This window comes from Burkholderia sp. BCC0397, assembly GCF_902832865.1.
In the GTDB taxonomy this organism is placed as follows: Bacteria; Pseudomonadota; Gammaproteobacteria; order Burkholderiales; family Burkholderiaceae; genus Burkholderia.
Window position 1 is genome coordinate 792,284 of record NZ_CADFDL010000003.1, and the last position, 56,545, is coordinate 848,828.

Here is a 56,545-nt window from a genome sequence, read left to right on the forward strand (position 1 = left end):
GAGGATCGCGAGGCCGCGCAGCAGCGTCTGCGTGCCGGCCTGCTGCGCGGCGAGGTCGAGCGGCGTGCTGGTGGCGCCGATGCTGTCGGTCAGCGACGCATTGACCGGCATCGCGCGCCGGGCGTCGAGGGCAAGGGAGTCTGGCATCTTGGTCATGGGGCGGGGCTTCTTCAACGGAATCGGTGAAGCCGTTCGCGCGGCGCCGGAACTGCGTCCGGTGCTGCGGCGTGGCGGCGGTCGATGCACCGAGTAAAGCGCCCGGCGAACTTCATGGAAGGTGTCTCCGTGTGCGACGGGCGCCGCGCGATGCGTGGGTCCGAAGCTGTCGATGTGCTTCGGATTGTAGGAGCGCACGCATTCGCCTCCAATATTTGAATGCGTTGTCCAGATAATGAGAATTCAGGCGAAACCGGCTGCGGGCTCGACGCGACAGGCGCGCCATGCGGACGGGGGCGAAACCCGCCGTGTCGCAGGTTCCGCCCCCGTTTCGTTCACCGCGACCCGCGCTTACTGCTGGCTCGTGCTGCGCGCCTGCATGTAGCGCTGTACGTCGGCGAACGACACGCGGCCGTTGCCGCCCGCGTCGATCTGCCGGAAGTGGTTCGCGACATAGCCGAGGCCGGCCGCGCGCGCCTGCGACTCGGTGATCGAACCCGTGTTCTGCGTGTCGGCCGCGCTGAACTGCCGCGCGAGCTTGCGCACCACCTGCGCATGCAGCGCGGCGCCGGTGGTCTGCGTACCGGCGGTCGCGTGCCGCGCGGACGGCGGCACGTACGGATCGCCGAGCTGCGCCTGGCGCGCACGCGCCGGCGCGGCGGCGTCGCTCGCCTGCGCGAACGCGGAGAGGGATGCTGCGGCGCCGACGCATGCGAGCGCCGCGGCAACGACGATGAAACGATTCTTCATGTCAGGCTCCAGTCTGGAATGAGGTCGTCGACGGCCGGCGAGCGGCGCCGCCGGGGGCGCCTGTCGCCGGCGTGGCGCAATCAATGCGCGGCCGCGCTATAGAAGGTCACGAGGTCGGCTTTCTCCTGCGGACGCGACGTATCGTCGAGATAGACCATGTGCCCGCCCTGATAGTCCTTGATCGTCAGGTTCGGTTGCGTGCCGAGCCGCGCGAGGTCGAGCTCGGTCTGGTAGAACGGCGTCGCGATGTCGTGATACCCGTTCAGCGACAGCACCTTCAGCGCTGGGTTCAGCGTCAGCGCCGCGGCCAGATCGGGGATCGTGTCGGGCATCGCGAGGCCGTCGTGCGTCCAGTCCCACGTGTTGATCGCATTGCTGCTCACCGAGTAGGCCGACTGCGCGGTGTACTTCAGCTCGTTCGGCAGGTAGCTGCCGATCGTGTCGGTGAACGGCTTCGTGATGAACGAGCTGGACGGATCGCCGTCGGCCGCGAGCGGGCTCGATAAGGGGACGTTCACGCGTGCGTCGTAGCGGCCGATCAGCGTGCCCGGCACCAGCGACAGCTGGAAGCTGTTGTCGAAGAAGGTCGGGACCACGTTGAAGTCCGCCTTCCACAGCGCCTGCTTCACGCCGGTCGAATTCGCCATCGTCGTGACGAGATTCGGCGGCGGCGGCGTGTGGCTCGCGAGGTACGCGTTCACGGCGGGCGCGTAGCTGCCGGCCGTCAGCAGGCGCATCTGGTCCGCATACTGCGGCAGGTTCGACGGGTTCGGGTTGTCGAGCTGGTAAAACGCGCCGACCGTGCCGTACGACGGCACGAAGCCCGCGCAGCTCACCGGGCTCGACCCGTTGTTCGAGTTGCCGACATAGTCGCTCGCCATGTCGCAGTTCGTGTTGTAGTTCAGGATCGACGACTGCAGCACGATGCCGTCGAGCTTCACGCCGGCCGTCTCGAGCAGGTTCGCGAGCACGTCGGTGCGCGGCGTGCCGTACGACTCGCCGAACAGGTATTTCGGCGAATCGTTGCGCTGGTTCACGCTCAGGTAGCGCGTCACGAAATCGCGGAACGCGCCGGCGTCCTGGTCGACGCCCCAGAACGTCTGGTTCGTGTTCGGCGCGACCGCTTCCGAGAAGCCGGTGCCGATCGCATCGACGAACACGAGGTCGGTCGTGTCGAGCAGGGTTTCCTGGTTGTCGACGAACGGGAACGTCGACGTGTTCGCGTTCGGGTCGCCGGTCTGGATCCGGCGCGGGCCGAACGAGCCGAGGTGCAGCCACACCGAGGCCGAGCCGGGGCCGCCGTTGTACAGGAACGTGACGGGCCGCTTCGCCGCGGGCGCGTTGTCGGCCGTGTAGGCGACGTAGAAGAACGATGCTTCGGGCGCGCCCGTCTGCGGATTGCGTGCGACGAGGTGGCCGGCGGTGGCCGTGTACCGGATCGTCTTGCCGTTCAGCGTGATCTGGTGGTGCGTGACGGCCGCCTTCTCGAGCGCGGCGGACGCGTCGAGCGACGCATTCGCGCTCGACGAATAACTGTTCGGATCGTTGTACGCGCGGTCGACCTGACCGGCGGGATCGGCTGAATTGGCGGCGCTCCCGGCAGCGGACGACGTCACGTCGTCGTTGCAGGCCGTCAGAATCAGCGAAGAACACACCACCCCCAACAACAGCTTCGCTTTGCTCGCTGGCATCGTTGCGTTCCTTCTCTCGGATGTTTTTTGTGTCGAGCAGCCGGATAAGCCGCCCCCCGCCTCGATTGCGGCCGATAAGCCGAGGCGCTGGCCAATATACGCGAGCCCGTCAGCTTTGAAAAATTTTGAAATATTTGGCGCGCAGGCGGTGCAGCGCACACCTTTCAGGAATGCTTCGATTCGCGAAACGTTGCATTTCACGTCGCTTTCATCGACTTTCGCGTTTACCCGCGACGCCTAAAAAAGCACCGATTTCGTGCGATGCCGGCCAATAAAACCGCGCAGTCGCCGGCATTGCTCAGTAAAGCGAAATAGACGGATTCGTCTAAAGGATGTGGCCCGAAATGGCGGCGACACGTGTGCGCTGCAGCGCAGCAATCGCGCGTCGACGGCGGAACGGACAATGCAGCGGCGCGGGGCGCGCCGCTTACTCGGATTGCGGCAGCTCGGCCGCGCCCATCCGGCGCGCGATGACCGCCGCACGCTGCGCCTGGTAGGCCGAGCCGCGATGCGCATCGAACCAGCGCGGCTTCGGCAGCATCACCGCGAGACGCGCCGACTGCCACGCGCCGAGCCGGCTCGCGGGAATCTTGTAGTAATAGCGCGCGGCCGCTTCGGCGCCGTACACGCCGCGCCCCCATTCGACCGAATTCAGGTAGATCTCGAAGATGCGCTCCTTGTCGAGCACCGTTTCGAGCATCCACGTGATGATCAGCTCCTGCCCCTTGCGGATGTAGCTCTTCTCGCGCGACAGGAACAGGTTGCGGGCGAGCTGCTGCGTGATCGTCGAGCCGCCCGCGACGATCCTGCCGCGCGCCTTGTTCTTCTCCCACGCCTGCAGGATCGCGTCGACGTCGTAGCCGTTGTTGGTCGCGAAGGTCGAATCTTCGGAGGCGATCAGCGCACGCTTCAGGTTGCGCGAGATCTGGTCGTACGGCACCCACTGGTGCCGGATCTGCGCGGGCGGCGTGTCGTGCGACAGCCACCACGCGTCGGTACGCATGAACGCGGTCGAGCCGGGGTTCACGAACGACCACAGCGCGATCTGCACGAGATAGAACAGTTGCGTCGCGAGCCATGCGCCCGCGAACACCGATCCCGCGTAGACGATCCAGCGAGCGACGCTCACCGTCCGCGTGCGCTGCGTGCCGCTCACCGCCACCACGTGCCGCGCTCCGTTCAGCTCGCCGCGAGCGCCTGGCGCAGCGCGGCCAGCACCGGTGCGCCGTCCGGCCGCACGCCGCGCCAGATGAAGAACGATTCGGCCGCCTGCTCGACCAGCATCCCGAGCCCGTCAGCCGTGCGCGCGCCGAGCGACGCCGCGTGCTGCATGAACACGGTCGGCTGCGCGCCGTACATCATGTCGTACGCGAGCGTGCCCGCGCCGAACGCGGCCGCGTCGCATTCCGGCAGCGCGGCATCGAGGCTGCCGGCCGTCGCATTGATCACCACGTCGTACGGTTCGGCCCGCACGACGCCGGCGCCGCCGCCCGCGAGCGTGCAGCCTGCATCGTGCGCGGCCTGCATGAACTGGCTGACGAGCGCTTCGGCCTTGCTCGCGGTGCGGTTCACGATTCCGATCGACAGCGGCGCGCGGTCGAGCAGCGGCAGCACGACGCCGCGCGCGGCGCCGCCCGCGCCGAGCAGCAGGATGCGCGCCCCCGCGAGCGACACGCCGAGATTCGCTTCGATGTCGCGCACGAGGCCGACGCCGTCGGTGTTGTCGCCGTGGAGGCGGCCGTCGGCGTCGATGCGCAGCGTGTTCACCGCGCCTGCCGCCGCCGCGCGCGGCGACAGCGTGTCGGCAAGCGCATGCGCGTCGAGCTTGAACGGCACCGTCACGTTCGCGCCGCGACCGCCCTCGGCGACGAACGCGCGCACGGCGGCCTCGAAACCGTCGACCGGCGCGAGCCGGTGCGTGTACTCGATCGGCTCGCCGGTCTGCGCGGCGAATTGCGCGTGGATGAACGGCGACTTGCTGTGCGCCACCGGGTTGCCGAACACGACATAGCGGTCGGCGCCGCTCGTCGACGCAGTTGCGTTCATGATGCGCGCCCCTCTTCGCCGTCGTTGCCGCTCGCGGCTTCGCCGCCCTCTGCCGCCGCGTCGCCCGATTCGGCCAGCGCTTCGGCCTCGGCTTGCGCCGACGTGTCTTCCGCGTCGACCAGCGTGTCGTCGCCGCCTTCGGCGTCATCCTCTTCGTCGGCCGCGTCGCCGCTCGTCACGGTCGGCGCGTCGAGCACGTTCAGCAGGCGCACCGATGCCTCGATCGTCAGTTCGTCGAGCGACATCACGTCGAGCAGCACGCGCGTGCCGCGCGCATGCACGCCGAGCCCCGGCACGTGCAGCAGCAGCGGGATTTCCTCGAGGCGCACGAGATCGCCCTTCACGACGCTCGCGACCACCTGCTTCTTCTGCTCCTGCGCGAGCCAGCGCAGGCACCAGAAGTACTCCATCCGGCGCTGGTAGTCGGCGTAGGCCGTGTAGGTGTCGTCGAAGCCCTGCACGACCGCGTACAGGTCGGCATCCTTCGGCTTGAACGGCGCGGCGAGCTTCGCGGTGACGCCGTGCTGCACGCACGCGAGCAGTTGCCACTGGTTCACGAGGTCGACGTAGCGGCGCAGCGGCGACGTGCTCCACGCGTACTGCGCGACGCCCAGGCCTTCGTGCGGCGCGGCCGTCGTCTGCATCCGCGTGCGCTTCGGGCCCGGCGCGCCGAAGCCGCGCTGCGAGCGATAGATGCCGGGCACCGTGTGATCGTGCAGGAACGCGCCCCAGGTCGAGTTCGCGAGAATCGCGAGCTCCGACACGATCAGGTCGAGCGGCGAGCCGCGGCGGCGCGGCGTGATCGACACGTGCTCGCCTTCGACGTAGAAGTTGTAGTCGGTGTTGCGCTGCACCTCGCGCTTCAGGCCGTAGCCCGCGCGCGCGACCTGGCGCTTCTCGAACAGCGCCTGCGCGAGCGGCCACAGCACGGCGATGTCGTCCTTGTGCGGATAGTCGCCGGTGCCGGCCGCGAGCGTCTCTTCGTTGACGAGCTCGTCGAGCGTGTTGTGGCGCAGGTTGTTCTTCACGAACACGAGCTCGGCGCGCGTCTCGTTCGCGACGATGTCCTGCGTCTCGCGGTTGACGATGATGTACAGCGACAGCGCCGGGCGGTAGTCGCCCTCTTTCAGCGTGAACACGTCGACGACGTCGTCCGGCAGCATCGTGATCTTGTCGCCCGGCATGTAGACGGTCGACAGGCGCGTGCGCGCGATCGCGTCGACCGGATCGCCGCGCACGATGCCGAGTGCCGGCGCCGCGATGTGCACGCCGATCCGCACCCGGCCGTCGGACAGGTGCTCGACCGAAAATGCGTCGTCGATTTCGGTGGTCGTGATGTCGTCGATCGAGAACGCCTCGACGTTCGCGCGCGGCAGGTCGTCCGGCAGCGGACCGACCGTGACGGGCGGAAAGCCCGTGCCGTGCGGGAAGAATTCCGCGAGGAAGCGCGCTTCGTGCAGCGCACGCGGCGACTCGATGCCGCCGCAGTCGAGCATCAGCCGCGCCGGCGACACGCCACGCGCGCCGGCCGCCGCTTCCATCGCCTTGTATTCGATCGCGTTCTTGTCCGGCCGCGTCAGCAGCCCGAGCACCTTGCCCGCGAACGCTTCCGGCAGCTTGCCGGCCTTCAGTTCCTCTTCATACTGCACCTGCACGAGCGCCTGCTGGCGCTTGCGCTCGAGCGACGCGAGCGCCATCTTGAGCTGCTCTTCCGGCGCGCGCTGGTACTGGCCGCGCCCCTTGCGGCGGAAATAGACGGGCGAACCGTGCAGCCGCAGCACCAGCGCCGCGCGCTCGACCGGGCCGTACGCCGCGCCGAAGTATTCGGCGGCCAGCGCCGTATAGGCGAACTCGTCGGCCGGCGCGCATTCCCACAGGAAGTCCAGGTCGATCTGCTGCGCGGCCGTGTCGGCCTCCTGCATCAGTTCGCCCGCGGCCGGCTTGTCGAATTCGATCAACACGTCTTTCGCGCGTACCTTCGCACGCCGCCCGCCGGGCAACTCGACCTGAAATGCGTCGCCCTGGCGCGACAGCACGCTGCCCGCCTTGAAACTGCCCGATTCCTCGAAGAAAACGTTCACTCAGTACTCTCGTTCAGACTGCCGGACGCCGCGTCGGCGGCGCCGCATGATGATGGGAATTCGATCGGCACACGGCCGGTTTATGACGTCTTTCCGTCGCAAAACGCGAGAACGTCGTCGACATAGTCGGCAAATTCGCTGATTCCGTGATCGCTGCCGTCGATCACGCGGGTTTTCGCGCCCGGGTAATGGGCGAGCATCTCGCGATAATCGAGCACTTCGTCGCCGGTCGCCGCGAACAGATAGTAGCGGTCGGCGCGCGTGATCGCCGGCACACACAGCGCGTCGAGTTCGTGCAGGTGACGGCGCTCGACGACGATCGTACCGCCGCCGTGCCACAGCGGCTGTTCGCCCAGATGCTGCTCGAGATCGCGCTGCGGCACGATCGCCGGATTCAGCAGCACGGCTTTCCAGCCATGCTTTTCGGCGAGCCACGTCGCGTAATAACCGCCGAGCGAGCTGCCGACCACGGTGACGTCGCGTGCGCCCGCGACCTCGGCTTCCGCGACCGCGATCGCCTCGAGTGGCGACACCGACAGCGACGGGCACCGCCACTCATCGGTGCGGCCGAGTTCGGCCATGCGTGCGGCGAGCAGCCGCGACTTCTGCGATTCCGGCGACGACCGGAAGCCGTGCAGATACAGGATCACGTCCGGCTCCCGAGCGCGTCGAGCAGCTTCTGGTGCACGCCGCCGAAGCCGCCGTTGCTCATCACGAGCACGTGGTCGCCCGGACGCGCGGCCTCGACCACCGCCTTCACCAGCAGATGAAGGTCGTCGAATGCGCGCGCGTGGTCGCCGAGCGGCGCGAGCGCTTCGGCGAGATTCCAGCCGAGCGCATCGCGCCCGGTCGGCGCGCCGTAGCCGAACACGAGATCGGCATCGGCGAGGCTCGCCGGCAATTGCGACTTCATCACGCCGAGCTTCATCGTGTTCGAGCGCGGCTCGAGCACCGCGAGGATGCGGGCATTCTCGCGGCCGATGCGCGCACGAAGGCCGGCGATCGTGGTGTCGATCGCGGTCGGATGGTGCGCGAAATCGTCGTAGACGGTCACGCCGTCGACGCTGCCGCGCACTTCCATGCGGCGCTTCACGTTGCGGAACGATGCGAGCGATTCGGCCGCCTGCGCGGGCGGCACGCCGACGTGGCGCGCAGCGGCGATCGCCGCGAGCGCGTTCATCCGGTTGTGGTCGCCCTGCACCTGCCACGCGACTTCGCCGACGCGCTCGGCGTGCGAATACACCGCGAAGCGTTCGTCGACCGGCACGCCGTCCTCCGCCGGGAGCGCCTGCCAGCCGCCGTCGACACCGAAGCGCTCGACCTCGCTCCAGCAGCCGCGCGCGAGCACGCGCTCGAGCGCGTCCGAGCGACCGTTCGTGACGATCCGCCCGACGCCGGGCACGGTGCGCACGAGATGATGGAATTGCGTCTCGATCGCAGCGAGATCGGGGAAGATGTCGGCGTGATCGAATTCGAGGTTGTTCAGCACCGCGGTGCGCGGCCGGTAATGCACGAACTTCGAGCGCTTGTCGAAGAATGCCGTGTCGTACTCGTCGGCCTCGATCACGAAGAAGCTCGAATCGGTGAGCCGCGCGGACACGCCGAAGTTCAGCGGCACGCCGCCGATCAGGAAGCCCGGGTTCAGGCCGGCGTCTTCCAGCAGCCACGCGAGCATCGACGACGTGGTCGTCTTGCCGTGCGTGCCCGCGACCGCGAGCACCCACTTGCCGGCCAGCACGTGCTCGCCGAGCCACTGCGGGCCGGACACGTAAGGCAGGCCGCGATCGAGGATCGCCTCCATCAGCGGATTGCCGCGCGTGACGACGTTGCCGATCACGAACAGGTCCGGTTTCAGGTCGATCTGCTCGGCGCCGTAGCCTTCGATCAGCGTGATGCCCTGCGCCTCGAGCTGCGTGCTCATCGGCGGATAGACGCCCGCGTCGCAACCCGTCACCGTGTGGCCCGCCTCGCGCGCGAGTACGGCGAGACCGCCCATGAAGGTGCCGCAGATGCCAAGAATGTGGATGTGCATAGATGAATGCTTTCGCGCCGCCGGGCGCCGTCGATTCGGAAAGGATGCGTGTGCGGCGCGCCGGCGAGGCCGTGCGGCCGGCGCCCGGCCAACGACCTGGCCGCGACACAAAGAGCAGTATTGTAACTGACGGCCTGCGATGCCCGGCGGCCCGAACGATGCGTGCGAACGGTGCCCGCACCCTCGGGCGGCAGGCCGCCGCACCGGTGCTCGGGCGCTGCGGCGATCGAGTATGATTGCCGGATCATGTCTCGCAAACCTCTTGTCGACCCGCGGCGCGTCCGCGAGGAAATCGCCCAGTCCGCCGCCCGTCTGATCGCGGAGGACGGCCAGGACTATGCCGGCGCGAAGCGCAAGGCCGCGCGCCAGTTGCTGGGCGATTTGCGCGTGGCCGGCGAATGGCTGCCGGATAACGACCAGATCGAGGAAGAACTGCGCGAGTACCTCGCGCTGTTCCAGAGCGACACGCAGCCGGACGAACTGCGCCGCCTGCGCGAGATCGCGCTCGACTGGATGCGCCGGCTCGCCGAGTTCCATCCTTATGTGACGGGCGCCGTGCTGAACGGTACCGCGAACGCGCATTCGGATATCCATTTGCAGGCATTCACCGACAACCCGAAGGACGTCGCGATCTACCTGCTGAACCAGAACGTCCAGTACGACGTGTCGGAGACGCGGCATTTCGCGGGCCGCGGCGACGTCGAGACGCTCAGTTTCCTGTGGCGCCCGCGGCGCGACGTGGACGCGATCGGCATCCATCTCGCGCTCTATGCGAGCGACGACCTGCGCGGCGCGGTCAAGGCCGACGCGCGCGGCCGCGTCGCCCGCGCGGACGCCGCGGCGCTGCGCGCGCTCGTCGACGCAGGCCAGGCTCCTTCCGAACCGGATTGACGTCCTCCTCCGCCTAAAGGCAGAGGATTCCCACACCTGGCGATGCACGTCCGCATCGGAGAATGTTCAGCGCAGCGTTGGTATCTCGATCATGCTCGACACCACAGTCACTGCAGACCCACTCCCTTATTCTCAGTCCCGCGATACCTTTCGGCCGCGTCGTGCTGTCTTTCGACCCGCACGCCGAGCAGAACTGGGTAGAACCGCTTTCGTCGACTTCCTCGAACAGGGCCCCGTGCGCGATCGCTTTGTAGCGGAGCTTGTTTCGGAAGGACGACCAGGATGCGTCGTAGACGCTCTTCGCCATCCTGGTTCTGGCGAGTTTGACGGCAGATACGTTGCCAACCGCGATGTAATCGAAACGCCGCACCAGATCGAGCGCGAGCTTATGCTGGAAATCGGCACGGGCATTTGCCATCTTGGCGTGCAACTTCGCGATATGCCGCTTGTGCTTGTGCGCACGCTGCGCCTTCGCCAGCTTTTCCGCCGCTCGTCGACCGAACGGGTCATTGGGCAGCTTCTCGCCGGTCGAAAGTGTGGCGAAGGTGATCCTAACCCGTGGAAGAAGCGGCCTGTCAACCCCACTCCTTCCCTTCCCACCATCAATGGCGGGGTTTCTCGGAGCAAATTCTGATGATGAAACGCATGTTGGCGCTCGCGGTGGTCGCGGCCGCCGCCGTTGCCGGCGGGCTCGCCGCCGGTCACTGGTTCCGCGGTACGGCCGACGGCGTCGCCGTCGCCGCGCCGGCCGCCCACGGCAATCCGGTCGAGCAGCTATGGGCGTCGTCGCTCACCGGCATCGACGGCAAGCCGGCCACGCTGGCTGCCTTCAAGGGCCAGAAAGTCGTCGTCAATTTCTGGGCGTCGTGGTGCGGCCCGTGCGTCGAGGAGATGCCCGAGCTGGTCGCACTGTCGCACCAGTACAAGCAGAAAGGCATCCGTTTCGTCGGGATCGGCGTCGATTCCGAGCAGAACGTGAAGAACTTCCTGCAGAAGGTGAAGGTCGACTATCCGGTCTTCGTCAGCGGCTATGCAGGCGCCGATCTGGCCCGCAATTTCGGAAATACCGCCGGCGCGCTGCCGTTTACCGTCGTCATCGACGAAACCGGCAAGATCCGCGAGACAAAATTAGGACAAATCCAACCGGCCGAGCTGAAAAAGACGCTCGACGCGCTGTAACCTGTCCGAACGGCAATTCGCGCGTTGGCGGCGATTTGCAGCTCGATCGCCGCAATTTCGCGTGAATTCGCCGATACTTTGCGCCCGCGCCGGTAATTCTTGCAGGTCCCGCGCGCCTGGTCGTTCGGCAAAACTAGACAAATTTCTCTAAATAGCGCTAAAGTTCGCGCAATTCCGCAGAAATAGAAGCGACCATGACACGATTGCTGGTGTTGCACGGCCCCAACCTGAACCTTCTCGGCACCCGGGAACCGGAGGTGTACGGCCGCGTCACGCTCGCGCAGATCGATCAGGCGCTTGCCGCGCGCGCCCGGGAAGCCGGCGCCGAACTGTCGTCGTTCCAGAGCAACCATGAAGGCGCGCTGGTCGACCGCATCCAGGCCGCGCGGGACGAACAGACCGATTTCATCCTGATCAATCCGGCCGCCTATACGCATACGAGCGTTGCGATCCGGGACGCGATCGCCGGCGTTGGCATCCCGTTCGTCGAGGTTCACTTGTCGAACGTGCATCGCCGCGAAGCGTTCAGGCACCACTCCTACTTTTCCGACCAGGCCGAAGGCGTGATCTGCGGGCTCGGCTGGAAAGGTTATCTGTACGCGCTCGAGTACGCGCTGGACAAGCTGCAAGGCGCGTCGCGCGGCTGATTTCGCGATCTAGATTCAGCGCCGGCCCCTAACCGGCGCTTTCACGTATTGAAAGGGGAATTCCCGATGGATCTTCGTAAGCTGAAAACTCTGATCGACCTCGTTTCCGAATCCGGCATCTCCGAGCTGGAAGTGACGGAAGGCGAAGGCAAGGTGCGCATCGTCAAGAACGCGCCGCCGGTCTACGTGCAGCCGACGGCTGGGTATGCCCCGCAAGTCAGCGCGCCGGCTCCGTCGGCCGCGCTGCCGACCGAAGGCGCCGCGCCGGCAGCCGCACCGGCCGTCCCGCAGGGCCACGTCGTGACGTCGCCGATGGTCGGCACGTTCTATCGCGCGCCGTCGCCGGGCGCCGACCCGTTCGTCCAGGCCGGCGACACGGTCAAGGAAGGCCAGACGATCTGCATCATCGAAGCGATGAAGCTGCTCAACGAGATCGAGTCGGACAAGGCCGGCGTGATCAAGGAAATCCTCGTCGAGAACGGCCAGGCCGTCGAATACGGCCAGCCGCTTTTCGTGATCGGCTAAGCCCGCCGCGCGGCCCTGCCGGCCGCGCGCCGCCGATGCTCGCCAGGCGCCGTTCGCGCGCCCCTCGAAGAGACGAATACTCGCTATGTTTGAAAAAATCCTCATTGCCAACCGCGGTGAAATCGCGCTGCGCATCCAGCGCGCGTGCCGCGAACTCGGCGTCAAGACGGTGGTCGTCTACTCGGAAGCCGACAAGGAAGCCAAGTACGTGCGCCTCGCGGACGAAGCCGTCTGTATCGGCCCGGCCCCGTCGAACCTGAGCTACCTGAACATGCCCGCGCTGATCAGCGCCGCGGAAGTCACCGATGCCGAGGCGATCCACCCCGGCTACGGCTTCCTGTCGGAGAACGCCGATTTCGCGGAGCGCGTCGAGCAGTCGGGCTTCACGTTCATCGGCCCGCGTCCGGAAACGATCCGCATGATGGGTGACAAGGTCACCGCGAAGCAAACGATGATCAAGACCGGCGTGCCGTGCGTGCCGGGCTCGGAAGGCGCGTTGCCGGACGATCCGAAGGAGATCGTCAAGATTGCGCGCGCGATCGGCTATCCGGTCATCATCAAAGCGGCGGGCGGCGGCGGCGGGCGCGGGATGCGCGTCGTGCACACCGAGGCCGCGCTCGTCAACGCGGTCAACATGACCCGCGAGGAAGCCGGCCGTGCGTTCGGCAACCCGCAGGTGTACATGGAGAAGTTCCTCGAGAACCCGCGCCACATCGAGATCCAGGTGCTGTCGGACGCGTACAAGAACGCGATCTGGCTCGGCGAGCGCGACTGCTCGATGCAGCGCCGCCACCAGAAGGTGATCGAGGAAGCGCCGGCGCCCGGCATTCCGCGCCGCCTGATCGACCGCATCGGCGACCGCTGCGCGGACGCGTGCAAGAAGATGGGCTACCTCGGCGCGGGCACCTTCGAATTCCTGTACGAAAACGGCGAGTTCTACTTCATCGAGATGAACACGCGCGTGCAGGTCGAACACCCGGTATCGGAACTGATCACCGGCGTCGACATCGTGCAGGAACAGATCCGCATCGCGGCCGGCGAGAAGCTCACGCTGCGCCAGCGCGACATCCAGTTCCGCGGACATGCGATCGAATGCCGGATCAACGCCGAAGATCCGTTCAAGTTCACGCCGTCGCCGGGCCGGATCACGTCGTGGCATACGCCGGGCGGCCCCGGCGTGCGCGTCGATTCGCACGCCTACAATGGCTATTTCGTGCCGCCGAACTATGATTCGATGATCGGCAAGCTGATCACCTACGGCGCGACGCGCGAGCAGGCGATCAGCCGGATGCGCATCGCGCTGTCGGAAATGGTCGTCGAAGGCATCCAGACCAACATCCCGCTGCACCGCGAGCTGATGATCGACGCGAAGTTCGTCGAAGGCGGCACCAGCATCCATTACCTCGAAAACCGGCTCGCGCAGAAGCAGCAGGTCGCACCGGAAGAAGCGTAAGCATGAGTTATCGCGAACTCGTCGTCGAACTGGCCCGCGAGCATGCGGAGGCCCTGTCCGACGCGCTGCTCGATCTCGGCGCGCTGTCGGTGTCCGTCGAAGATGCCGACGCCGACACGCCCGACGAACAGCCGCTCTTCGGCGAGCCGGGCCTCGTGCCCGATCGCACCGCGTGGCAGCACTCGCGCGTGGTCGCGCTGCTGTCGGCCGACCATGAGCCGGCCGTGCTGCTCGCGGCGGCCGCGAACGAAATCGGCATCGCCGAGACGCCGAAGTTCGTCGTGCGCGAAGTCGAGGAGCAGGACTGGGTGCGGCTCACGCAGTCGCAGTTCGAGCCGATCCCGATCGGCGAGCGGATCTGGGTCGTGCCGTCGTGGCACGATGCGCCCGATCCCGATGCGCTCGTCCTCGAGCTCGACCCGGGCCTCGCGTTCGGCACCGGCAGCCACCCCACCACCCGTCTGTGCATGGAGTGGCTCGAACAGTCGGTGAAGCCCGGCCAGTCGGTGCTCGACTACGGCTGCGGCTCGGGCATCCTCGCGATCCTCGCGAAGAAATGCGGGGCGAACCCCGTGATCGGCATCGACATCGATCCGCAGGCGGTCGAATCGGCGCGCCAGAACAGCGAACGCAACCGGGCGGAAGTCACGTACGGGCTGCCCGATGCATGCCCGGACGGCGAATTCGACATCGTCGTCGCGAACATCCTGTCGAACCCGCTGAAGCTGATGGCATCGATGCTCGCGTCGAAGGTCAAGCCGGGCGGGCGCATCGCGCTGTCGGGCGTGCTCGCGCGCCAGGCGGACGAAGTTGCGGCCGTTTATGCGCGCTACGTCGACATCTCGGTCTGGCGCGAACACGAAGGTTGGGTATGCCTCGCCGGAACCCGCCGCGAAAGCCATTAGAATAGCGCTGTCCTTCACTCTGGCCAGCAGGCCGCCCGGCTCGACATGCTTCTTGCGACGCGCTGCCCTCATTGCGAAACCGTCTTCCGGCTGCAGCAGGAACAGCTCTCGCTGCATCAGGGGCTGGTGCGCTGCGGGCATTGCCACGAAGTCTTCAACGCCTCCGAATCGCTCGTTCCCGAGTACGCGCAGCAGCCCGAGCCGGCCTTGACGGAACCGGCTGCCGCGCCGCATGGCGGCGACGCATACCAGCCGGCCGCCCCGGCTCGGCTGTTCGCCATCGACGCGCCGCCCGAATTGCCGACCGGCACCGATTACAAGCCGGAAGGCTGGGACATGTGGGCGCCGTGGCTCGACGCCGGCGTCGATCCGGCGCTGCAGCACAGCGTCGAGACCGTGCGCACCGAGCCGCTGATACCGCTCGCGCTGCCGTCCACGGAAGCCGGCGTCGTCCACCTGTCGGGTACGCCTGCGCCGTTCGCGACCTCTCCGGCCGAGCTCGATTCATCGGCTGCCGTCGAGCAACCGGCCGAACCGCATTCGCCGCAAACGCGGCACGATCTGCACGAAACCGAAGAAGCCGCGCCCGCGCCCGTCGAGCACGACCCGCGTGAGCCCCGCTTCGTCGCCCACCTTCCGTCGGAAACGGACATCGCCGCCGAACCAGCCGAACCCGTCGGCCACGCGCCCTTCGCCGTGCCGGACGACGAACGCGCACCGCGTGAACCGCGCTTTGCGTTCACGCCCGCACCGGCCATCGCCGAAGCCGAAACCGCGTCGGAACCCGATACCTTCGCCCGGCACGACATGGCCCCGGCCGCAGCGGTAACCGATGAACCGGCCGCCCAACCGGTAGTCCAACCGGTCGTCCCGTTCCCCGCCGCCCTGACCGACGACGATCGTCCGCCCTTCGCCGTCACGCGCGAGACCCGCGCGCCGCAGCGACGCGGGATGCTCGGCGGCTTTTTCGGGGGCCTCGTCGCGGCCGCGCTGGTCGGGCTGCTCGTCGTGCAACTGGCGTGGTGGCAGCGCGAGACGCTGATGATCTACTGGCCCGTCACGCAGGGCTGGTTCCGGCAGGCCTGCGCGCCGCTCGGCTGCACGGTCACGCCGCCGCGCGCGATCGACGGGCTGCGGCTCGACGCGACCGACCTGCGCCAGCTCGACGGGCCGCGCGAGCTCGAACTGAAGGTGCCGCTGACGAACCGCTACCGCGTCGCGCTCGCGTACCCGTCGCTCGAACTCACGCTGCTCGACGACACCAATCACGTCACCGTGCGCCGCGTGCTCGCGCCGCGCGACTACGTGCGCCCGGGCACGCCGATCGACGCCGGGCTGCCGCCCGGCACGACGCAGACGATGGTCGTCCGCCTCGAAACGAACGGCACGCCCGCCTCGAATTTCCGCGTCCAGATCTTCTATCCGTGACGCGCCGCGGCGCGCCTGCGCGCCGTCTCAACCCGCGCGCCCGAGCGGCGCGCTATTTCGGAGCACGAACATGAGCAAAGTTACGCTGGGTGGCAACCCGATCGATCTCGCCGGCACGTTCCCGGCCGTCGGTGCACAAGCCGCCGATTTCAAGCTGGTCGGCAAGGACCTCGCCGACCTGTCGCTCGCCAGCTTCGCCAGCAAGCGCAAGGTGCTGAACATCGTGCCGAGCCTCGATACGCCGACCTGCGCGACGTCGACCCGCAAGTTCAACGAAGCCGCGTCGTCGCTCGACAACACGGTGGTGGTGGTCGTGTCCGCCGACCTGCCGTTCGCCGCCACGCGCTTCTGCACGACCGAAGGCCTCGAGAACGTCGTGACGGCATCGACGTTCCGCACCGGCCGCGCGTTCGCGAACGCATACGGCGTCGACGTGACGAGCGGCCCGCTGAACGGCCTGACCGCACGTGCGGTGGTCGTGCTGGACGCGCAGGACAAGGTGATCCACGCGGAACTCGTCGGCGAAATCAAGGACGAGCCGAACTACGATGCAGCGCTCGCCGCACTGAAGTAAGCTTTCTTCCGTTTTCCCCTGCCGCGCCGCGCCCTTCGCGCGGCGTTGTCGCGCAGGGCCCCTCATTTCTACAGGAACGCACACCTTGGCTACGCTGATTTGCGGCTCGATCGCCTACGACTCCATCATGACCTTCGAAGGGCGGTTCCGCGAGCACATCCTGCCCGACCAGGTGCACCTCATCAACCTGAGCTTCCTCGTGCCGACGATGCGTCGCGAATTCGGCGGCTGCGCGGGCAACATCGGGTACGCGCTGCACCTGCTCGGCGGCGACGCGCGCATCATGGGCACGATGGGCGCGCTGGATGCGCAGCCGTATCTCGACCGGCTCGACCAGCTCGGCCTGCGCCGCGACCACGTTCGCGTGCTGCCCGATACGTACACCGCGCAGGCGATGATCACGACCGATCTCGACAACAACCAGATCGCGGCGTTCCACCCGGGCGCGATGATGCAGTCGCACCTGAACCACGCGGGCGACGCGCCGGACATCAAGCTCGCGATCGTGGGCCCGGACGGCTTCGACGGGATGGTGCAGCACGTGGAAGAGCTCGCCAAGGCCGGTGTGCCGTTCGTGTTCGATCCGGGCCAGGGCCTACCGCTGTTCGACGGTGCGACGCTGCGACGCAGCATTGAACTTGCGACCTATGTCGCGGTCAACGACTACGAGGCCAAGCTGGTGAGCGACAAGACGGGATGGTCCGAAGATGAAATCGCCAGCCGGGTCGACGCTCTCGTCATCACGCGTGGCGAGCACGGCGCGACCATCCGCCACAAGCAGGGTACGGAGCAGATTCCGGTCGTGCCGGCCGAGCGCATCGCCGATCCGACCGGCTGCGGCGACGCCTTCCGGGGCGGCCTGCTGTACGGCATCGAGCATGGCCTCGACTGGGCAACCACCGGCCGCCTCGCAAGCCTGATGGGCTCGCTCAAGATCGCCCATCAAGGGCCCCAGACTTACGTACTGACGCGCGCCGAAATCGACGCACGCTTCGAGACTGCATTCGGTTACAGTCTCAAATGAATATTGTGGGAGAGCAAAGATGTTGACGAAAAAAACCCTCACGCTCGCGGCCATGCTGACGGCCACGCTGACCCTCGCCGGCTGCTTCACGGCACCCGGTTCGGCGGATGTCTATAGCGTCGGCCAGGCGCAGCGCGAACAGACGGTCCGCATGGGCACGGTCGAAAGTGTCCGTGCGGTGCGCATCCAGTCCGACGGCGGCGGCAGCGCGATCGGCACGCTCGGCGGCGGCGCACTCGGCGCGGTCGCGGGCAGCGCGATCGGCGGCGGCAAAGGCTCGATCCTGACGGCGATCGCCGGCGGCCTCGTCGGGGCGGTCGCGGGTAACGCGGTCGGCGAAAACCTCAGCACGGCGAACGGTGTCGAAATCACCGTGCGCCTCGACAACGGCGATCTGCGCTCGATCACGCAGGCGGCAAACGGCGAAGCGTTCCGCGCCGGCGAGCGCATACGCCTGCTGTCGAGCGGCGGCGTCACGCGCGTCACGCACTAACCGGTATCCTCAGCACGCGGCGCAAGCCGCAGTCGAACGCATGTGTGAAGCCGCACATGCGTTTTTTTTCGTCCGCCCGTTCTTGTCCGCGCGCGCGTCGGCCAGCCCACCGGCGCCCCATCGACGACTCATGCGGACGAAAAAAATCCCGCCACCTGAGCCAGATGGCGGGACTGATTGAGTAGCGCTACTCAACCCACGGACACCACGTGAGTGTCCGGGTGATGCTGCTCAGCCGCGATTACGGACGGCTGCCGGTCGGGAACGGCCATGCTGCTGCCGGGTTGAGCGCGGTCTTCACGCCCGATGCCGGCGCAACCGATGCGGTCGACGCGGTCGTTGCCGGTGCAGCCTTCTTCACGACGGCCTTCTTCGGCGCAGCAGCCTTCTTCGCCGGTGCGGCAGCCTTCTTCGCAGGGGCAGCCTTCTTGGCGGGCGCAGCCTTCTTCGCGGCAGCCTTCTTCGCAGGCGCGGCCTTCTTGGCAGCAGCCTTCTTCGCCGGCGCAGCCTTCTTGGCAGCAGCCTTCTTCGCCGGTGCGGCCTTCTTCGCAGCAACCTTCTTCACTGCGACTTTCTTGGCTGCAACCTTCTTCGCGGCGGCCTTCTTAGCCGGTGCTGCCTTCTTTGCAGCAACCTTCTTCACCGCGACTTTCTTCGCTGCGACCTTCTTGGCTGCAACCTTCTTCGTTGCGACCTTCTTGGCTGCGACCTTCTTGGCAGCGGCCTTCTTCGCCGGTGCGGCCTTCTTCGCGGCAACCTTCTTCACCGCGACCTTCTTCGCAGCAACCTTCTTCACTGCGGCCTTCTTCGCCGGAGCAGCAGCCTTCTTCGCAACGGTCTTCTTGGCAGCAACCTTCTTAGCAGCCGGTTTCTTCTTGGCAGTAGCCATGTTGTTCTCCTTCAGGTTCAGATGAGAGTCAGTTCAAACTACACCCTTCGTCAAAACCCGCTTCCCGCGGACGCTGTTCAGGACGTGCGCTTCGAAGCGGGCTATTCATCGGCGTACGCAGATACCGCGCGCTTACGCTAATGAATACGGTATGGCGCGCGTGACCACCCGGCCTCGCGCGCCAAATCAAGTCGGTAGCCGGCGCACCTCGCGCCGCTACCCCTAATCGCTTGATCAAGCGGACCGCCACACGGCCGTCCGCTTTTTCCGGAGGGAAGTTTGCCCATCCCACTGAAGGGTTCGCAAAGTGCCTGTCGTATCGTTGGGCCGTTAAGGCACCGGGCATGCTTTGCATCAGGCGTTCTTGCTCCTAAACCTTGGGCCGGGGCCGAGAGGCGACCGGCTGCTCCATCATGTAACGGGTTCGCTGCTGCGGGTTATTCCCAGGACAGCGCGCCCCCCGTCTGATACTCGATCACACGCGTCTCGAAGAAGTTGCGTTCCTTCTTCAGGTCGATCATCTCGCTCATCCACGGGAACGGGTTTTCCTCGTTCGGATACAGCGGGTCGAGGCCGATCTGCTGGCAACGGCGGTTGCTGATGAAGCGCAGATAGCTCTTGAACATCGACGCGTTCAAACCCAGCACGCCGCGCGGCATCGTGTCTTCGGCGTAGCGGTATTCGAGTTCGACAGCCTGCTTGAACAGCTCGCGGATCTCGGCGCGGAACTCCGCGGTCCAGAGATGCGGGTTCTCGAGCTTGATCTGGTTGATCAGGTCGATGCCGAAGTTGCAGTGCATCGACTCGTCGCGCAGGATGTACTGATATTGCTCTGCAGCACCCGTCATCTTGTTCTGGCGGCCGAGTGCGAGGATCTGCGTAAACCCGACATAGAAGAACAGGCCTTCCATGATGCAGGCGAACACGATCAGCGACTTCAGCAGCTTCTGATCCGCTTCGAGCGTGCCGGTCTTGAAGGCCGGGTCCGTCAGCGTATGAATGAACGGGATCAGGAATTCGTCCTTCGCGCGGATCGACGTGACCTCGTGGTACGCGTTGAAGATCTCGCCTTCGTCGAGACCGAGCGATTCGACAATGTATTGGTACGCGTGCGTGTGGATCGCTTCTTCGAACGCCTGGCGCAGCAGGAACTGCCGGCACTCGGGCGCCGTGATGTGGCGGTACGTGCCGAGCACGATGTTGTTCGCTGCGAGCGAATCGGCCGTCACGAAGAAGCCGAGGTTGCGCTTCACGATGCGGCGCTCGTCCTCGGTCAGACCGTTCGGGTCCTTCCACAGTGCGATGTCGCGGGACATGTTGATTTCCTGCGGCATCCAGTGGTTCGCGCAACCGGCCAGATACTTTTCCCACGCCCACTTGTACTTGAACGGCACCAGCTGATTGACGTCAGTCTGGCCGTTGATGATGCGCTTGTCGGCGACATTCACCCGCGCTTCCGTACCGCCGGCGGGAACAGCCGATGCTTGCGGCGGCACCGCAAGATCGCCTTCGAAAATGTCGCGGACCTGATGGGCGGCAGGCGACGCAGCCTGCATTCCGACAGCCACTCCTGCGGGGGCGCGCATCGCATTGTGCTGCGCTCCGCTCGCGGGAGTTACGGCAGTCTTCTCGTCATCCCAGTTGAGCATAAATTCTCACCATCAATTTAGAACGGTTTGTACCATCTTTTCCTGAGCGATAAAAGGGTTCGCTCACGAAAAATCCTTTTTTCGATTCGCGTTGCGACCTCGATACAACACTTTGAGCAACGCATCGTCGTTCATGCAGCGCGCGATGTGAGTCGCGCTTGTATCGCGAGGTGCGCTCGACGCATCGAACGCTGATCGAAACGCGACGCCGTCGGGGATGTTTCGATCGCTTGTCGCTGCCTGCAACGCAGGTGTCGCGTTACAGATTCCTTATCATTTTTTTAGTTGAGAGCGGCGCACACTTCAACCTCGATCGGTCGTCGTGTGCGCCGCGCGGGCCTGCTTCTCAGGTCAGGCGCGCTGCGTTACTGGCACGCTTCGCATTCGTCGAAGCCGGGATCGCCCGGACGCATCGTGCACACCGGACCGTCTGCTTCGACCGGCGCGAGTGCCGGCGCCGCGTTGAGCGCACCCGACGATGCATCGCCGCCTGCCGCACCGAAGCCGCCCGCTGCGCCTTGCGCGCCGCCGCTGCCCGAGCCGCCGCTGCCTGCACCGCCCGTCGGCACTGCGTTCAGCGCGCCGTGTGCGACCGTCGACTTCTCGACGTGCGTCGCCGCCATCGTGCGGAGATAGTAGGTCGTCTTCAGGCCGCGCAGCCATGCGAGCTTGTAGGTCTCGTCGAGCTTCTTGCCCGACGCGCCGCCCATGTAGATGTTCAGCGACTGCGCCTGGTCGATCCACTTCTGGCGACGCGATGCCGCTTCGACCAGCCACGTCGGGTCGACCTCGAACGCGGTCGCGTAGATCGCGCGCAGGTCGGCCGGGATGCGGTCGATGCGCGACAGCATGCCGTCGAAGTACTTCAGGTCGGCGACCATCACTTCGTCCCACAGGCCGCGTTCCTTCAGGTCGCGGACGAGATACTCGTTCACCACCGTGAATTCGCCCGACAGGTTCGACTTCACGTACAGGTTCTGGAAGGTCGGCTCGATACAGGCCGACACGCCGATGATGTTCGAGATCGTCGCCGTCGGCGCGATCGCGACGCAGTTCGAGTTGCGCATGCCGTGCGTGGCGATCCGCGACCGAAGCGTCGTCCAGTCGAGCGATTCCGACGTGTCGACTTCGACGTAGCCGCCACGCGCTTCGGCCAGCAGCTTCAGCGTGTCCTGCGGGAGGATGCCGCGATCCCACAGCGAGCCGCGGTAGCTCGAGTAGCGGCCGCGTTCCTCGGCCAGTTCGGTCGACGCGTGGTACGCGTAGTAGCAGACGGCTTCCATCGAACGGTCGGCGAACTCGACTGCTGCTTCCGACGCGTACGGCGTACGCAGCAGGTGCAGGCAGTCCTGGAAGCCCATGATGCCCATCCCGACCGGGCGGTGCTTCAGGTTCGAGTTACGCGCCTTCGGCACCGCGTAGTAGTTGATGTCGATCACGTTGTCGAGCATGCGCATCGCGACGCTGATCGTGCGCTTCAGCTTGTCGTGGTCGAGCGCGTAGCTGCCGTCGGCCTGCTTCACCAGGTGGGCGACGAGGTTCACCGAGCCGAGGTTGCACACCGCGATTTCGGTGTCGCTCGTATTCAGCGTGATTTCCGTGCACAGGTTCGACGAGTGGACGACGCCGACGTGCTGCTGCGGCGAGCGCACGTTGCACGGATCCTTGAACGTGATCCACGGGTGGCCCGTCTCGAACAGCATGCCGAGCATCTTGCGCCACAGCTGCGCCGCCGGGATCTTCTTGAACAGCTTGATCTCGCCGCGCGCGACCTTGTCTTCGTAAGCCGTGTAAGCCTTCTCGAAATCGGCGCCGAACTTGTCGTGCAGGTCCGGGCAGGTCGACGGCGAGAACAGCGTCCAGTCGGCGCCTTCCATCACGCGCTTCATGAACAGGTCGGGAATCCAGTTCGCCGTGTTCATGTCGTGCGTACGGCGACGGTCGTCACCGGTGTTCTTGCGCAGCTCCAGGAACTCCTCGATGTCGAGGTGCCACGATTCGAGGTACGCGCAGACCGCGCCCTTGCGCTTGCCGCCCTGGTTCACCGCGACGGCCGTGTCGTTCACGACCTTCAGGAACGGGACCACGCCTTGCGACTTGCCGTTCGTGCCCTTGATATGCGAGCCGAGTGCGCGCACGCGGGTCCAGTCGTTGCCGAGGCCGCCGGCGAACTTCGACAGCAGCGCGTTTTCCTTCAGCGCTTCATAGATGCCGTCGAGATCGTCCGCGACCGTCGTCAGGTAGCACGACGACAGCTGCGAGCGGTGCGTGCCCGAGTTGAACAGCGTCGGCGTCGAGCTCATGAAGTCGAAGCTCGACAGCACGTTGTAGAACTCGATCGCGCGCGTTTCGCGGTCGATCTCGTTCAGCGACAGGCCCATCGCGACGCGCATGAAGAATGCCTGCGGCATTTCGATGCGGGCGCCTTCGACGTGCAGGAAGTAGCGGTCGTACAGCGTCTGCAGGCCGAGGTAGCCGAACTGCAGGTCGCGGTTCGCGTCGAGGGCTTCGCCGAGGCGCTTCAGGTCGAACTGCAGCAGCTTGTCGTCGAGCAGGCCGGCGTCGACGCCGCGCTTCAGGAACTGCGGGAAGTATTCGGCGTAGCGGGTCGACATATCGGCCTGCACGACTTCCTCGCCGAGGATCTCGCGACGGATCGTGTGCAGCAGGATGCGGGCCGTGACCTGGCTGTACGCCGGATCCTTTTCGATCATCGTGCGCGCCGCGAGGATCGCCGAGTCGTAGACCTGGCTCATCGGCACGCCGTCGTACAGGTTCTTCACCGTCTCCGCGACGATCGGGTCAGGGTTAACCGCAGCGCCGAGGCCGTCGCACGCCGACACGATCAGCGCGCGCAGCGCGTTCAGGTCGAGCGGGCGCGTGACGCCGTTGTCGACGACGTTGATGCCGGTCGACTCGCCGCCCGCTGCCGCCGCTTCCTCGCCCGCATGCTGGCGCTCGAGGTGACGCTTCTCGCGATACAGCACGTACGCACGCGCGACGTTGTGCTCGCCGCCGCGCATCAGCGCGAGTTCGACCTGATCCTGGATGTCTTCGATATGGAACGTACCGCCGTTCGGGCGGCTGCGCACGAGCGCGCGCACGACGTTGTGCGTCAGTTGTTCGACCTGCTCGCGTACGCGCGCCGATGCCGCGCCCTGCCCGCCATTGACGGCCAGGAAAGCCTTGGTCACCGCGATCGCGATCTTCGAAGGTTCGAACGACACCACGCTGCCGTTGCGGCGGATCACCTTGTAGTCGGCGAACGTGGCCTGCGGCGCGAGCGCCTTCGCGCCCTGTTCGGTCCCGCCGAGCGGACGGCTCGAGGCGCTCTCGTACTGGGACGTCGCGTTGTCGGTGGTTTGCATGTGCAAAGCTCCTGGTGTTGGATGGTGCGGAGAGAACCGCGGATTAAAACGAACGCTGCGCAATGCGGTGCGCGAGCGGTAAGAGGCGAGCGATGCGCCGGGGAAGCCGGTTCGGTCGATGCGCGACAACCCGGCCGGTCGTGTGCTTCATCATGTATACCCTGCCCCGTCGATGTTCGCTGCGCTGATCGCGACGCCCGGACCGCCCGGCCTGACGCGCCGCCCTGAGAACCCTGTCCGCCGACGTTGCCCGCCGGCCGGTGCCGCTCGGGTTTCCCCTGCGACACACACTATATCTAGTACAGAAATGCTCAGCTGGCACCAAGTATAGTGGACATTCGGAGGACGTCCAAACGGATAATTTGCGATAGAGGTCTTGACATCGCTCACGCGCAGACACGGCAAGGCATTGGTCGGAGAAAAAACTTTCTCCGCTCAAAAAACCCCGCGATCAGTGCTGACGGAAAGGAAAGTATTCGGCGGAAAAACCGGCATCGCTCGCGAAGCGTTGCCAATCGAAGTGCGGGCCCGGGTCGGTCTTGCGGCCCGGCGCGACGTCCGAGTGCCCCGCGAACGCATCGACCGGATAGCGCGCGGCGAGCGCGCGGGAGAGCGCGGCGAGCACCGCGTATTGCGCATCGTCGAACGGCACGTCGTCCGCGCCTTCGAGCTCGATGCCGATCGAGAAGTCGTTGCAGCGCGTGCGGCCGAAGTACTCGGACGAGCCCGCGTGCCACGCGCGCTCGTCGCACGACACGAACTGCACGAGCTCGCCGCCGCGGCGAATCAGGAAATGGGCGGACACGCGCACGCCGCGCAGGTGGCGCTGGTAATAGGGGTGCGCATCGCAGTCGAGGCGATTCAGGAACAGCGCCTCGATCGCGTCGCCGCCGAATTCGCCGGGCGGCAGGCTGATGTTGTGGACGACCACGAGCGTCGGCACCGCACCCGCGGGCCGCACCTCGAAGTTCGGCGACGGCGCATGGCGCGCTTCGCGCACCCAGCCGTTCGCGTCGACCGACAACACCGGCGCGTCGCTCATCGCGCGTCGCGGCCGTCCACGCGCGCGGCGTGGCGCCGCGCATGCTCGGCGCTGCAGAAGTATTCGCCGCTCGCGGCGACGGCGTCGCCCTTCGGCGCATGCACGCCGCATTCGGCGCAGCGCACCATCGGCTCGGGCAGCGACCGCGCGTCGCCGTTCGGGCGCGCGGCACCCGCGCCGGCACCCGCGCCGGACGCACCGTCGTAACCGGCGTCACGGCCGGCGCGTGCCTGCGCCTGTTCCTGCGCGTGACGCAGCTTGCGCGCGAGCCACGAACCCGCGAAGAAGAGAAGGATCAGGAGAAGAATCTGTCGCATCGGAAACCTGCGGTCAAACCACGGAGCGGTGCAGCAGCACCTCGAAAACGAACCGGCTGCCGACATACGCGAGCAGCAGCGCGGCGAACGACACGAGCACCCAGCGCGCGGCACCGCGGCCGCGCCAGCCCGACGTCTTGCGGGCCACCAGCAGGCCGCCGAACATCAGCCACGACAGGATCGCGAACACGGTCTTGTGATCGAGCCGCAACGCGCGCGCATCGACCTGCTCGCTGAACAGGATGCCCGACGCGAGCGTCAGCGTCAGCAGCACGAAGCCGGCGCCGATCAGGCGGAACAGCAGCTTCTCGAGCGTGAGCAGCGGCGGCAGCGTTTCGAGCCAGCTCGCGATCCAGCCCGTCGAGCCGTCGCGCCCGCCGCTGCGCAGCGACTGCAGGCGCCGCTCGACCATCAGCATCAGGATCGCATGCAGCGCGGCGATCGCGAACAGCCCGTATGCGATGTTCGCGATCAGGAAATGCAGCTTGAACAGCGGCGCTGCGGCATAAGGAAGCACCCGCACGCCGCCGAACACGAGCGGCAGCAGCGACGCGCCGCACGCGAGCGGCAGCACCAGCAGGCGCAGGCTGTCGAGCGGGAAGAAGAAGCTCTCGATCCAGTAGATGCCGGCGCCGAGCCAGAACATCGCGGACAGCGCGAACGCGAAGCCGAACACCATCGCGTCGTTCGGAAAGATCGTCATGTGGAGCAGCACGCCGTGCGCGAGCAGCGCGGCGAACAGCAGCGCGCGGCCGGCCCCGCTCATCCCGGACGCTGCGGACGCGGGAACCGGCACGGCCGGCACGCTCGCGACGAGCGGCGTCGCGCCCTGGCGGTGCGCGCGCCAGCCGGCGACGGCGAGGCCGCCGTACAGGAATGCGGTGAGGGCATACAGTACAATATCCATGTTCGAAGTTTACACTAGGCCCCCTTCCCGCGACGGCTCCCTTTGTTCGGTCCGCCGCGCCTTCGGGCCCCACTGTCCATCGCTCCCCATGCTCGACAATCTCACTCAACGGATGGCGCGCGTCGTCAAGACGCTGCGCGGCGAAGCCCGGCTCACCGAGGCGAACACGCAGGAGATGCTCCGCGAGGTGCGTCTCGCGCTGCTGGAAGCCGACGTGTCGCTGCCGGTCGTCCGCGAATTCATCGCCAAGGTCAAGGAAAAGGCGCTCGGCGAAGAAGTGATCAGCAGCCTGTCGCCGGGCCAGGCGCTCGTCGGCGTGGTCCAGAAGGAACTGACCGCCGTGATCGGCGGCGACTACGAAGGCAAGGCCGCCGAGCTGAACCTCGCGGTCACGCCGCCCGCGGTGATCCTGATGGCCGGCCTGCAGGGCGCGGGCAAGACCACGACCGTCGGCAAGCTCGCGAAGCTGCTGCGCGAGAAGTACAAGAAGAAGGTGCTCACGGTGTCGTGCGACGTGTATCGCCCGGCCGCGATCATGCAGCTGAAAACGGTGACCGAGCAGGTCGGCGCCGACTTCTTCCCGTCCACGCCGGACCAGAAGCCTGTCGACATCGCGGTCGCGGCCGTCGACTGGGCGAAGCGCCACTACCATGACGTGCTGCTCGTCGACACGGCCGGCCGCCTCGGCATCGATGAAGCGATGATGCAGGAAATCGCCGCGCTGCACGGCACGCTGAAGCCGGCCGAAACGCTGTTCGTCGTCGACGCGATGCTCGGCCAGGACGCGGTCAACACCGCGAAGGCGTTCAACGACACGCTGCCGCTCACCGGCGTCGTGCTGACCAAGCTCGACGGCGACTCGCGCGGCGGCGCCGCGCTGTCGGTGCGCCACATCACGGGCAAGCCGATCAAGTTCGTCGGCGTCGCCGAGAAGCTCGACGGCCTCGAGGTGTTCCACCCCGACCGGATGGCGAACCGGATCCTCGGCATGGGCGACATCCTCGCGCTCGTCGAGGAAGCGCAGCGCGGCGTCGATGTCCAGGCCGCGCAGAAGCTCGCCGACAAGGTCAAGAAGGGCGGCGATTTCGACCTGAACGATTTCCGCGCGCAGATCTCGCAGATGAAGAACATGGGCGGCCTGTCGTCGCTGATGGATAAACTTCCCGCGCAGTTCCAGCAGGCGGCGGCCGGCGCCGACATGGGCCAGGCCGAGAAGTCGATCCGCCGGATGGAAGGCATCATCAGCTCGATGACGCCCGCCGAGCGCGCGAAACCCGAAATCATCAAGGCGACGCGCAAGCGCCGCATTGCCGCCGGCGCGGGCGTGCCGGTGCAGGAAGTCAACCGGATGCTGAACCAGTACGACCAGATGCGTACGATGATGAAGAAGCTGAAGGGCGGCAACATGCAGAAGATGATGCGCGGCCTGAAGGGCATGATGCCCGGCATGCGCTGATTCCGCCCGTCGGCCGGCGCGCGGGTTTTTGCCGTAGCGCGCGCCTGCCGTTCTGCCTCATCCTTATTTGTATACCGACTGCCCGCCAGAACACATGAACCGCGAAGAAGCCCTCCACATTTTCGACCACTCCGAAGAGATCGTCTCGGCCGACGCCGTCAACGCGTCGATCTCGAAGATGGCCGACGCGATCCGCGCCGAGATCGGCGACGCGTTCCCGCTCGTTCTCTCGGTGATGGGCGGCGCCGCGGTGTTTACCGGGATGCTGCTGCCGCATCTCGATTTCCCGCTCGAATTCGACTACATCCACCTGACCCGCTACCGCAACACGACGCAGGGCAGCCCGGAGATGCACTGGCGCGTCGCGCCGCGCGAATCGGTGAAGGACCGCATCGTGCTCGTCCTCGACGACATCCTCGACGAAGGCGAGACGATGGCCGCAATCCGCGACCGCATCCTCGACATGGGCGCGCAGCGCTTCATGTCGGCCGTGCTGTGCGAGAAGACGCTCGCGAAGGCGAAACCGCTGCACCCCGACTTCTGCGGTTTCTCGGTGCCGGACCGCTACGTGTTCGGCTGCGGGATGGACGCGAAGGGCTACTGGCGCAACCTGCCGACGATCCGCGCGTTGACCGCGAACGTCTGATCGCGGCCCTCTGCCCGCCATATAAATAGAAAGCGGCGCTCCGGTTTCCCGGAGCGCTGCTTTTTTGTGCGCGCGCCGCCTGCCCTATAACTGGTGCACGAACGCGCGGATGCCGGCCAGCAGCATCTCGACCGAGATCGCGACCAGCACGAGGCCCATCAGCCGCTCGAACGCCGCGACCGTCCGTTCGCCGAGCCACTGCTGGATCCGCTCGGCCAGCACCAGCGTGATCGCGCAGACGATCATCGTGACCGTCAGCGCGCCGACCCACTCGAGCATCTTGCCGGGCGCCTGCGACGTCATCAGCATCACCGTCGCGAGCGCGGACGGCCCGGCCAGCGCCGGAATCGCGAGCGGCACGATGAACGGCTCGCCGCCCGCGCGCGGATCGCTGCCGAGCGCGCCGTCCGGATGCGGGAAGATCATCCGCAGCGCGATCAGGAACAGCACGATCCCGCCGCCGAGCCGCAGCGACAGGTCGGTGAGGCTCATCATCCGCAGGAAGCGGTCGCCGACCAGCATGAAGAACAGCAGGATCACGAACGCGATCCCCACTTCACGCAGGATCAGCTTCACGCGCCGCTCGCGCGGCACATCCCGCATCGCCGTAATGAACAGCGGGATGTTGCCGAGCGGATCCGTGATCAGCACGAGAAGCACGGTGGCCGACAGAAACGTGTATTCCATCGTGTCGCCCGGTCGCCGCGCTTAGTGTGCGAGCGCGGCGCGGATCTTCTCGGCGACCGCCGCCGCGGCCGTGTCGGCCGGCAGCAGCGTCGCTTCGGCGTCGCGGCGGCCCTGGTACTCGATCTTGCCTTCCTTCAGGCCGCGCTCGCCGATCACCAGACGATGCGGCACGCCGATCAGTTCCCAGTCGGCGAACATCACGCCCGGGCGCTCGCCGCGATCGTCGAGGATCACGTCGATGCCGGCCGCGACGAGTTCCGCGTACAGCTTGTCGGCCGTCTCGCGCACCATGTCGCTGCGGTCATAGCCCATCGGGCACAGCACGACCTCGAACGGCGCGATCGACTCGGGCCAGATGATGCCGCGGTCGTCGAAGTTCTGTTCGATCGCCGCGCCGAGAATACGCGTGATGCCGACGCCGTAGCAGCCCATCAGCATCGGCTGCGGCTTGCCCGACTCGTCGAGGAACGTCGCGCCCATCGCTTCCGAGTACTTGGTGCCGAGCTGGAACACGTGGCCGACTTCGATGCCGCGGCAGATGTCGATCGCGCCCTTGCCGTCCGGCGACGGGTCGCCCTTCTTCACGTTGCGCACGTCGGCGACTTCCGGCTCCGGCAGGTCGCGGCCCCAGTTCACGCCGGCAATGTGATAGTCGACCTCGTTCGCGCCGACGACGAAGTCGCTCATGTTCGCGACCGTGCGATCGGCGATCACCTTCACCGGCTTCTTCGTACCGACCGGGCCGAGGTAGCCCGGCGGCGTGCCGAACCACTCGACGATTTCCTGCTCGGTCGCGAAGCGGTGGTTCTTCAGGCCCGGCAGCTTCGACACCTTGATCTCGTTCAAGTCGTGATCGCCGCGCAGCATCACGAGCCAGATGGTCGGCTCGGCGCCTTCGTTGTCGGTCGCGAGCACGATCGACTTGATCGTGCGCTCGAGCGGGATCGACAGCAGTTCGGCGACGGCCTCGCACTTCGCCTTGCCGGGCGTCGCGACCTTTTCGATCGCTTCGGCCGGCGCCGCGCGCTCGGCAATCAGCGGCAGCGCTTCGGCCGCTTCGACGTTCGCCGCGAATTCCGACGTCGGGCAGTACGCGATCGCGTCCTCGCCGGTATCGGCGATCACGTGGAACTCGTGCGAGAAGTTGCCGCCGATCGAGCCGCTGTCGGCCGCGACCGCGCGGAACTCGAGGCCGAGGCGCGTGAAGATGCGCACGTACGCGTCGTACATCTTGCGGTACGACTCGTTCAGGCCCGCCGCGTCCTTGTCGAACGAGTACGCGTCCTTCATGATGAATTCGCGGCCGCGCATCACGCCGAAGCGCGGACGGATCTCGTCGCGGAACTTCGTCTGGATCTGGTAGAAATTCACCGGCATCTGCCGGTAGCTCTTGATCTGGTTGCGCGCGATGTCGGTGACGACTTCCTCGTGCGTCGGCCCGATCACGAAATCGTTGTCCTTGCGGTCCTTGAAGCGCAGCAGCTCGGGGCCGTACTGCTCCCAGCGGCCCGACTCCTGCCACAGCTCGGCCGGCTGCACGGCCGGCATCAGCAGCTCGATGGCGCCCGCCCGGTTCATTTCCTCGCGCACGATCGCCTCGACCTTGCGAATCGAACGCAGGCCGACCGGCAGGTAGTTGTAGATGCCGCCGGCGACGCGGCGGATCATGCCGGCGCGGACCATCAGCTTGTGGCTGACGATCTCTGCGTCGGCGGGTGCCTCTTTCAGGGTGCCGATAAAGAAACGGGAAGCTTTCATGCGGACGGTTCCAAATACGGCGCCCCAGGCGGGGCGCCCGAAAAAGTTTCAAGGTGAAAAAGCTGCGCGCCGCGAACGACGATGGCGCAGATGACGTAGCAGACTAATCAGGGACAATTCAGCCGGTGTACCCCGTGCGGATTCGCTCCGTCACGGTGCGCAGCGCCCGTTATCTGTTTATAATCAAAGCAATTTTAAAGGATTCGAAGGTGGTTGTATGCTGGATCGTGAAGGCTTTCGCCCGAACGTCGGCATCATCCTCTTGAACGCGCGCAACGAGGTGTTTTGGGGCAAGCGGCTCCGCGAGCATTCCTGGCAGTTTCCTCAAGGTGGGATCAAGTACGGCGAGACCCCCATGCAGGCGATGTACCGGGAACTGCACGAGGAAACGGGCCTGCATCCGGAACACGTCAAGATAATCGGCCGCACCCGCGACTGGTTGCGTTACGAGGTGCCTGACAAGTTCATCAAACGCGAAGTACGCGGTCATTACCGCGGCCAGAAGCAGATCTGGTTCCTGCTGCGGATGGTTGGACGCGATTGCGACATTTGCTTGCGCGCGACCGACCACCCGGAGTTCGATGCGTGGCGCTGGAACGAGTATTGGGTGCCGCTCGATGCGGTGATCGAGTTCAAGCGGGATGTCTATCAGTTGGCGCTGACGGAACTGTCGCGCTTCCTGCGCCGCCCGGCGCAGCGAGCCGAGAAGCCGCGCGGGCCGCGTGTGTCGCGCTATCCGCGCGTCATTGGCGCACAGGCCCAGACGCTGACGATTGTCGACACATCGGTAGTCTGTTCGGAGATCGAAGTGGAAGCGAGCACGCTCGACGAGATGCCGCCCCACGTGATCGTCGGCAAATGACGAGTCGGACTGCATGACCGGGCGCGACCTTGGTGTCGCGCCCTTTTTTTACGAGGAATGCATATTGAAAGCGATTGCTCTCGCGCTCGCATCGATCGCCGCGATGGCCGCCCTGGCCGGCTGCGCGAACTCGAAAGCGCCGTCCAACAAGGATGACAGCGAGTTCGTGTACCTGCTCGACCGCCAGGGAACCTGGAAGGAAAACGCCGTCGACACGCTGCCGCCGCTGCCGCAAACAGGCGATCTGCTGCCGTTCAACGTGTCGCAGAACACGCCGCTCAAGTTCTTCGTCGATGCGAAGTCGCTCGACGTCGGCAGCGACGGCGTCGTGCGCTACGCAGTCGTCGTCACGAGCCCGGCCGGTGCGCGCAATGTGAACTACGAAGGCATCCGCTGCGACACCTACGAATGGCGCCAGTACGCCGGCCTGAACTCGGACCACAACGGCTGGGACCGCACCGTCGAGAACGACTGGCGGCGTATCGAGAACGGCGAGCTGAACGCCTACCACTCCGCGCTCTACCAGGACTACTTCTGTTCGAACAAGATGCCGCAGGGCTCGACCCGGCAGATTCTCGAAAACATCCGGTTCCACCGCACCGCGATGACGCAGTTGCGCTGACGGCCCGCGATGCGGGTTGCCCGCATCGTCCCGCGCATGAAAAAGCCCGCATCGCGCGGGCTTTTTCATTTGAACGACAGAACCCGGCCGGCGATCACACCAGCACGAGGTTGTCGCGATGAATCAGTTCGGGCTCCAGCATGTAGCCGAGCACGGTCTCGATCTCGCCGCTCGGCTTGCGGTGAATCAGCTTCGTTTCCGCGCTGCTGTAGTTCGTGAGCCCGCGCGCCACCTCGCGCCCGTCCGGGCCGACACACGCGATCACCTCGCCGCGCGCGAACGCGCCGTGCACGTCGATCACGCCGATCGGCAGCAGGCTCTTGCCGCCGGCCGTCAGCTTCTCGACCGCACCCGCGTCGATCACGACATGGCCGCGCACCTGCAGATGGTCGGCCATCCATTGCTTGCGCGCCGCCATCCGCGCGGTCCGTGCGATCAGTTGCGTGCCGATCGCCTCGCCGGCCGCCAGACGCACGAGCACGTCGGACTCCCGGCCGCTCGCGATCACGGTATTCGCGCCGCTGTGCGCCGCACGCTTCGCCGCGAGGATCTTCGTCAGCATCCCGCCGCGACCGAGACTCGAGCCGGCCCCGCCCGCCATCGCCTCGAGCTCCGGTGCGCCCGCATTGGCCTCGCCGACGAGCGTCGCCTTCGGGTCCTTGCGCGGATCGGCCGTGAACAGCCCCGACTGGTCGGTGAGGATGATCAGCGCATCGCCTTCGATCAGGTTCGCGACGAGCGCGCCGAGCGTGTCGTTGTCGCCGAACTTGATTTCGTCGGTGACGACCGTGTCGTTTTCGTTGATGATCGGCACGACGCCGAGCCGCAGCAGCGTGAGCAGCGTCGATCGCGCATTCAGGTAGCGCTCGCGGTCCGCCAGGTCGGCGTGCGTGAGCAGGATCTGCGCGGTGCGGATGCCGTGCTCGGTGAAGCGGCTTTCGTAGACTTGCGCGAGCCCCATCTGGCCGACCGCGGCGGCGGCCTGCAGCTCGTCGATTTCCCGCGGCCGCTTGCTCCAGCCGAGCCGCTGCATGCCTTCGGCAATCGCGCCCGAACTGACGAGCACGACTTCCTTGCCCTGCGCACGCAGCGCAGCGATCTGGGCTGCCCAGCGGCCGATTGCAGCATGATCGAGCCCCTTGCCGTCGTTGGTCACGAGGCTGGAGCCCACCTTCACCACCAATCGCTTCGAATCCGCGATGATCGAACGCATCCTGCACTGCCTCCTGTATCTGATGCCTGCCGGGCGCGATTGAACGCCAACGCCGGGCGGCACGCCCGGCGCGTTACCGAACGTTCACGCGGCGTCGTCCGGCGCCGCACCGCCCTTCGCCGGCGGCGCATCGCGGAATCGCACGTCTGCTGCGAGATCCTCCGCCTCCGCCGCGCGATGCGCGTCCGAATGTTCGGAGAGATAGTCGTAGATCGCGTAGCACAGCGCTTCGCAGCCCTGGCCCGTCAGCGCCGAGATCTCGAACACGGGGCCGTCCCAGCCGAAGCGGTCGAGGAAATCCGCGACGCGCGACGCGCGCTCGTCTTCCGGCACCATGTCCAGCTTGTTGAGCACGAGCCAGCGCGGCTTCTCGTAGAGCGCCTCGTCGTACTTGCGCAGCTCGCCGACGATCGCCGTCGCTTCCGCGACCGGATCGACGCTTTCGTCGAACGGCGCGAGATCGACCAGATGCAGCAGCACGCCGGTACGCTGCAGGTGGCGCAGGAATTGATGCCCAAGGCCCGCGCCTTCGGCTGCACCTTCGATCAGCCCCGGGATATCGGCGATCACGAAGCTCTTGCTCGGGCCGACACGCACCACGCCGAGATTCGGCGCAAGCGTCGTGAACGGGTAGTCGGCGATCTTCGGCCTCGCATTCGATACCGACGAGATGAAGGTCGACTTGCCCGCGTTCGGCATGCCGAGCAGGCCGACGTCGGCGAGCACCTTCAGCTCGAGCTTCAGCATGCGCCGCTCGCCCGGCTTGCCGTCCGTCTTCTGGCGCGGCGCGCGGTTCGTGCTCGACTTGAAATGCAGGTTGCCGAGACCGCCGGCGCCGCCCTGCGCGAGCATCACCTGCTGGTCGTGCTCGGTCAGGTCGGCGATCAGCTCGCCCGTATCCATGTCGCTGATGATCGTGCCGACCGGCATGCGCAGCGTGACATCGTCGCCGCCCTTGCCGTAGCAATCCGAGCCGCGGCCGTTTTCGCCGTTGCGCGCGAGGTGCTTCTTCGCGTAACGGTAGTCGATCAGCGTGTTGATGTTGCGGTCGGCGATCGCGTAAACGCTGCCGCCCCGGCCGCCGTCGCCACCGTCCGGCCCGCCGAACGGGACGAATTTCTCGCGGCGCATCGACGCGCTGCCATCGCCTCCGTCGCCGGCGATGACTTCGATTCGTGCTTCGTCAATGAACTTCATTCGTCACTCCGCCCAGTATTTCCGCTATTGTGCCGCGCGCCGGCACGCTTGAACAATCTGCCGTTCGGCCGATCGTACGCCGGTTGCGCGAGGGTCGCCGGCACGCACATGCGCCCGGCGACCGAATAAAAAAAGGCCCCGCGAAGACTGCGGGGCCTTTCGGCTACGAAGCCCGTGGGTGCCTGACTTAGGCAGCCGCCGGGACAACGATGACCAGATGCTTCTTGTCCGCGCCCTTCGTCGCGAACTTGACGTGACCGTCGACCAGCGCGAACAGGGTGTGATCCTTGCCCATGCCGACGTTCTCGCCTGCGTGCATGCGCGTACCGCGCTGACGCACGATGATGCCGCCGGCATTGATCGCCTGACCGCCGTACACTTTCACGCCGAGACGTTTCGACTCGGAGTCGCGGCCGTTCCGGGAAGAGCCGCCTGCCTTTTTGTGTGCCATCTGATTGCTCCTTAACCGAGGCGCTTACGCGTTGATCGCGTCGATGCGCAGCTCAGTGTAGTTCTGGCGGTGGCCGCCATGCTTTTGGTAGTGCTTCCGGCGACGCATCTTGAAGATGGTGACCTTGGCATGACGACCGTGCGACACAACGGTGGCCTTGACGGAAGCCCCACTGACCAGCGGCGCACCGAACTTAATCGATTCGCCTTCGCCCACTGCGAGAACCTGGTCGAGCGTGATTTCAGCGTCAATGTCAGCCGGTATCTGTTCTACTTTGAGTTTTTCGCCAACGGCAACCTTGTACTGCTTGCCGCCGGTTTTTATGACCGCGTACATTGAGAACCTCACTCTGGATCCAATTTTTCCGCACACCACGCGCGGAAAACACGTGATTATACATGAGGTTAGCACCCAAGTCAAAGCCGATCGACAATTGCCGCGCGCGGGCCTCGGCCGGACGGCCAAAATCGCGCCGCGGCGCGTCTGACAGACCGGCATATCGCGGATTCGACTTATAATCCGCGGCATCACCCAATTCCATCATCATGTCGTCGTCCACCGCCTCCCCCACCCTCAGCGCCGCCCACCTGCTCGCCCCGATCACCAGCGACATGGAGCAGGTGAATCGCGTTATCCGGCAAAGCCTCGCGTCCGACGTGCTGCTGATCAACCAGATCGCCGAGTACATCATCGGCGCGGGCGGCAAGCGGCTGCGTCCGGCGTTGCTGCTGCTCGTCGCCGGCGCGCTCGGCGAAACGTCGCACCAGCGGCACGTGCTGGCCGCCGTCGTCGAGTTCATCCACACGGCCACGCTGCTGCATGACGACGTCGTCGACGAATCCGAGCTGCGCCGCGGCCGCCAGACCGCCAATGCGCTGTTCGGCAACGCGGCGAGCGTGCTGGTAGGCGATTACCTCTACTCGCGCTCGTTCGAGATGATGGTCGGCGTCGGCAAGATGCGCGTGATGGAGATCCTGTCCGAAGCGACGACGATCATTTCGGAAGGCGAGGTGCTGCAGCTCCTCAACATGCACGACGCGGACGTCGACGAAGCGCGCTACATGCAGGTGATCCGCTACAAGACGGCGAAGCTGTTCGAGGCGTCGGCGCGCCTGGGCGCGGTGCTCGCGGGCGCCGATGCGCCGACCGAGGCCGCCGCCGCCGAATACGGCCGCCGGATCGGCACCGCGTTCCAGATCATGGACGACTGGCTCGACTATGCCGGCACCGCCGAGGCGATGGGCAAGAATGCCGGCGACGATCTCCGCGAAGGCAAGCCGACGCTGCCGCTCATCTATCTGATCGAGCGCGGCACGCCCGAACAGTCGGCGCTCGCCCGCGAGGCGATCGAACACGGCGGCACCGATCGCTTCGACACGATTTTCGAAGCGATCACGCGCTCGGGCGCGCTCGATCACACGCTCGAATGCGCGCGTCAGGAAGCGCAGGCGGCAGCAGCGGCGATTGCCGCGTTTCCTGATTCGATCTACAAGGAAAGCCTGCTCGGGTTGTGCTCATATTCGACGTCGCGGCAATCGTAAACACGCCGCGAACGGGAAGCGATGCCTTGTCTCGAAAATTTTCTTCATCCAAGTATTCCCTTTTAGAAAAAACATCGTTATAGTTACGTTCTTGCTTGAGACGACGCAACGATCTTCACGAAGACAGCGAAGTCCGAAGAGCAAAAATCGGGGTGTAGCTTAGCCTGGTAGAGCGCTACGTTCGGGACGTAGAGGCCGGAGGTTCGAATCCTCTCACCCCGACCAGATTTAAAAAAACCGTGCACCGCGTGCACGGTTTTTTTTCGTCCGGCCGCCGCGGGCCCCGCGTGTCGCGCGCGACACATCGCGGTCGCCGGCCTCTGCTATATTTCCCCCATCCCTGTCCTTCACTGCCCTTTCCAACGCGTGGACCAAATTCCCTTATGGGCGCAAATCGGCGCCGTCTTCCTGCTTCTCCTCTGTTCCAGCTTCTTTTCCATTTCCGAGACCGCGATGATGGCGCTCAATCGCCATCGGCTGAAGCATCTCGTCGGCCAGGGCGCACTCGGCGCGAAAACCACGCAGGGGCTGCTCACGCGCACTGACTTGCTGCTCAGCGTGATCCTGATCGGCAACAACCTGTTCAACACGATCATCCCGGTCCTCACGACCTCGCTCGCGCTCCATACGTTCGGCCGCAACAACCTCGCGCTGTCGATCGCGACCGGCGTCGTCGCGTTCCTGATCATCGTGTTCGCGGAAATCGCGCCGAAGATCGTCGGCGCGACCTTCCCCGAACGCATCGCGCTGCCCGCGAGCCTCGTGATCGCCCCGCTGATGCGCGTGTTCAAGCCGGTTGTCTGGTTCGTCAATGCGCTCGCGAACGGCGTGCTGTGGGTGCTGCGCATCAACACGAAGAAGGGCCGCGACCAGCGGATGTCGGCCGACGAGCTGCGGGCCATCGTGCTCGAATCGAGCAGTTTCATGCCGACCAAGCACCGCAGCATCCTGCTCAACCTGTTCGATCTCGAGAACATCACGGTCGACGACGTGATGGTGCCGCGCCGCCAGATCGAGTCGCTCAACTTCTACGCGCCGCTCGACGACATCCTGCATCAGCTCGAAACCTGCTATCACAACCGCCTGGTCGTCTACGAAGGCGACATCGACAAGGTGCTCGGGGTGCTGCACGTGCGCAAGACGCTCACCGGGCTGCACAACCAGGATTTCGACCGCGAGACGCTGCGCACGCTGCTCGCCGAACCGTACTACGTGCCGTCGGGCACGCCGGTGGTCCAGCAGCTCCAGTTCTTCCAGGAAACCCGGCAGCGCACCGCGCTCGTCGTCAACGAGTACGGCGAACTCGAAGGGCTCGTCACGCCCGAGGACATCATCGAGGAACTGATCGGCGAATTCACGACGTCGATGCCGCGCAGCGAACGCGCGGGCGGCTGGGACGAGAACGGCGAATGCATCGTCTCGGCCAGCATGCCGCTGCGCGAACTGAACCGCTGGCTGCACCTGAAACTGCCGACCGACGGGCCGAAGACGCTGAACGGACTGGTACTCGAGATCCTCGAGGAAATTCCGGAAGACGACGTGTGCGTGAAAATCGGCGACGTGATGCTCGAAGTGATGCGCAGCGACGATCAGGCAGTACGCACCGTCAAGCTCTTCAAGCCGCGAGGCACGCGCACCGGCCGCGCCGCCCCGCGCTAGCCGAACGGCCGACTGCCGGCGCCGCCCGCGACGCGCGATCATCTGCGCATCACGGTCAACAGGCGGCCAGCGTGCCGGCTCACATGCATTTCCCTTCCTCCGGGGCGCCGCTGCACACGCAGTCGGCGCCCGCACACGCCGACGCGCCGCCCGCCGCCGCGCCCCATGCCCTCGATGCGGCCCAGCTCGACGATGCCCCGGCCGTGCGGCTGCTGACGGACACGCTGCACGCCGCGCGCGTGCGCAACGCGTCGGACATCCATGTCGAGCCGTTCGAAGCCGGCTGGCGCATCCGTCTGCGCATCGACGGCGTGCTGCATGAACAGGCGCGACCGCCGCTGCACCTGCGCGATGCGCTCGTCACGCGGATCAAGGTGCTCTCGCGCATGGACATCGCCGAGCGGCGGCTTCCGCAGGACGGCCGGCTGCGCATCGCGATCGACGGCGGCACGCGCGGCGACTATCGCGTCAGTTCGCTGCCCACGCTGTTCGGCGAAAAGCTCGTGCTGCGGCGGCTCGAAACGCTGCCGCCCGATCTCACGCTTGCCAACCTCGGCTTCGACGCGCGGCAGGCCGCCGCGATGGAGGCCGCGATCCGCGCGCCGCATGGCCTCGTGCTCGTCACGGGCCCGACCGGCAGCGGCAAGACGCTGTCGCTCTACTGCGCGCTGCAGATGCTCGATCGCGACGCGCACAACGTCTGCACAGTCGAGGATCCCGCCGAGATCCAGCTCGACGGGATCAACCAGGTCGGGGTCGCCGACAAGGCGGGGCTCACGTTCGCGACGGCGCTGCGCGCGCTGTTGCGGCAGGATCCGGACGTCATCATGGTCGGCGAGATTCGCGATGCGGAGACAGCCGATGTCGCGATCAAGGCCGCGCAGACCGGCCATCTCGTGCTGTCGACGCTGCACACCAACGACGCGCCGGCCGCCGTCGCGCGGCTGCTCGACATCGGCGTCGCGCCGTACAACCTCGCCGCCGCGCTGCACCTCGTCACCGCGCAGCGTCTCGTCCGGCGCCTGTGCGTCGCCTGCCGCGTGCATTCGGACACATCGGCGCGCGCGCTGCGGGAAGCCGGCTGCGACCCGGCGGCGCTGGCAGCCGGATGGCGGCCGTTCGTCGCGCGCGGCTGTTCCGCCTGTCACGGGATCGGCTATCGCGGCCGCATCGGCCTGCACCAGACGATGCCGGTATCGCCCGCACTGGCCGAGCGCATCGTCGCGCGGGCGAGCGTCGGCGAACTTGCGCAATGCGTGGCGGCCGATGGCGTGCGCACCCTGCGCGACGCGGCATTCGCGCGCGTCATGGACGGCACGACGAGCATCGCGGAAGCCGTCGCCGCCACACCCGCGGCGTGAACATGCGCACGCCGCCGCGCGAAACCCGCTTTGCATGGCGCGGCCGCCGTCGCGACGGCGCGCCGCGCCGCGGGATCGTCATCGCCTTCGACGCCGCGGCCGCGCGCGCCACGCTCGCGCGCGACGGCATCGCGGTACTGTCGCTCGACGTTCGCGGGCCGGCCCGTCCGCCTGCGGCGGCCGCGCGCGACATCACGCGCTTCACGCGCCAGCTCGCGAGCCTGCTGCAGGCCGGCCTGCCGCTCGCGCCGTCGCTCGAGATGCTCGCGCGCACCCGCACGCGCGACGGCGTGCCGCGCATCGCCGCGGGGCTCGCCCGCGAAATCGTCGGCGGCCGGCGCTTCGCCGATGCGCTCGCACGCTATCCATCGCAGTTCGGCACGCTGTATCGCCAGTTGATCGAGGTCGGCGAGGCGTCCGGTTCGCTCGGCATCGTGCTGACGCGGATCGCGGAACACCGCGAGCGCGCCGATGCGCAATGGCGCAAGCTGCGTGCCGCGCTCGCGTATCCGGCCGCCGTCATCCTGTTCGGGCTCGCGATCTCGGCGGCATTGATGGTATGGGTCGTGCCGACCTTCCGGCAGATCTTCGACGGTTTCGGCGCCGCCCTGCCCGCACCGACCCGCGTGCTGCTCGCGCTGTCCGCCGCGCTGTCGGCGTGGGGCGGCGTGCTCCTGGCCGGCGCGGCCGCCACGGCGCTTGCCGCGCGGCACGCGCTCCAGCGCTCGGCCGCGCTGCGTCATGCGCTCGCGCGGCGCCTGCTGCGCGCGCCGCTCGCGGGCCGCGCGCTGGAGCGGTTCGCGGCCGCACGCTGGTGCCGCTCGCTGGCGACCCTGCTCGGCGCCGGCGTGCCGCTCGCCGATGCGTTCGCCACGCTCGAGCGCACGGCCGGCCATCCGGTATTCGCGCACGCCACCGCGCACATCGCCGCACGCGTGTTGCGCGGCGTGCGTCTGGCCGATGCGATGCATTCGGCCGGCTGCTTTCCGGACGACGTCGTGCAACCGATCGCCGTCGCCGAGGAATCCGGTTCCCTCGACACGATGCTCGCCGACATCGCCGCGTTGTGCGAACGCCAGCTCGACGCGCGCCTCGATGCGCTCGCGGCGCTCGGCGAACCGTTGATCGTGATCGTCCTGGGCGCCCTCGTCGGCGGCCTCGTGATCGCGATGTACCTGCCGATCCTTCAACTCGGCAACGTGGTGTAGCATCGCAACCGATTCTGTCGCCTTTTAGTCCGAACCTTGAGCCTCATGACGCCAGCGCCCCTGTCCGCCGTTTCCGATTCGCCCGAGAGCACGCTGCTCGCGCTGGCGATGCTGCCGCCCGCGCTGCAGTATGCGTTCGCGGTCGCCATCGGCCTTTGCATCGGCAGCTTCCTGAACGTGGTCGTGCACCGGTTGCCCGTGATGATGCAGCGCGCGTGGCAGGCCGAGATCGACGAAGCGACGGGCGCCGCGAGCGCCCCGCCCGACGACGGTTATCCACCGCGCTACGATCTGTGGCGCCCGCGCAGCGCCTGCCCGCACTGCAGCCACGTACTGCGCGCGTGGGAAAACATCCCGCTCGTCAGCTACCTGATGCTGCGCGGGCGCTGCCGGCGCTGCGGCCATGCAATCGGCGTCCGCTATGTGCTCGTCGAACTCGCGTGCGCACTGCTCGCCGCCGTCTCGCTCGCGGCATTCGGCCCGACCGTCGCCGCGCTTGCCGCGTTCGCGCTGTGCGCGGCGCTGCTCGCGATGAGCGCGATCGATATCCGGACCGGCTACCTGCCCGACTCGATGACGCTGCCGCTGCTGTGGGCCGGGCTCGTGCTGAACCTCGGCGGCACCTTCACGTCGCTGCGTTCGGCCGTGATCGGCGCGATGGCCGGCTACCTGTTCCTGTGGTCGATCTACTGGCTGTTCAAATGGCTGCGCGGCATCGAGGGCATCGGTTTCGGCGACCTGAAGCTGCTTGCCGCGCTCGGCGCGTGGATGGGCTGGGCCGCACTGCCGCAGGTCGTGCTGTTCGCAGCGGTGACCGGCGCGCTCGTCGGGCTCGTCGCGACCTGGCGTGGCCGCATGCGCTTCGAGGAGCCGATTCCGTTCGGCCCGTTCCTCGCGGCCGGCGGCGTCGCCACGCTGTTTTTCGGCACGCCTTTCTATGCGGCGCTCGGAGGCTGACATGTTTTCAGTAGGACTCACGGGCGGCATCGGCAGCGGCAAGACGACCGTCGCCGACCTGTTCGGCGCCCGTGGCGCATCGCTCGTCGATACCGACCTGATTGCCCACCGCATCACCGCGCCGGGCGGTCTCGCGATGCCGGCGATCGAGCAAGCGTTCGGTCGCGGCTTCGTGGCCGCCGACGGCTCGCTCGATCGCGCGAAGATGCGCACGCTGATCTTCAGCGACGACGACGCGCGCCGGCGCCTCGAAGCGATCACGCACCCGCTGATCCGCGCGGAGACCGATCGCGAGGCGCACGAAGCACGGGGCCCGTACGTGATGTTCGTCGTGCCGCTGCTCGTCGAGTCGGGCACCTGGAAGGCGCGCAGCGATCGCGTGCTCGTCGTCGACTGCCCGGTCGAAACGCAGATCGCGCGCGTGATGCGGCGCAACGGCTTCACGCGCGAACAGGTCGAAGCGATCATCGCGCGACAGGCGACGCGCGAAGCCCGCCTCGCGGCGGCCGACGACGTGATCGTCAACGACGCGGTCACGCCCGCCGCGCTCGCCGCGCAGGTCGATGCACTGCACCAACGCTATGTCGGATTCGCGGCCGCCGCGCACTAAGCGTCGCGCGCAATCGTGATGGTGTACGAAATTGGCGCGTTGCTAGGGTAGAGAGGGGGCATTAGAATGTCCTTCATTGTTTCAATCCCTACCCAAGAGGCGAGCGCGCTTGATTCTTTACGAGTATCCGTTCAACGAGCGAATTCGCACGCTGTTGCGTCTCGAAGATCTGTTCGAGCGCTTCGCGTTCTTTTTGGCTCAGGAGGACCCGCGTGAACACCACGTCGCGCTGACGACGCTGTTCGAAATCGCCGAGGTAACGGGCCGCGCGGACCTGAAATCGGATCTGATGAAGGAGCTCGAACGTCAACGTCAGACGCTCGCCCCCTTTCGCGGCAATCCGGGCATCGAGCAGAACGCGCTCGAAGCCGTGCTCGGTGAAATCGAGCAGACGCTCGCGAATCTCGCGCAGATGCAGGGCAAGACCGGCCAGCACCTCGTCGACAACGAGTGGCTCGCCAGCATCCGCAGCCGCGCGGTGATTCCGGGCGGGACGTGCAAGTTCGACCTGCCGTCGTACTACGCGTGGCAGCAGTGGCCCGCCGAGCAGCGGCGCCAGGACATCGCGAAGTGGATCCTGCCGATGCTGCCGTTGCGTGACGCCGCGGCGATCGTGCTGCGGCTCGCGCGCGAATCGGGTCAGGCGTCGAAGGTCATGGCGATGCAGGGCAGCTACCAGCAGATGCTGTCCGGCCGCAGCTACCAGCTGATGCAGGTACGGGTGCCGCCGGAGTTGCGCGTCATTCCCGAAGCGAGCGCCAACAAATACATGCTGTGGGTGCGGTTCACCATGCAGGACGGCGATGTGCGGCCGCGCGCGGTGGACATCGACGTGCCGTTCCATCTGACACTGTGTAATCTGTAACGGCCGCGTGCCGGATCGATGCTTTCGTATGACTACCGTCGTGAAATGTCCGTCGTGCGGCGCCCAAGTGCGCTGGACGCCTGAAAATCAGTTCCGCCCGTTCTGTTCGGCCCGCTGCAAGCAGCTCGACCTCGGCGCATGGGCCGCGGAAAAGTACCGGATCGGGGGCGCCTCCGACGAGGGCCCGTCGTCGGAAGAAGACGGCACGGACGGCCGTCGCGACAGCTGACCGGCGCAACGCCGGCCACCCGCGATATGGCCCGCCTTTCCGGCAGGCCGCCGCGGCGTCAGTGCGACGCCGCTTCCTTCTCGAGCAGTTCGAGCACCGGCAGCGCCGCCGGGAGTAGCGGCGCGACTTCGACCGGCAGTTGCTGCCACACGAACGCCTGCCCTTCCTTGCTGTGCGGCTCGCCCGTCCAGCCCGTCACCTTGCAGAAATAGAGCCGCACGTATGCGTGCGGATAATCGTGCTCGAGCGTGTGCCAGCGGTGGCTGGCCGTGACTTCGATGCCGAGTTCCTCGTGCAGCTCGCGCGCCAGCGCGTCCTCGACGCTTTCGCCGGCCTCCAGCTTGCCGCCCGGAAACTCCCAGTAACCTTCATACGGCTTGCCCTGCAGGCGTTGCGCGAGCAGATACCTGCCGTCCGGCTGCACCATCACGCCGACCGCGACTTCCGTCACCTTGCGGCCGTCCGGCGCCCGTACGGCGCCCTGTGCCAGATCCGCGCTCATGCCTGCTCCTTGCGACCCGACCAGTCGCGCGCGAACTGCCATGCGACGCGGCCCGAGCGCGAACCGCGCTCGAGTGCCCACACCAGCGCGTCGCCGCGCGCGGTCTCGATCTCCGCATCCGGGCAGCCGAAGTGATGCAGCCAGTGCGCGACGATGTCGAGGTAGTCATCCTGCTTGAACGGATAGAAGCTGACCCACAGGCCGAAGCGCTCCGACAGCGAGATTTTCTCCTCGACGACTTCGCCGGGGTGAATCTCGCCGTCCGGCAGATGCTTGTACGACTCGTTGTCGCTCATGTACTCGGGCAGCAGATGGCGGCGGTTCGACGTCGCGTAGATCAGCACGTTGTCCGACTGCGCGGCGATCGACCCGTCGAGCGCGACCTTCAGCGCCTTGTAGCCCGATTCGCCATCCTCGAACGACAGGTCGTCGCAAAACACGATGAACCGCTCCGGACGCTGCGAGATCAGGTCGACGATGTCGCCGAGATCGTGCAGGTCGTCCTTGTCGACTTCGATCAGGCGCAGCCCGTCGTTCGCGTACGCATTCAGGCACGCCTTGATCAGCGACGACTTGCCGGTACCGCGTGCGCCGGTCAGCAGCACGTTGTTGGCCGGCTTGCGCTGCACGAACTGCCGCGTGTTCTGGTCGATCAGCGCTTTCTGGCGCTCGATGTTGTGCAGGTCATCGAGCGTGATCGACGACACGGCCGGCACCGGCTGCAGGTAACCGCGCCCCTGGCGCTTGCGCCAGCGGAACGCGTGGGCCGCGTTCCAGTCGATGGCCGCCGGTGCGGGCGGCAGCATCCCTTCGAGACGGCCGAGCAGCGCTTCCGCGCGCGTCAGAAACTGTTCAAGCTTGTCCATGTCGTTCGAGCGCTCCCGATCAGGAGCGGTAGTCCGCGTTGATGCTCACGTAATCGTGCGACAGGTCGCACGTCCAGACGGTCGCCTGCGCGTCGCCACGGCCGAGCAGCACGCGGATCGTGATCTCGCTCTGCTTCATCACGCGCTGGCCGTCCTCTTCCTGGTAGGCCGGGTTGCGGCCGCCGGCCTTCGCGACGAGCACGTCGTCGAGATAGAGGTCGATCTTGCCGACGTCGAGATCCGCGACGCCCGCATAGCCGATCGCCGCGAGAATCCGGCCGAGGTTGGGGTCGGATGCGTAGAAGGCCGTCTTCACGAGCGGCGAATGGCCGATCGCGTACGCGATCTGGCGGCATTCGGCGACACTCTTGCCGCCTTCGACCTGCACCGTCATGAATTTCGTCGCGCCTTCGCCATCGCGCACGATCAGTTGCGACAGCACCTGTGCGACTTCCGTCACCGCGTCGCGCAGTGCCGCATAGGCCGGCGAATCGGTCGACGTGATCGCGGGCAGCGTGCTCTTGCCCGACGCGATCAGGATGAACGAGTCGTTCGTCGACGTGTCGCCGTCGATCGTGATGCAGTTGAACGAGCGGTCGGCGACTTCCTTCACGAGCGTGTCGAGCACCGGCTGCGCGACGTTCGCATCGAACGCGAGGAAGCCGAGCATCGTCGCCATGTTCGGCTTGATCATGCCCGCGCCCTTGCTGATGCCCGTCAGCGTGATCGTGTGGCCGTCGATCGTCACCTGGCGCGAGGTGGCCTTCGGCAGCGTGTCGGTCGTCATGATCGCCTGCGCGGCATCGAACCAGTTCGCGGCCTTGCGGTTCGCGAGCGCGGCCGGCAGGCCAGCCTTCAGGCGGTCGATCGGCAGCGGCTCGAGGATCACACCGGTCGAGAACGGCAGCACCTGCGCCGGCTCGATGCCCGCGAGACGCGCAAGCTCCGTGCAGGTCTCGCGTGCGTTCACGAGGCCCGGCTCGCCGGTGCCCGCGTTCGCATTGCCCGTATTCACGACCAGCGCGCGGATGCCCGCGCCGCCCGCACGCACCTTCGCCAGATGCTCGCGGCAGACGGTGACCGGCGCCGCGCAGAAACGGTTTTCGGTGAACACGCCCGCGACCGTCGCGCCTTCGTCGACGGAGATGACCAGCACGTCCTTGCGATTCGGCTTGCGGATGTTCGCTTCCGCCCAGCCGAGCGTGACGCCGGCGACGGGATGCAGTTGGGCGGGATCGATCGACGGAAAATTGACAGCCATGGGGCACACCTGCCGGATGGAAAATGCCGGCATGGGCCGGCATCGATTGGAAGAACCGGCGGCCGCACGCGCGGGCCGCCACAACTCACATCACTGACTCGAAGCGATGAACGACGCGGCACGCGTGACGCGCGCCGCCGCCGATCATGACAGCTTCCCGTGACATTGCTTGTACTTCTTGCCGCTGCCGCACGGGCACGGGTCGTTGCGGCCGACCTTCGGCATTTCGCCGCCGGGGCCGCTGTGCGTCATCGCGCTGCCGACCATGTCGGCCGTCGCCGCGGCCGCCGCGGCTGCCGTGACGTTCGCCACCGGCGCGCCGGCGTCCGCGTAGTCGGCGTGCTGGTATTCGACGTTCTCGAGATGGCCGCTGCGCTCCTCGATCTGCTCGGCCGCCTCCTCGAGCTGTTCCGGCGACTGGATCTGCACGTTCATCACGACGCGCGTGACTTCCTGCTTGATCGCGTCGAGCATCGCGGCGAACAGCTCGAACGCCTCGCGCTTGTACTCCTGCTTCGGGTTCTTCTGCGCATAGCCGCGCAGGTGGATGCCCTGGCGCAGGTGGTCGAGCGCCGCGAGGTGTTCGCGCCACAGGCGGTCGACCGTCTGCAGCATCACCGAGCGCTCGAACGCGCTGAACGATTCGCGGCCGACCATCGCGACCTTCGCCTCGTACTGCTCGTCGGCGGCCGTCATCACGGCGTCGAGAATCTCGTCGGTCGTGATCGACGACGACTCGTTCACCATTTCCTGGATCGCGAGGTCGAGCTGCCAGTCGTTGCGCAACGCTTCCTCGAGCTCGGGCACGTCCCACTGCTCTTCGATGCTGCCTTCCGGCACGAACTGGCGGACGACTTCGGTGATCACGCCGTGACGCATCGCGGTGATCGTCTCGGTGATGTCGTGCGCTTCGAGCAGTTCATTGCGCTGCTGGTAGATCACCTTGCGCTGGTCGTTCGACACGTCGTCGTATTCGAGCAGCTGCTTGCGGATGTCGAAGTTACGCGCTTCGACCTTGCGCTGCGCCGATTCGATCGACCGCGTGACGATGCCCGCTTCGATCGCCTCGCCTTCCGGCATCTTCAGGCGATCCATGATCGAGCGCACGCGATCGCCCGCGAAGATGCGCAGCAGCGGATCGTCGAGCGACAGGTAGAAGCGCGACGAGCCCGGATCGCCCTGGCGGCCCGCACGGCCGCGCAGCTGGTTGTCGATCCGGCGCGATTCGTGGCGCTCGGTGCCGATGATGTGCAGGCCGCCCGCGGCCTTCACCTGCTCGTGCAGCGTTTCCCACTCGTCGTGCAGCTTCTGGATGCGGCGCGCCTTTTCGTCGGCCGGGATCGCATCGTCGGCCTCGATGAACGCAGCCTGCTTCTCGGCGTTGCCGCCGAGCACGATGTCGGTACCGCGACCGGCCATGTTGGTCGCGATCGTCACGCGGTTCGGACGGCCGGCTTCCGCGACGATCGCCGCTTCACGCTCGTGCTGCTTCGCGTTCAGCACTTCGTGCGGCAGCCCGGCCTGCTTCAGCAGGTGCGACAGCAGTTCGGAGTTCTCGATCGACGTCGTGCCGACCAGCACCGGCTGGCCGCGCTCGTAGCAGTCGCGGATGTCGCGGATCACCGCGTCGTAGCGCTCCTTGGCCGTCTTGTAGATCTGGTCCTGCTTGTCGATCCGCTTCGGCGGGCGGTTGGTCGGGATCACGACCGTCTCGAGACCGTAGATCTCGTTGAATTCGTACGCTTCGGTGTCCGCGGTACCGGTCATGCCGGCCAGCTTCGCGTACATCCGGAAGTAGTTCTGGAACGTGATCGACGCGAGCGTCTGGTTCTCGCTCTGGATCTTCACGTGCTCCTTCGCCTCGACCGCCTGGTGCAGCCCGTCGGACCAGCGGCGGCCGGCCATCAGGCGGCCCGTGAATTCGTCGACGATGACCACTTCGCCGTTCTGCACGACGTAGTGCTGATCCTTGTGGAACAGCGTGTGGGCGCGCAGCGCCGCGTACACGTGGTGCATCAGCGTGATGTTCTGCGGCGCGTACAGGCTCTCGCCCTCGCCGATCAGGCCCCATTCGGAGAGCAGGCGCTCGGCCTTCTCGTGGCCCGACTCCGTCAGGAACACCTGGCGCGCCTTCTCGTCGAGCGTGTAGTCGCCCGGCTTCTCGACGCCCGTGCCGTCGGCCTTCTCTTCGCCGATCTGGCGCTCGAGCAGCGGCGGCAGTGCGTTCATCCGCACGTACAGCTCGGTGTGATCCTCGGCCTGGCCCGAAATGATCAGCGGCGTCCGCGCTTCGTCGATCAGGATCGAGTCCACTTCGTCGACGACCGCGAAGTTCAGCGCCCGCTGCACGCGCGCGTCGGTCTCGTAGACCATGTTGTCGCGCAGGTAGTCGAAGCCGAATTCGTTGTTCGTGCCGTACGTGATGTCCGCCGCGTACGCCTGCTGCTTCTGGTCGTGCTCCATGCCGGACAGGTTGATGCCGACCGACAGACCGAGGAAGTTGTAGAGACGCGCCATCCATTCGGCGTCGCGCTGCGCGAGGTAGTCGTTGACGGTCACGACGTGCACGCCGCGGCCGGCCAGCGCATTCAGGTACACGGGGAGCGTCGCGACGAGCGTCTTGCCCTCGCCGGTGCGCATTTCCGCGATCTTGCCGTAGTGGAGCACCATGCCGCCGATCATCTGCACGTCGAAGTGCCGCATCTTCAGCACACGGCGGCTCGCCTCGCGACAGACCGCGAAGGCCTCGGGCAACAGCTTGTCGAGCGACTCGCCGGCCGCGACCCGCTGGCGGAATTCATCCGTCTTGCCGCGCAACTGGTCGTCCGTCAGCTTCTCGATCTGCGTTTCGAGCGCATTGATCGTCGCGACGGTCTTTTGGTATTGCTTGACGAGCCGCTGGTTGCGGCTGCCAAAAATTTTCTGGAGAAAACCGGTTGTCATCGGATCGGATCCTGCGTCGCAGCACCGGCGCCCGGCGCGTGTTGCGCGCCCCGGCGCCCGAGCCTCGGCGGCTTAGCGAATTAGTGGACTCAAACGTTGAATTTTAGCACGCGGGAACGCGTGCGCCTGCGTCCCGGCCGGACGGGCATTGCGTGCCTAGGCCGGGCGGACAGGGGCGAAAGCCGCCCGTGCGCGGGCCGGCACGGGTACAATCGGCCGCAACGTCCGCGCGCTTGCGCGCTCGAAGAAAGCCTCGATGAACCGATTTTCCAAGCGTTTCGGCCCGCTCGCCGCCTATCGCCCGCAACCCGTGTCCGAAGTGCTCGGTCGTACCGACGCATTCGCGGCGCTGCGCGCCGGCGTCGAGCAGATCGCGTCGCTGCAGCGCGACCTCGGTGCGTGCCTGCCCGACTATCTGGCAAATCACGTCGAACCGGGCTTCATCAAGGACGGCACCCTGACCCTCTTTGCCGCGCACAATGCGCTCGCCGCACGGCTGCGACAGGTCGAAGTGCGGCTGCTCGGCGATCTGCAGAAGCGCGGCTGGCCCGTGACGACGCTGCGCGTGCGCGTGCGGCCGAAAGACGCGCCGGAGCCGCCGCACGTGAAGCAGGCGCGGATGACCTCGGCCGGCGCCGCCGCGCTGCGCGACCTCGCCGACCACCTCGAACCGTCGCCGCTGCAGGCCGCGCTCGCGCGGATGGCGGCGCGGCACGGCGCGAAGCCGCGTTGACCGCACCGGCCGCCAGCCAACAAAAAAGCGACCCGAGGGTCGCTTTTTTATCGCTTGCGCTGAACGCCGGTCACGCGAAGGCAGTCTGCGCGTCGAACGCAAACCCTTTCGGCGCAGCCTGCGGATCGTCGAACGTCACGATCTCGTACGCGTCTTCGTGTGCGAGCAGCTCGCGCAGCAACGCGTTGTTCAGGCCGTGGCCCGACTTGTACGCGGTGTACGACGCCAGCAGCGGGTGGCCGATCACGTACAGGTCGCCGATCGCGTCGAGCATCTTGTGCTTCACGAACTCGTCGTCGTAGCGCAGCCCGTCGTTGTTCAGGATCCGGTACTCGTCGAGCACGATCGCGTTGTCCATGCTGCCGCCGCGCGCCAGGCCGATCTCGCGCAGCATCTCGGCCTCGTGCGCGAAGCCGAACGTGCGCGCACGCGCGATCTCGCGCACGTACGACGTGGTCGCGAAATCGACTTCGAGCTCCTGGCCCGTCTTGTCGACGGCCGGGTGGCGGAAGTCGATCGAGAACTTCAGCTTGAAGCCGAAATACGGATCGAGACGCGCGAACTTGTCGCCATCGCGGATCTCGACCGGCTTCGTCACCTTGATGAAGCGCTTCGGTGCGTTCTGCTCCTCGATGCCGGCGGACTGGATCAGGAACACGAACGTGGCCGCGCTGCCGTCCATGATCGGGATTTCCTCGGCCGTCACGTCGACATACAGGTTGTCGATGCCGAGACCCGCACACGCGGACATCAGGTGCTCGACCGTCGACACGCGCACCCCATCCTTCTGCAGCACCGACGCGAGCCGCGTATCGCCGATCGACATCGCCGATGCGGGAATGTCGACCGGCGTGGGCAGGTCGACGCGTGAAAAGACGATGCCCGTGCCGGGCGCGGCGGGACGGAGCGTCAGCTCGATCTTGCGGCCCGAGTGGACACCGATACCCACGGTCTTCACGATGGATTTGATGGTGCGCTGCTTCAACATGGTCTTCTTCGTCTTGATTGAAGATATCAATCAGGAGTTATATTCGATAGGCGGGATTATAGCGTAATTCCCTATTCGCCGCTGTCTGAAACTGCGTATCAATCTGTTTCGACAGTTTACCCGCGCCGATACGGGACGGGCCGATGCCCGGAACGGAGGCGTTTCCGGTCATCGGCCCGTGTTACAACTGCCCTGAGGCCGGTGAGCAGCGTTGCCGGAAGGCAACGGCGCACCGCACGATCAGGACGTCAACGTCGCGAGAACACTCGCCGCATCGCTCACTTCGAATTTGCCCGGCGCCTCGACGGCCAGCGTCTTGACCACACCGCCGTCGATCACCATCGCGTAGCGCAGGGAACGAATTCCCATGCCACGCGCGGACAAATCCTGCGTCAGCCCCAGCGCATGAGTGAAAGCCGCGCTGCCGTCCGCCATCATGCGCACCTTGCCCGCGGTGTGCAGATCACGTCCCCATGCGCCCATCACGAATGCGTCGTTGACGGACACGCACCAGATCTCGTCGATCCCCGCCGCGCGCAGTTGCTCGGCGTGCTCGACGTAGCCCGGCACATGCTGCGCGGAGCAGGTCGGCGTGAACGCGCCCGGCAATCCGAAGATCACCACCCGCTTTCCCGCAACCTGGTCGCGCACGCTGTAGGCGTTCGGCCCCAGCGTGCACCCTTCGCGCGCGTCGTCGATGAACTCGAACAATTGCGCGTCGGGCAGCGCGTCGCCCACTTGAATCATGGCTGGTCCCTCATAGCGATACGGTTTTTCAGCGTGTTGCGGACAGCACGGCCCATCCCGCTCCGCTCACGCGAAGAGGGCACCTTTCCCGGCCCGGCGTCGCATCCGACGCGGCCTGTCGTGGTCCGTAGCATCCGTCACGCCGGCGATACCGCGGCAGTTTCGCCGCGGCTTCGCCTGTGTTTGCGTCAGTCAGCCTGCTTGCGCAGGAAAGCCGGGATGTCGTACGTGTCGACACCCTTCTCCTGCAGCGCCTGCACGTGCGATGCCGCGGTTTCGCGCGAATTGCGCCACACCGCCGGCGTATCGAGCGCGCCGTAGTCGGCCGTGCTGACGTGATGCGGCTGCGCATAGCCGTGCGACACCGCGCTGACCGGCTGGTTGTCCGTACCCGTGCGCAGCAGCGTCATCGGAGCCGACTGCTGCTTCTTCGCCGCACGGCCCAGACCCGTCGCCACGACCGTCACGCGCAGTGCATCGCCCATCGCGTCGTCGTACACCGCACCGAAGATCACCGTCGCATCTTCCGCCGCGTAGCTCTTGATCGTGTTCATCACTTCGCGCGTTTCCGACAGGCGCAGCGAACGGCTCGACGTGATGTTGACCAGCACGCCGCGCGCACCCGACAGATCGACGCCTTCGAGCAGCGGGCTCGCCACGGCCTGTTCCGCCGCGAGGCGTGCGCGATCGACGCCGGCGACCGTCGCCGTGCCCATCATCGCCTTGCCCTGCTCGCCCATCACCGTCTTCACGTCTTCGAAGTCGACGTTCACGAGGCCGTCGACGTTGATGATTTCCGCGATACCCGCCACCGCGTTGTTCAACACGTCGTCCGCGCACTGGAAGCACTTGTCCATCTCGGCGTCGTCGCCCATCACGTCGAACAGCTTGTCGTTCAGCACGACGATCAGCGAGTCGACGTGATCCTCCAGTTGCTGCGAGCCTGCTTCGGCGACACGCATGCGCTTGCCGCCTTCGAACTCGAACGGCTTGCTGACGACACCGACCGTCAGGATGCCCATCTCCTTCGCGATCTGCGCGACCACCGGTGCCGCGCCCGTGCCCGTGCCACCACCCATGCCGGCCGTGATGAACACCATGTGCGCGCCGCGCAGTGCGTCGGCGATGCGCTCACGCGCTTCTTCCGCTGCCGCACGACCCATTTCCGGCTTCGCACCGGCGCCAAGACCCGTGTTGCCGAGCTGGATCACCGACGATGCGCGCGAACGCGACAGCGCCTGGGCGTCCGTGTTCATCACGATGAAGTCGACGCCCTGCACGCCGCGGTTGATCATGTGCTGGACGGCATTGCCGCCAGCGCCGCCAACGCCGACCACCTTAATGATGGTGCCGTTGGTTTCGGTTTCCAGCATTTCGAATTCCATTGTTGCCTCCGTCAAGAGAATGACTGCTACTCGGCCGTTATTCGGCAGGAGATCGGGCAACCCCCTGTCGCGCGCCAGCCGCCGGCACCAGCGCGAATTTCGATTCGTTACGTCACCAAGAAAACGCCGGGCCGCCCCAAGTTTTCTTGGCCCCCTCGGGGGGCAGGCTCGGCATGCCGAGCCGTGGGGGTACTTAAAAATTGCTCAGGAACCATTCCTTCATCCGCGAGAACACCTGCCCCGCGTTGCCGGACTGCACGGCGACCTTGCGGCCGCGCATGCGCTGCGCACTGCCTTCGACGAGTAGCCCCATCGCCGTCGAGTAGCGCGGATTGCGCACGACGTCGGAGAGGCCGCCTGCATATTCCGGCGCGCCGATGCGCACCGGTTTCAGGAAAATGTCTTCGCCGAGCTCGACCATGCCCGGCATCATCGACGCGCCGCCGGTAATGACCACGCCGGAGCTCAGGAGTTCTTCGTAACCCGATTCGCGCACGACCTGCTGCACGAGCGAGAACAGTTCCTCGACGCGCGGCTCGATCACGGCCGCGAGCGCCTGGCGCGACAGCGTGCGCGGGCCGCGTTCGCCGAGGCCCGGCACTTCCACCATTTCGTCCGGATCGGCGAGCGCCTGCTTCGCGATCCCGTAGCCGACCTTGATGTCTTCCGCATCCGGCGTCGGCGTGCGCAACGCCATCGCGATGTCGCTCGTGATCTGGTCGCCGGCGATCGGGATCACCGCCGTGTGGCGGATCGCACCTTCGGCGAAGATCGCGATGTCCGTCGTGCCGCCGCCGATGTCGACCAGCACCACGCCGAGATCCTTCTCGTCTTCCGTCAGCACCGCCAGCGACGACGCGAGCGGCTGCAGGATCAGGTCGTTCACTTCCAGCCCGCAGCGGCGCACGCACTTGACGATGTTCTGCGCGGCGCTCACCGCGCCCGTCACGATGTGCACCTTCACTTCCAGCCGGATGCCGCTCATCCCGATCGGCTCGCGCACGTCTTCCTGGCCGTCGATGATGAATTCCTGCGTGAGGATGTGCAGCACCTGCTGGTCGGTCGGGATGTTGATCGCCTTCGCGGTCTCGATCACGCGCGCGACGTCCGTCTGCGTGACTTCCTTGTCCTTGATCGCGACCATCCCGCTCGAGTTGAAGCTGCGGATGTGGCTGCCCGCGATCCCCGTGAACACGTTGGTGATCTTGCAGTCGGCCATCAGCTCGGCTTCCTCGAGCGCGCGCTGGATCGACTGCACGGTGGCCTCGATGTTGACCACCACACCTTTCTTCAGACCCTTCGACTCGCTCTGGCCGAGACCGATCACCTCGTAGTGACCCTCGCCCTTCAGCTCGGCGACGATGGCCACCACCTTCGACGTGCCGATGTCGAGGGAAACCAGCAGATCCTTGTAGTCTTTGCTCATAAAGTGCTCTTGCGTGTGATCTCTCGTTACTTCTTGCGCTTGTCGGTATCGGTCAGGAACCGCATGCCTGCCGCGCGAATCGCGAATCCGTTCGGATAACGCAGGTCCGCGTACTCGATGTCGTTGCCCCAACGCTCCGTGACAGCCGGCCACGCGGCGACCAGGCGTTGGCTCCGGTCATGCAGCGTGTCGCTGTTGCGTTCCTTGCCCAGCTCGACCTGCATGCCGTTCGACAGCTTCACCGTCCACGCGTACCGCGCCGACAGCGTCACTTCTTCCGGCGCCGCCTTCAGCGGCGCAAACCATTTCCCGAAGTCGCGATACCGCGTGACGACTTCCTTCGCACTGCCTTCCGGGCCGTCGAACGCCGGGAGTGCCTGCTCCAGCTCGCCCTGGTTCGCGGTGAACAGCTCGCCGTCGACGCTCACCAGCTGATCGCTGCCCCAGGTCCCGAGCGGTTTGTACTCCTCGAGCGTGACAGCCAGCGCATTCGGCCACACCCGGCGCACGCTCGCGTGACGCACCCACGGCATCTGCTCGAACGCCGCGCGCGCCGTATCGAGATCGACCGTGAAGAAATTGCCCTTCAGCCGGCCGACCACGCCCGCGCGCACCGTCGGCGAGTTGATGTGCTCGGTGTCGCCGTCGATCCGGATTTCCCGCAGCGCGAACGTCGGGCGCTGGATCAGCCAGTAGCAGCCGGCCGCCGCCAACACGAGCAGCAGCAGCGCGTACAGCGCGCTGGCGGCAAGGTTGAGTTGGCGAACGTTGTTCCACATACGTCGTTTCCGTTCCTGCGTCAGTCGTTGAGCGTGAGCGACAGCACCTTCACGACCAGCTCCGAATAGCCGATGCCGACCGCGCGCGCGGCCTTCGGCGGCAGCGAGTGGTCGGTCATCCCGGGGGCCGTGTTCACTTCCAGGAAATACGCATTGCCGGCCGCGTCGAGCATGAAATCCGCGCGACCCCAGTCGGTGCAGCCGAGTACGTCGAACGCGCGGCGCGCGATGCGCTTCAGTTCCGCTTCCTGTTCCGCCGGCAGGCCGCACGGGATCAGGTACTGCGTATCGTCGGCGACGTACTTCGCGTGGTAGTCGTAGAACTCGCCGGCCGGCACGATCTTGATCAGCGGCAGGTCGAGATCGCCGGCGATGCACGCGGTGTATTCGCCGCCGCCTTCGATGCTCTTCTCGACGATCACGATCTTGTCGTGCGTCGCGGCTTCCGCGAGCGCGGCCGGCAGCGCGTCGGCCGTCTTCACCTTCAGCACCGCGACGCTCGAGCCTTCGCTCGCCGGCTTCACGAACAGCGGCAGGCCAAGCTTCGCGACGATGTCGGTCGCGCGCGCGGCCAGGTCGTCGCCGCGCATCACCGTCTCGAACGGCGGCGTCGGCACGCCCGTCTGCTGCCACACGAGCTTCGTGCGGAACTTGTCGAGGCCGAGCGCCGAGCCGAGCACGCCGCTGCCCGTGTAGCGGATCCCGTAGAAATCGAGCGCGCCCTGGATCTGGCCGTTCTCGCCGTAGCCGCCGTGCAGCGCGTTGAACGCGCGCACGAAGCCTTCGTCCTTCAGCGCCGACAGCGGCCGCTCGGCCGGGTCGAACGGATGCGCGTCGACGCCCGCGTCACGCAGGCCCTGCAGCACGAGGCGGCCGGAGGTGAGCGACACCTCGCGCTCGGCGGATTCGCCGCCGAACAACACCGCCACCTTGCCGAAACGTTTCGGATCGATCCCGCTCATGTCATGCCTTCTGTTGAATGTGTTGCACGAGCTTCGCCGGCACGCCGCCGATCGAACCTGCGCCCATCGTGATCACCACGTCGCCGTTCTGCGCGACCTTCGCCAATGCGTCCGGCACGTCGTCGACCGTCGCGACGAACACCGGGTCAACCTTGCCCGCCGCGCGCAGCGCACGCGACAGCGCGTCGCCGCTGGCCGTCGGGATCGCGGCCTCGCCGGCCGCGTAGACCTCCGTCAGCACCAGCGCATCGACCGTAGACAGCACGTTGACGAAATCGTCGAAGCAGTCGCGCGTGCGCGTGTAGCGGTGCGGCTGGAACGCCAGCACGAGTCGGCGGCCCGGGAACGCGCCGCGCGCGGCCGCGATCGTCGCCGCCATCTCGACCGGATGGTGACCGTAGTCGTCGATCAGCGTGTACTGGCCGCCGTCCGTGCTCGGCACTTCGCCGTAACGCTGAAAACGCCGGCCGACGCCGTTGAATTCCGCCAGCGCCAGCTGGATCGCGTCGTCCGCCACGCCGAGATCGGTCGCGATCGCGATCGCCGCGAGTGCGTTCTGCACGTTGTGCAGGCCCGGCATGTTC

At 66.4% G+C, this 56,545-nt stretch carries 55 protein-coding genes, 1 tRNA gene and 1 pseudogene (2 of these 57 cut by a window edge); 24 read left to right on the forward strand and 33 right to left on the reverse strand.

Annotated elements, in window-relative coordinates; translation table 11 throughout:
- From HWX03_RS13735 to mpl, 8 genes are all read right to left on the reverse strand, one after another.
- On the reverse strand, nt 1-156 hold the start of the coding sequence (locus HWX03_RS13735; RefSeq protein WP_034206368.1) for an IclR family transcriptional regulator. Its footprint begins 744 nt before the window's first position; only the first 156 of its 900 coding nucleotides appear in the window; its start codon is at nt 154-156; its stop codon lies off the left edge, out of view.
- Nucleotides 157-507: 351 nt separating this feature from the next.
- Entirely contained in the window at nt 508-906 is a 399-nt protein-coding gene (locus tag HWX03_RS13740; RefSeq protein WP_175871576.1) for an EF-hand domain-containing protein, read from the reverse strand.
- 80 nt (nt 907-986) lie between these two features.
- Nucleotides 987-2,597, reverse strand: a complete 1,611-nt coding sequence (locus tag HWX03_RS13745; protein ID WP_175871577.1) for a peptidase S10 — start codon at nt 2,595-2,597, stop codon at nt 987-989.
- Between the two features lie 427 nt (nt 2,598-3,024).
- Nucleotides 3,025-3,762 carry a monofunctional biosynthetic peptidoglycan transglycosylase gene (gene mtgA / locus HWX03_RS13750; RefSeq protein ID WP_175871578.1) on the reverse strand — a complete coding sequence of 246 codons (738 nt, stop codon included), beginning with the start codon at nt 3,760-3,762 and terminating at the stop codon, nt 3,025-3,027.
- Nucleotides 3,763-3,776: 14 nt separating this feature from the next.
- Nucleotides 3,777-4,643: a shikimate dehydrogenase gene (aroE, locus tag HWX03_RS13755; protein WP_175871579.1), complete on the reverse strand. Its 867-nt coding sequence runs from the start codon at nt 4,641-4,643 to the stop codon at nt 3,777-3,779.
- Entirely contained in the window at nt 4,640-6,724 is a 2,085-nt protein-coding gene (locus HWX03_RS13760; protein ID WP_175871580.1) for an RNB domain-containing ribonuclease, read from the reverse strand. Before HWX03_RS13760 ends, aroE begins: the two co-directional genes overlap by 4 nt.
- Nucleotides 6,725-6,804: 80 nt before the next feature.
- Entirely contained in the window at nt 6,805-7,374 is a 570-nt protein-coding gene (locus HWX03_RS13765; protein ID WP_175871581.1) for a YqiA/YcfP family alpha/beta fold hydrolase, read from the reverse strand.
- Nucleotides 7,371-8,756 carry a UDP-N-acetylmuramate:L-alanyl-gamma-D-glutamyl-meso-diaminopimelate ligase gene (mpl, locus tag HWX03_RS13770; RefSeq protein WP_175871582.1) on the reverse strand — a complete coding sequence of 462 codons (1,386 nt, stop codon included), beginning with the start codon at nt 8,754-8,756 and terminating at the stop codon, nt 7,371-7,373. Before mpl ends, HWX03_RS13765 begins: the two co-directional genes overlap by 4 nt.
- 246 nt (nt 8,757-9,002) lie before the next feature.
- On the opposite strand from mpl, the gene HWX03_RS13775 reads away from it, so the two are divergent.
- Nucleotides 9,003-9,647: a UDP-N-acetylmuramate--alanine ligase gene (locus HWX03_RS13775; RefSeq protein ID WP_175871583.1), complete on the forward strand. Its 645-nt coding sequence runs from the start codon at nt 9,003-9,005 to the stop codon at nt 9,645-9,647.
- A 13-nt stretch (nt 9,648-9,660) separates the two neighbouring features.
- Here the strand turns inward: HWX03_RS13775 and HWX03_RS13780 are convergent.
- A pseudogene (locus HWX03_RS13780) lies at nt 9,661-10,191 on the reverse strand (RNA-guided endonuclease TnpB family protein); the annotation flags it as partial.
- A gap of 86 nt (nt 10,192-10,277) precedes the next feature.
- On the opposite strand from HWX03_RS13780, the gene HWX03_RS13785 reads away from it, so the two are divergent.
- From HWX03_RS13785 to HWX03_RS13825, 9 genes are all read left to right on the forward strand, one after another.
- Nucleotides 10,278-10,826 (forward strand): TlpA disulfide reductase family protein, encoded by a 549-nt coding sequence (locus HWX03_RS13785; protein WP_175871626.1) that lies wholly within the window; start codon nt 10,278-10,280, stop codon nt 10,824-10,826.
- A 194-nt stretch (nt 10,827-11,020) separates the two neighbouring features.
- On the forward strand, nt 11,021-11,473 hold the full coding sequence (gene aroQ / locus HWX03_RS13790; protein ID WP_175820602.1) for a type II 3-dehydroquinate dehydratase: 453 nt from the start codon (nt 11,021-11,023) through the stop codon (nt 11,471-11,473).
- Nucleotides 11,474-11,539: 66 nt separating this feature from the next.
- On the forward strand, nt 11,540-11,998 hold the full coding sequence (gene accB, locus HWX03_RS13795) for an acetyl-CoA carboxylase biotin carboxyl carrier protein (RefSeq protein WP_175820603.1): 459 nt from the start codon (nt 11,540-11,542) through the stop codon (nt 11,996-11,998).
- An 85-nt stretch (nt 11,999-12,083) separates the two neighbouring features.
- Nucleotides 12,084-13,451, forward strand: a complete 1,368-nt coding sequence (gene accC / locus HWX03_RS13800) for an acetyl-CoA carboxylase biotin carboxylase subunit (RefSeq protein WP_174429958.1) — start codon at nt 12,084-12,086, stop codon at nt 13,449-13,451.
- Nucleotides 13,452-13,453: 2 nt separating this feature from the next.
- Entirely contained in the window at nt 13,454-14,356 is a 903-nt protein-coding gene (prmA, locus tag HWX03_RS13805) for a 50S ribosomal protein L11 methyltransferase (protein WP_034186386.1), read from the forward strand.
- Between the two features lie 45 nt (nt 14,357-14,401).
- Nucleotides 14,402-15,784 carry a DUF3426 domain-containing protein gene (locus HWX03_RS13810; RefSeq protein WP_175871584.1) on the forward strand — a complete coding sequence of 461 codons (1,383 nt, stop codon included), beginning with the start codon at nt 14,402-14,404 and terminating at the stop codon, nt 15,782-15,784.
- A 70-nt stretch (nt 15,785-15,854) separates the two neighbouring features.
- Nucleotides 15,855-16,358, forward strand: a complete 504-nt coding sequence (gene tpx / locus HWX03_RS13815) for a thiol peroxidase (protein ID WP_175871585.1) — start codon at nt 15,855-15,857, stop codon at nt 16,356-16,358.
- Nucleotides 16,359-16,443: 85 nt separating this feature from the next.
- Nucleotides 16,444-17,382 (forward strand): carbohydrate kinase family protein, encoded by a 939-nt coding sequence (locus tag HWX03_RS13820; RefSeq protein WP_174429960.1) that lies wholly within the window; start codon nt 16,444-16,446, stop codon nt 17,380-17,382.
- Between the two features lie 19 nt (nt 17,383-17,401).
- Complete coding sequence (locus tag HWX03_RS13825; RefSeq protein WP_174386130.1) at nt 17,402-17,875, forward strand: glycine zipper 2TM domain-containing protein; 474 nt, start codon at nt 17,402-17,404, stop codon at nt 17,873-17,875.
- A gap of 241 nt (nt 17,876-18,116) precedes the next feature.
- Here the strand turns inward: HWX03_RS13825 and HWX03_RS13830 are convergent, their stop codons facing one another.
- From HWX03_RS13830 to ccsA, 7 genes are all read right to left on the reverse strand, one after another.
- Nucleotides 18,117-18,764, reverse strand: a complete 648-nt coding sequence (locus tag HWX03_RS13830) for a histone H1-like DNA-binding protein (RefSeq protein ID WP_011544526.1) — start codon at nt 18,762-18,764, stop codon at nt 18,117-18,119.
- Between the two features lie 28 nt (nt 18,765-18,792).
- Nucleotides 18,793-19,119, reverse strand: coding sequence for a hypothetical protein (locus tag HWX03_RS13835; protein ID WP_084044093.1), 327 nt, complete (start codon nt 19,117-19,119; stop codon nt 18,793-18,795).
- 82 nt (nt 19,120-19,201) lie between these two features.
- On the reverse strand, nt 19,202-20,413 hold the full coding sequence (locus HWX03_RS13840; RefSeq protein ID WP_089499592.1) for a ribonucleotide-diphosphate reductase subunit beta: 1,212 nt from the start codon (nt 20,411-20,413) through the stop codon (nt 19,202-19,204).
- A 365-nt stretch (nt 20,414-20,778) separates the two neighbouring features.
- Entirely contained in the window at nt 20,779-23,781 is a 3,003-nt protein-coding gene (locus HWX03_RS13845; protein WP_175871586.1) for a ribonucleoside-diphosphate reductase subunit alpha, read from the reverse strand.
- A gap of 451 nt (nt 23,782-24,232) precedes the next feature.
- Nucleotides 24,233-24,823: a 1,6-anhydro-N-acetylmuramyl-L-alanine amidase AmpD gene (gene ampD / locus HWX03_RS13850; RefSeq protein WP_174386132.1), complete on the reverse strand. Its 591-nt coding sequence runs from the start codon at nt 24,821-24,823 to the stop codon at nt 24,233-24,235.
- Nucleotides 24,820-25,140: a PP0621 family protein gene (locus tag HWX03_RS13855; protein WP_175871587.1), complete on the reverse strand. Its 321-nt coding sequence runs from the start codon at nt 25,138-25,140 to the stop codon at nt 24,820-24,822. Before HWX03_RS13855 ends, ampD begins: the two co-directional genes overlap by 4 nt.
- 13 nt (nt 25,141-25,153) lie before the next feature.
- A complete protein-coding gene (gene ccsA / locus HWX03_RS13860) occupies nt 25,154-26,047 on the reverse strand; it encodes a cytochrome c biogenesis protein CcsA (RefSeq protein ID WP_174429966.1) in 894 nt (297 codons plus the stop codon).
- An 88-nt stretch (nt 26,048-26,135) separates the two neighbouring features.
- Between ccsA and ffh the strand changes: the two genes are divergently transcribed.
- Entirely contained in the window at nt 26,136-27,503 is a 1,368-nt protein-coding gene (gene ffh, locus HWX03_RS13865) for a signal recognition particle protein (protein ID WP_175871588.1), read from the forward strand.
- 94 nt (nt 27,504-27,597) lie between these two features.
- Nucleotides 27,598-28,149, forward strand: coding sequence for a hypoxanthine-guanine phosphoribosyltransferase (locus HWX03_RS13870; protein ID WP_006489240.1), 552 nt, complete (start codon nt 27,598-27,600; stop codon nt 28,147-28,149).
- 84 nt (nt 28,150-28,233) lie between these two features.
- Here HWX03_RS13870 and HWX03_RS13875 read toward each other — a convergent pair whose 3' ends face one another.
- Together HWX03_RS13875 and HWX03_RS13880 are read right to left on the reverse strand one after the other, a co-directional pair.
- Nucleotides 28,234-28,836: a MarC family protein gene (locus HWX03_RS13875; protein WP_089466621.1), complete on the reverse strand. Its 603-nt coding sequence runs from the start codon at nt 28,834-28,836 to the stop codon at nt 28,234-28,236.
- Nucleotides 28,837-28,857: 21 nt separating this feature from the next.
- Nucleotides 28,858-30,594, reverse strand: a complete 1,737-nt coding sequence (locus tag HWX03_RS13880) for a proline--tRNA ligase (RefSeq protein ID WP_175871589.1) — start codon at nt 30,592-30,594, stop codon at nt 28,858-28,860.
- Between the two features lie 217 nt (nt 30,595-30,811).
- Here HWX03_RS13880 and HWX03_RS13885 point away from each other — a divergent pair, with 217 nt between their 5' ends.
- Nucleotides 30,812-31,456: an RNA pyrophosphohydrolase gene (locus tag HWX03_RS13885; RefSeq protein ID WP_006476994.1), complete on the forward strand. Its 645-nt coding sequence runs from the start codon at nt 30,812-30,814 to the stop codon at nt 31,454-31,456.
- A gap of 13 nt (nt 31,457-31,469) precedes the next feature.
- Nucleotides 31,470-32,078 (forward strand): CNP1-like family protein, encoded by a 609-nt coding sequence (locus HWX03_RS13890; RefSeq protein WP_174386139.1) that lies wholly within the window; start codon nt 31,470-31,472, stop codon nt 32,076-32,078.
- Nucleotides 32,079-32,172: 94 nt separating this feature from the next.
- Here the strand turns inward: HWX03_RS13890 and proB are convergent, their stop codons facing one another.
- The 4 genes from proB to rplU all read right to left on the reverse strand — a co-directional run bounded on the left by proB (nt 32,173) and on the right by rplU (nt 35,275).
- Nucleotides 32,173-33,291: a glutamate 5-kinase gene (proB, locus tag HWX03_RS13895; protein WP_175871590.1), complete on the reverse strand. Its 1,119-nt coding sequence runs from the start codon at nt 33,289-33,291 to the stop codon at nt 32,173-32,175.
- Nucleotides 33,292-33,375: 84 nt separating this feature from the next.
- A complete protein-coding gene (gene obgE, locus HWX03_RS13900) occupies nt 33,376-34,488 on the reverse strand; it encodes a GTPase ObgE (protein WP_174386141.1) in 1,113 nt (370 codons plus the stop codon).
- Nucleotides 34,489-34,675: 187 nt separating this feature from the next.
- On the reverse strand, nt 34,676-34,939 hold the full coding sequence (gene rpmA / locus HWX03_RS13905) for a 50S ribosomal protein L27 (protein WP_006476999.1): 264 nt from the start codon (nt 34,937-34,939) through the stop codon (nt 34,676-34,678).
- Nucleotides 34,940-34,963: 24 nt separating this feature from the next.
- Entirely contained in the window at nt 34,964-35,275 is a 312-nt protein-coding gene (gene rplU, locus HWX03_RS13910) for a 50S ribosomal protein L21 (RefSeq protein WP_027783472.1), read from the reverse strand.
- Between the two features lie 209 nt (nt 35,276-35,484).
- On the opposite strand from rplU, the gene HWX03_RS13915 reads away from it, so the two are divergent.
- From HWX03_RS13915 to HWX03_RS13955, 9 genes are all read left to right on the forward strand, one after another.
- A complete protein-coding gene (locus tag HWX03_RS13915) occupies nt 35,485-36,480 on the forward strand; it encodes a polyprenyl synthetase family protein (protein WP_175820613.1) in 996 nt (331 codons plus the stop codon).
- Between the two features lie 148 nt (nt 36,481-36,628).
- Nucleotides 36,629-36,705, forward strand: a tRNA-Pro gene (locus HWX03_RS13920).
- 141 nt (nt 36,706-36,846) lie between these two features.
- Nucleotides 36,847-38,139 (forward strand): HlyC/CorC family transporter, encoded by a 1,293-nt coding sequence (locus HWX03_RS13925; protein ID WP_175871591.1) that lies wholly within the window; start codon nt 36,847-36,849, stop codon nt 38,137-38,139.
- An 83-nt stretch (nt 38,140-38,222) separates the two neighbouring features.
- Complete coding sequence (locus tag HWX03_RS13930; RefSeq protein ID WP_175871592.1) at nt 38,223-39,500, forward strand: ATPase, T2SS/T4P/T4SS family; 1,278 nt, start codon at nt 38,223-38,225, stop codon at nt 39,498-39,500.
- Between the two features lie 2 nt (nt 39,501-39,502).
- A complete protein-coding gene (locus HWX03_RS13935) occupies nt 39,503-40,708 on the forward strand; it encodes a type II secretion system F family protein (protein ID WP_175871593.1) in 1,206 nt (401 codons plus the stop codon).
- A gap of 45 nt (nt 40,709-40,753) precedes the next feature.
- Nucleotides 40,754-41,665: an A24 family peptidase gene (locus HWX03_RS13940; protein ID WP_175871594.1), complete on the forward strand. Its 912-nt coding sequence runs from the start codon at nt 40,754-40,756 to the stop codon at nt 41,663-41,665.
- A 1-nt stretch (nt 41,666) separates the two neighbouring features.
- Complete coding sequence (gene coaE, locus HWX03_RS13945) at nt 41,667-42,275, forward strand: dephospho-CoA kinase (protein ID WP_175871595.1); 609 nt, start codon at nt 41,667-41,669, stop codon at nt 42,273-42,275.
- Between the two features lie 109 nt (nt 42,276-42,384).
- Nucleotides 42,385-43,140 (forward strand): cell division protein ZapD, encoded by a 756-nt coding sequence (zapD, locus tag HWX03_RS13950; RefSeq protein ID WP_012327858.1) that lies wholly within the window; start codon nt 42,385-42,387, stop codon nt 43,138-43,140.
- A 28-nt stretch (nt 43,141-43,168) separates the two neighbouring features.
- Complete coding sequence (locus HWX03_RS13955; RefSeq protein ID WP_174429978.1) at nt 43,169-43,369, forward strand: DNA gyrase inhibitor YacG; 201 nt, start codon at nt 43,169-43,171, stop codon at nt 43,367-43,369.
- Between the two features lie 58 nt (nt 43,370-43,427).
- On the opposite strand, the gene HWX03_RS13960 is transcribed toward HWX03_RS13955, so the two are convergent.
- The 4 genes from HWX03_RS13960 to secA all read right to left on the reverse strand — a co-directional run bounded on the left by HWX03_RS13960 (nt 43,428) and on the right by secA (nt 48,941).
- Nucleotides 43,428-43,871 (reverse strand): NUDIX domain-containing protein, encoded by a 444-nt coding sequence (locus tag HWX03_RS13960; RefSeq protein ID WP_174429979.1) that lies wholly within the window; start codon nt 43,869-43,871, stop codon nt 43,428-43,430.
- On the reverse strand, nt 43,868-44,737 hold the full coding sequence (locus tag HWX03_RS13965) for an ATP-binding protein (RefSeq protein WP_175871596.1): 870 nt from the start codon (nt 44,735-44,737) through the stop codon (nt 43,868-43,870). The genes HWX03_RS13960 and HWX03_RS13965 overlap by 4 nt, the downstream gene beginning before the upstream one ends.
- Before the next feature lie 19 nt (nt 44,738-44,756).
- Entirely contained in the window at nt 44,757-45,998 is a 1,242-nt protein-coding gene (argJ, locus tag HWX03_RS13970) for a bifunctional glutamate N-acetyltransferase/amino-acid acetyltransferase ArgJ (RefSeq protein ID WP_175871597.1), read from the reverse strand.
- A 144-nt stretch (nt 45,999-46,142) separates the two neighbouring features.
- Nucleotides 46,143-48,941, reverse strand: coding sequence for a preprotein translocase subunit SecA (secA, locus tag HWX03_RS13975; protein ID WP_175871598.1), 2,799 nt, complete (start codon nt 48,939-48,941; stop codon nt 46,143-46,145).
- A gap of 256 nt (nt 48,942-49,197) precedes the next feature.
- On the opposite strand from secA, the gene HWX03_RS13980 reads away from it, so the two are divergent.
- Nucleotides 49,198-49,674 carry a DUF721 domain-containing protein gene (locus HWX03_RS13980; RefSeq protein WP_006487136.1) on the forward strand — a complete coding sequence of 159 codons (477 nt, stop codon included), beginning with the start codon at nt 49,198-49,200 and terminating at the stop codon, nt 49,672-49,674.
- A 70-nt stretch (nt 49,675-49,744) separates the two neighbouring features.
- Here the strand turns inward: HWX03_RS13980 and lpxC are convergent, their stop codons facing one another.
- From lpxC to murC, 7 genes are all read right to left on the reverse strand, one after another.
- On the reverse strand, nt 49,745-50,662 hold the full coding sequence (gene lpxC, locus HWX03_RS13985; protein WP_011544505.1) for a UDP-3-O-acyl-N-acetylglucosamine deacetylase: 918 nt from the start codon (nt 50,660-50,662) through the stop codon (nt 49,745-49,747).
- 240 nt (nt 50,663-50,902) lie between these two features.
- The gene (locus HWX03_RS13990; RefSeq protein WP_011544504.1) at nt 50,903-51,409 is read right to left on the reverse strand and encodes a peroxiredoxin; all 507 of its coding nucleotides are present in this window, start codon (nt 51,407-51,409) and stop codon (nt 50,903-50,905) included.
- 188 nt (nt 51,410-51,597) lie between these two features.
- Nucleotides 51,598-52,794, reverse strand: a complete 1,197-nt coding sequence (ftsZ, locus tag HWX03_RS13995; RefSeq protein ID WP_006477012.1) for a cell division protein FtsZ — start codon at nt 52,792-52,794, stop codon at nt 51,598-51,600.
- Nucleotides 52,795-52,987: 193 nt separating this feature from the next.
- Nucleotides 52,988-54,220 (reverse strand): cell division protein FtsA, encoded by a 1,233-nt coding sequence (gene ftsA / locus HWX03_RS14000; protein ID WP_006487138.1) that lies wholly within the window; start codon nt 54,218-54,220, stop codon nt 52,988-52,990.
- Nucleotides 54,221-54,246: 26 nt separating this feature from the next.
- Nucleotides 54,247-54,999 carry a cell division protein FtsQ/DivIB gene (locus HWX03_RS14005; protein WP_175871599.1) on the reverse strand — a complete coding sequence of 251 codons (753 nt, stop codon included), beginning with the start codon at nt 54,997-54,999 and terminating at the stop codon, nt 54,247-54,249.
- Nucleotides 55,000-55,019: 20 nt separating this feature from the next.
- Nucleotides 55,020-55,961, reverse strand: a complete 942-nt coding sequence (locus tag HWX03_RS14010; RefSeq protein WP_124455309.1) for a D-alanine--D-alanine ligase — start codon at nt 55,959-55,961, stop codon at nt 55,020-55,022.
- Between the two features lies 1 nt (nt 55,962).
- Nucleotides 55,963-56,545, reverse strand: the final stretch of a protein-coding gene (gene murC, locus HWX03_RS14015; RefSeq protein WP_175871600.1) for a UDP-N-acetylmuramate--L-alanine ligase. Its footprint extends 815 nt past the window's final position; 583 of the gene's 1,398 nt are visible here — the last part of the coding sequence; its start codon lies beyond the right edge, outside the window; its stop codon occupies nt 55,963-55,965.

Coding starts and splice junctions, on each gene's coding strand:
- ccsA (WP_174429966.1), bottom strand. CDS start 26,047: ATGGATATTGTACTGTATGCCCTCACCGCATTCCTGTACGGCGGCCTC.
- ffh (WP_175871588.1), top strand. CDS start 26,136: ATGCTCGACAATCTCACTCAACGGATGGCGCGCGTCGTCAAGACGCTG.
- accC (WP_174429958.1), top strand. CDS start 12,084: ATGTTTGAAAAAATCCTCATTGCCAACCGCGGTGAAATCGCGCTGCGC.
- HWX03_RS13825 (WP_174386130.1), top strand. CDS start 17,402: ATGTTGACGAAAAAAACCCTCACGCTCGCGGCCATGCTGACGGCCACG.
- proB (WP_175871590.1), bottom strand. CDS start 33,291: ATGCGTTCGATCATCGCGGATTCGAAGCGATTGGTGGTGAAGGTGGGC.
- HWX03_RS13885 (WP_006476994.1), top strand. CDS start 30,812: ATGCTGGATCGTGAAGGCTTTCGCCCGAACGTCGGCATCATCCTCTTG.
- aroE (WP_175871579.1), bottom strand. CDS start 4,643: ATGAACGCAACTGCGTCGACGAGCGGCGCCGACCGCTATGTCGTGTTC.
- lpxC (WP_011544505.1), bottom strand. CDS start 50,662: ATGTTGAAGCAGCGCACCATCAAATCCATCGTGAAGACCGTGGGTATC.
- prmA (WP_034186386.1), top strand. CDS start 13,454: ATGAGTTATCGCGAACTCGTCGTCGAACTGGCCCGCGAGCATGCGGAG.
- secA (WP_175871598.1), bottom strand. CDS start 48,941: ATGACAACCGGTTTTCTCCAGAAAATTTTTGGCAGCCGCAACCAGCGG.
- argJ (WP_175871597.1), bottom strand. CDS start 45,998: ATGGCTGTCAATTTTCCGTCGATCGATCCCGCCCAACTGCATCCCGTC.
- rpmA (WP_006476999.1), bottom strand. CDS start 34,939: ATGGCACACAAAAAGGCAGGCGGCTCTTCCCGGAACGGCCGCGACTCC.
- HWX03_RS13940 (WP_175871594.1), top strand. CDS start 40,754: ATGACGCCAGCGCCCCTGTCCGCCGTTTCCGATTCGCCCGAGAGCACG.
- HWX03_RS13890 (WP_174386139.1), top strand. CDS start 31,470: ATGACCGGGCGCGACCTTGGTGTCGCGCCCTTTTTTTACGAGGAATGC.
- HWX03_RS14010 (WP_124455309.1), bottom strand. CDS start 55,961: ATGAGCGGGATCGATCCGAAACGTTTCGGCAAGGTGGCGGTGTTGTTC.
- HWX03_RS13740 (WP_175871576.1), bottom strand. CDS start 906: ATGAAGAATCGTTTCATCGTCGTTGCCGCGGCGCTCGCATGCGTCGGC.
- HWX03_RS13960 (WP_174429979.1), bottom strand. CDS start 43,871: ATGAGCGCGGATCTGGCACAGGGCGCCGTACGGGCGCCGGACGGCCGC.
- HWX03_RS13955 (WP_174429978.1), top strand. CDS start 43,169: ATGACTACCGTCGTGAAATGTCCGTCGTGCGGCGCCCAAGTGCGCTGG.
- HWX03_RS13965 (WP_175871596.1), bottom strand. CDS start 44,737: ATGGACAAGCTTGAACAGTTTCTGACGCGCGCGGAAGCGCTGCTCGGC.
- aroQ (WP_175820602.1), top strand. CDS start 11,021: ATGACACGATTGCTGGTGTTGCACGGCCCCAACCTGAACCTTCTCGGC.
- coaE (WP_175871595.1), top strand. CDS start 41,667: ATGTTTTCAGTAGGACTCACGGGCGGCATCGGCAGCGGCAAGACGACC.
- ftsZ (WP_006477012.1), bottom strand. CDS start 52,794: ATGGAATTCGAAATGCTGGAAACCGAAACCAACGGCACCATCATTAAG.
- HWX03_RS13835 (WP_084044093.1), bottom strand. CDS start 19,119: ATGCAAAGCATGCCCGGTGCCTTAACGGCCCAACGATACGACAGGCAC.
- HWX03_RS13875 (WP_089466621.1), bottom strand. CDS start 28,836: ATGGAATACACGTTTCTGTCGGCCACCGTGCTTCTCGTGCTGATCACG.
- HWX03_RS13915 (WP_175820613.1), top strand. CDS start 35,485: ATGTCGTCGTCCACCGCCTCCCCCACCCTCAGCGCCGCCCACCTGCTC.
- rplU (WP_027783472.1), bottom strand. CDS start 35,275: ATGTACGCGGTCATAAAAACCGGCGGCAAGCAGTACAAGGTTGCCGTT.
- HWX03_RS13855 (WP_175871587.1), bottom strand. CDS start 25,140: ATGCGACAGATTCTTCTCCTGATCCTTCTCTTCTTCGCGGGTTCGTGG.
- HWX03_RS13840 (WP_089499592.1), bottom strand. CDS start 20,413: ATGCTCAACTGGGATGACGAGAAGACTGCCGTAACTCCCGCGAGCGGA.
- accB (WP_175820603.1), top strand. CDS start 11,540: ATGGATCTTCGTAAGCTGAAAACTCTGATCGACCTCGTTTCCGAATCC.
- HWX03_RS14005 (WP_175871599.1), bottom strand. CDS start 54,999: ATGTGGAACAACGTTCGCCAACTCAACCTTGCCGCCAGCGCGCTGTAC.
- ftsA (WP_006487138.1), bottom strand. CDS start 54,220: ATGAGCAAAGACTACAAGGATCTGCTGGTTTCCCTCGACATCGGCACG.
- mpl (WP_175871582.1), bottom strand. CDS start 8,756: ATGCACATCCACATTCTTGGCATCTGCGGCACCTTCATGGGCGGTCTC.
- obgE (WP_174386141.1), bottom strand. CDS start 34,488: ATGAAGTTCATTGACGAAGCACGAATCGAAGTCATCGCCGGCGACGGA.
- HWX03_RS13775 (WP_175871583.1), top strand. CDS start 9,003: ATGTCTCGCAAACCTCTTGTCGACCCGCGGCGCGTCCGCGAGGAAATC.
- HWX03_RS13845 (WP_175871586.1), bottom strand. CDS start 23,781: ATGCAAACCACCGACAACGCGACGTCCCAGTACGAGAGCGCCTCGAGC.
- HWX03_RS13980 (WP_006487136.1), top strand. CDS start 49,198: ATGAACCGATTTTCCAAGCGTTTCGGCCCGCTCGCCGCCTATCGCCCG.
- HWX03_RS13990 (WP_011544504.1), bottom strand. CDS start 51,409: ATGATTCAAGTGGGCGACGCGCTGCCCGACGCGCAATTGTTCGAGTTC.
- tpx (WP_175871585.1), top strand. CDS start 15,855: ATGAGCAAAGTTACGCTGGGTGGCAACCCGATCGATCTCGCCGGCACG.
- HWX03_RS13830 (WP_011544526.1), bottom strand. CDS start 18,764: ATGGCTACTGCCAAGAAGAAACCGGCTGCTAAGAAGGTTGCTGCCAAG.
- HWX03_RS13810 (WP_175871584.1), top strand. CDS start 14,402: ATGCTTCTTGCGACGCGCTGCCCTCATTGCGAAACCGTCTTCCGGCTG.
- HWX03_RS13745 (WP_175871577.1), bottom strand. CDS start 2,597: ATGCCAGCGAGCAAAGCGAAGCTGTTGTTGGGGGTGGTGTGTTCTTCG.
- HWX03_RS13870 (WP_006489240.1), top strand. CDS start 27,598: ATGAACCGCGAAGAAGCCCTCCACATTTTCGACCACTCCGAAGAGATC.
- ampD (WP_174386132.1), bottom strand. CDS start 24,823: ATGAGCGACGCGCCGGTGTTGTCGGTCGACGCGAACGGCTGGGTGCGC.
- HWX03_RS13880 (WP_175871589.1), bottom strand. CDS start 30,594: ATGAAAGCTTCCCGTTTCTTTATCGGCACCCTGAAAGAGGCACCCGCC.
- HWX03_RS13935 (WP_175871593.1), top strand. CDS start 39,503: ATGCGCACGCCGCCGCGCGAAACCCGCTTTGCATGGCGCGGCCGCCGT.
- HWX03_RS13930 (WP_175871592.1), top strand. CDS start 38,223: ATGCATTTCCCTTCCTCCGGGGCGCCGCTGCACACGCAGTCGGCGCCC.